The sequence below is a fragment of the Nonomuraea sp. B5E05 genome (assembly GCF_039880665.1).
Lineage (GTDB): Bacteria > Actinomycetota > Actinomycetes > Streptosporangiales > Streptosporangiaceae > Nonomuraea.
In genome coordinates this window covers 1-57,671 of the sequence record NZ_JBDPMJ010000032.1, presented here as the reverse complement: position 1 = coordinate 57,671, position 57,671 = coordinate 1, and the positions used below count along the sequence as shown (strand labels likewise).

50 protein-coding genes and 1 pseudogene (1 of these 51 running past the window's edge) are annotated in these 57,671 nt (G+C 68.9%); 20 read left to right on the top strand and 31 right to left on the bottom strand.

What is annotated here, in order from left to right; genetic code table 11:
* Positions 1-125: the 3' end of an ATP-dependent Clp protease proteolytic subunit gene (locus tag ABGB01_RS39100; RefSeq protein WP_185101837.1), read on the top strand. It extends 466 nt beyond the left edge of the window; only the last 125 of its 591 coding nucleotides appear in the window; its start codon lies beyond the left edge, outside the window; it ends in the stop codon at positions 123-125.
* Positions 126-152: 27 nt separating this feature from the next.
* On the opposite strand, the gene ABGB01_RS39095 is transcribed toward ABGB01_RS39100, so the two are convergent.
* Positions 153-506 (bottom strand): helix-turn-helix transcriptional regulator, encoded by a 354-nt coding sequence (locus tag ABGB01_RS39095; RefSeq protein ID WP_347778775.1) that lies wholly within the window; start codon positions 504-506, stop codon positions 153-155.
* A gap of 124 nt (positions 507-630) precedes the next feature.
* Here ABGB01_RS39095 and ABGB01_RS39090 point away from each other — a divergent pair, with 124 nt between their 5' ends.
* On the top strand, positions 631-1,863 hold the full coding sequence (locus ABGB01_RS39090) for an IS4 family transposase (protein WP_347778774.1): 1,233 nt from the start codon (positions 631-633) through the stop codon (positions 1,861-1,863).
* 1,104 nt (positions 1,864-2,967) lie between these two features.
* On the opposite strand, the gene ABGB01_RS39085 is transcribed toward ABGB01_RS39090, so the two are convergent.
* Entirely contained in the window at positions 2,968-3,780 is an 813-nt protein-coding gene (locus ABGB01_RS39085; RefSeq protein ID WP_347778773.1) for a hypothetical protein, read from the bottom strand.
* Positions 3,781-4,504: 724 nt separating this feature from the next.
* Here ABGB01_RS39085 and ABGB01_RS39080 point away from each other — a divergent pair.
* Positions 4,505-4,990 carry a hypothetical protein gene (locus tag ABGB01_RS39080; protein ID WP_347778772.1) on the top strand — a complete coding sequence of 162 codons (486 nt, stop codon included), beginning with the start codon at positions 4,505-4,507 and terminating at the stop codon, positions 4,988-4,990.
* A 69-nt stretch (positions 4,991-5,059) separates the two neighbouring features.
* Here the strand turns inward: ABGB01_RS39080 and ABGB01_RS39075 are convergent, their stop codons facing one another.
* From ABGB01_RS39075 to ABGB01_RS39060, 4 genes are all read right to left on the bottom strand, one after another.
* Positions 5,060-5,194, bottom strand: a complete 135-nt coding sequence (locus ABGB01_RS39075; RefSeq protein WP_347778771.1) for a hypothetical protein — start codon at positions 5,192-5,194, stop codon at positions 5,060-5,062.
* 477 nt (positions 5,195-5,671) lie between these two features.
* Positions 5,672-6,280, bottom strand: coding sequence for a hypothetical protein (locus ABGB01_RS39070; protein WP_347778770.1), 609 nt, complete (start codon positions 6,278-6,280; stop codon positions 5,672-5,674).
* Between the two features lie 113 nt (positions 6,281-6,393).
* A complete protein-coding gene (locus ABGB01_RS39065; RefSeq protein ID WP_347778769.1) occupies positions 6,394-9,582 on the bottom strand; it encodes a LamG-like jellyroll fold domain-containing protein in 3,189 nt (1,062 codons plus the stop codon).
* 103 nt (positions 9,583-9,685) lie between these two features.
* The gene (locus ABGB01_RS39060) at positions 9,686-13,054 is read right to left on the bottom strand and encodes a DNRLRE domain-containing protein (protein WP_347778768.1); all 3,369 of its coding nucleotides are present in this window, start codon (positions 13,052-13,054) and stop codon (positions 9,686-9,688) included.
* Positions 13,055-14,290: 1,236 nt separating this feature from the next.
* Here ABGB01_RS39060 and ABGB01_RS39055 point away from each other — a divergent pair.
* Genes ABGB01_RS39055 through ABGB01_RS39045 form a run of 3 tightly spaced genes read left to right on the top strand, consistent with a single transcriptional unit; the run spans position 14,291 to position 15,898 of the window.
* Positions 14,291-14,527 (top strand): helix-turn-helix domain-containing protein, encoded by a 237-nt coding sequence (locus ABGB01_RS39055; protein WP_132632901.1) that lies wholly within the window; start codon positions 14,291-14,293, stop codon positions 14,525-14,527.
* Positions 14,520-14,873: a hypothetical protein gene (locus ABGB01_RS39050; protein WP_347778767.1), complete on the top strand. Its 354-nt coding sequence runs from the start codon at positions 14,520-14,522 to the stop codon at positions 14,871-14,873. Before ABGB01_RS39055 ends, ABGB01_RS39050 begins: the two co-directional genes overlap by 8 nt.
* Positions 14,873-15,898, top strand: a complete 1,026-nt coding sequence (locus ABGB01_RS39045) for a site-specific integrase (protein ID WP_347778765.1) — start codon at positions 14,873-14,875, stop codon at positions 15,896-15,898. Before ABGB01_RS39050 ends, ABGB01_RS39045 begins: the two co-directional genes overlap by 1 nt.
* Positions 15,899-16,178: 280 nt before the next feature.
* On the opposite strand, the gene ABGB01_RS39040 is transcribed toward ABGB01_RS39045, so the two are convergent.
* Together ABGB01_RS39040 and ABGB01_RS39035 are read right to left on the bottom strand one after the other, a co-directional pair.
* Entirely contained in the window at positions 16,179-16,910 is a 732-nt protein-coding gene (locus ABGB01_RS39040) for an RtcB family protein (protein ID WP_347778763.1), read from the bottom strand.
* Between the two features lie 132 nt (positions 16,911-17,042).
* A complete protein-coding gene (locus tag ABGB01_RS39035; protein WP_347778762.1) occupies positions 17,043-17,879 on the bottom strand; it encodes a DUF899 family protein in 837 nt (278 codons plus the stop codon).
* Between the two features lie 245 nt (positions 17,880-18,124).
* Between ABGB01_RS39035 and ABGB01_RS39030 the strand changes: the two genes are divergently transcribed.
* Both ABGB01_RS39030 and ABGB01_RS39025 read left to right on the top strand, forming a co-directional pair.
* Entirely contained in the window at positions 18,125-18,499 is a 375-nt protein-coding gene (locus ABGB01_RS39030) for a hypothetical protein (protein ID WP_347778760.1), read from the top strand.
* The gene (locus ABGB01_RS39025; RefSeq protein WP_347778758.1) at positions 18,500-18,829 is read left to right on the top strand and encodes a bacterial transcriptional activator domain-containing protein; all 330 of its coding nucleotides are present in this window, start codon (positions 18,500-18,502) and stop codon (positions 18,827-18,829) included.
* Here the strand turns inward: ABGB01_RS39025 and ABGB01_RS39020 are convergent.
* Together ABGB01_RS39020 and ABGB01_RS39015 are read right to left on the bottom strand one after the other, a co-directional pair.
* Positions 18,760-19,563: a BTAD domain-containing putative transcriptional regulator gene (locus ABGB01_RS39020; protein ID WP_347778756.1), complete on the bottom strand. Its 804-nt coding sequence runs from the start codon at positions 19,561-19,563 to the stop codon at positions 18,760-18,762. The two genes, ABGB01_RS39025 and ABGB01_RS39020, sit on opposite strands and share 70 nt — an antisense overlap.
* Before the next feature lie 82 nt (positions 19,564-19,645).
* Positions 19,646-20,020: a hypothetical protein gene (locus ABGB01_RS39015; protein WP_347778754.1), complete on the bottom strand. Its 375-nt coding sequence runs from the start codon at positions 20,018-20,020 to the stop codon at positions 19,646-19,648.
* A 222-nt stretch (positions 20,021-20,242) separates the two neighbouring features.
* Between ABGB01_RS39015 and ABGB01_RS39010 the strand changes: the two genes are divergently transcribed.
* Genes ABGB01_RS39010 through ABGB01_RS38985 form a run of 6 tightly spaced genes read left to right on the top strand, consistent with a single transcriptional unit; the run spans position 20,243 to position 27,050 of the window.
* The gene (locus ABGB01_RS39010) at positions 20,243-21,802 is read left to right on the top strand and encodes a phage tail sheath subtilisin-like domain-containing protein (protein ID WP_347778753.1); all 1,560 of its coding nucleotides are present in this window, start codon (positions 20,243-20,245) and stop codon (positions 21,800-21,802) included.
* 11 nt (positions 21,803-21,813) lie between these two features.
* Complete coding sequence (locus tag ABGB01_RS39005; protein WP_347778752.1) at positions 21,814-22,335, top strand: phage tail protein; 522 nt, start codon at positions 21,814-21,816, stop codon at positions 22,333-22,335.
* Between the two features lie 14 nt (positions 22,336-22,349).
* Complete coding sequence (locus ABGB01_RS39000; RefSeq protein ID WP_347778751.1) at positions 22,350-23,063, top strand: hypothetical protein; 714 nt, start codon at positions 22,350-22,352, stop codon at positions 23,061-23,063.
* On the top strand, positions 23,060-23,884 hold the full coding sequence (locus ABGB01_RS38995) for a hypothetical protein (RefSeq protein WP_347778750.1): 825 nt from the start codon (positions 23,060-23,062) through the stop codon (positions 23,882-23,884). Before ABGB01_RS39000 ends, ABGB01_RS38995 begins: the two co-directional genes overlap by 4 nt.
* Positions 23,881-25,122 carry a DUF4255 domain-containing protein gene (locus ABGB01_RS38990; RefSeq protein WP_347778748.1) on the top strand — a complete coding sequence of 414 codons (1,242 nt, stop codon included), beginning with the start codon at positions 23,881-23,883 and terminating at the stop codon, positions 25,120-25,122. Before ABGB01_RS38995 ends, ABGB01_RS38990 begins: the two co-directional genes overlap by 4 nt.
* Complete coding sequence (locus ABGB01_RS38985; RefSeq protein WP_347778747.1) at positions 25,119-27,050, top strand: ATP-binding protein; 1,932 nt, start codon at positions 25,119-25,121, stop codon at positions 27,048-27,050. Before ABGB01_RS38990 ends, ABGB01_RS38985 begins: the two co-directional genes overlap by 4 nt.
* A gap of 7 nt (positions 27,051-27,057) precedes the next feature.
* On the opposite strand, the gene ABGB01_RS38980 is transcribed toward ABGB01_RS38985, so the two are convergent.
* The 3 genes from ABGB01_RS38980 to ABGB01_RS38970 are packed head-to-tail and all read right to left on the bottom strand — an operon-like array spanning position 27,058 to position 35,331.
* Entirely contained in the window at positions 27,058-31,230 is a 4,173-nt protein-coding gene (locus tag ABGB01_RS38980; protein ID WP_347778746.1) for a DUF4157 domain-containing protein, read from the bottom strand.
* The gene (locus ABGB01_RS38975; protein WP_347778744.1) at positions 31,227-34,286 is read right to left on the bottom strand and encodes a DUF6519 domain-containing protein; all 3,060 of its coding nucleotides are present in this window, start codon (positions 34,284-34,286) and stop codon (positions 31,227-31,229) included. Before ABGB01_RS38975 ends, ABGB01_RS38980 begins: the two co-directional genes overlap by 4 nt.
* 1 nt (position 34,287) lies before the next feature.
* Positions 34,288-35,331, bottom strand: a complete 1,044-nt coding sequence (locus ABGB01_RS38970; protein WP_347778742.1) for a hypothetical protein — start codon at positions 35,329-35,331, stop codon at positions 34,288-34,290.
* A 524-nt stretch (positions 35,332-35,855) separates the two neighbouring features.
* On the opposite strand from ABGB01_RS38970, the gene ABGB01_RS38965 reads away from it, so the two are divergent.
* Complete coding sequence (locus ABGB01_RS38965; RefSeq protein WP_347778741.1) at positions 35,856-36,251, top strand: hypothetical protein; 396 nt, start codon at positions 35,856-35,858, stop codon at positions 36,249-36,251.
* Positions 36,252-36,445: 194 nt separating this feature from the next.
* Here the strand turns inward: ABGB01_RS38965 and ABGB01_RS38960 are convergent, their stop codons facing one another.
* Genes ABGB01_RS38960 through ABGB01_RS38925 form a run of 8 tightly spaced genes read right to left on the bottom strand, consistent with a single transcriptional unit; the run spans position 36,446 to position 44,596 of the window.
* Positions 36,446-39,001, bottom strand: a complete 2,556-nt coding sequence (locus tag ABGB01_RS38960; RefSeq protein WP_347778739.1) for a hypothetical protein — start codon at positions 38,999-39,001, stop codon at positions 36,446-36,448.
* Positions 38,998-41,478, bottom strand: coding sequence for a putative baseplate assembly protein (locus tag ABGB01_RS38955; protein ID WP_347778738.1), 2,481 nt, complete (start codon positions 41,476-41,478; stop codon positions 38,998-39,000). The genes ABGB01_RS38960 and ABGB01_RS38955 overlap by 4 nt, the downstream gene beginning before the upstream one ends.
* Complete coding sequence (locus ABGB01_RS38950; RefSeq protein ID WP_347778736.1) at positions 41,475-41,858, bottom strand: GPW/gp25 family protein; 384 nt, start codon at positions 41,856-41,858, stop codon at positions 41,475-41,477. Before ABGB01_RS38950 ends, ABGB01_RS38955 begins: the two co-directional genes overlap by 4 nt.
* Positions 41,855-42,172, bottom strand: coding sequence for a hypothetical protein (locus ABGB01_RS38945; RefSeq protein ID WP_347778735.1), 318 nt, complete (start codon positions 42,170-42,172; stop codon positions 41,855-41,857). The genes ABGB01_RS38950 and ABGB01_RS38945 overlap by 4 nt, the downstream gene beginning before the upstream one ends.
* The gene (locus ABGB01_RS38940) at positions 42,172-42,669 is read right to left on the bottom strand and encodes a phage baseplate assembly protein V (RefSeq protein WP_347778733.1); all 498 of its coding nucleotides are present in this window, start codon (positions 42,667-42,669) and stop codon (positions 42,172-42,174) included. Before ABGB01_RS38940 ends, ABGB01_RS38945 begins: the two co-directional genes overlap by 1 nt.
* Before the next feature lie 19 nt (positions 42,670-42,688).
* On the bottom strand, positions 42,689-43,840 hold the full coding sequence (locus ABGB01_RS38935) for a hypothetical protein (protein WP_347778732.1): 1,152 nt from the start codon (positions 43,838-43,840) through the stop codon (positions 42,689-42,691).
* Position 43,841: 1 nt separating this feature from the next.
* Complete coding sequence (locus ABGB01_RS38930) at positions 43,842-44,150, bottom strand: LysM domain-containing protein (protein ID WP_347778731.1); 309 nt, start codon at positions 44,148-44,150, stop codon at positions 43,842-43,844.
* On the bottom strand, positions 44,147-44,596 hold the full coding sequence (locus ABGB01_RS38925; protein ID WP_347778729.1) for a hypothetical protein: 450 nt from the start codon (positions 44,594-44,596) through the stop codon (positions 44,147-44,149). Before ABGB01_RS38925 ends, ABGB01_RS38930 begins: the two co-directional genes overlap by 4 nt.
* Here ABGB01_RS38925 and ABGB01_RS38920 point away from each other — a divergent pair.
* Positions 44,574-44,819, top strand: a complete 246-nt coding sequence (locus tag ABGB01_RS38920; RefSeq protein WP_347778727.1) for a hypothetical protein — start codon at positions 44,574-44,576, stop codon at positions 44,817-44,819. The genes ABGB01_RS38925 and ABGB01_RS38920 overlap by 23 nt on opposite strands.
* Positions 44,820-45,154: 335 nt before the next feature.
* Here the strand turns inward: ABGB01_RS38920 and ABGB01_RS38915 are convergent, their stop codons facing one another.
* The 4 genes from ABGB01_RS38915 to ABGB01_RS38900 form a co-directional block, all read right to left on the bottom strand.
* Positions 45,155-46,447 (bottom strand): IS110 family transposase, encoded by a 1,293-nt coding sequence (locus ABGB01_RS38915; RefSeq protein ID WP_347778725.1) that lies wholly within the window; start codon positions 46,445-46,447, stop codon positions 45,155-45,157.
* A 192-nt stretch (positions 46,448-46,639) separates the two neighbouring features.
* A complete protein-coding gene (locus ABGB01_RS38910; RefSeq protein ID WP_347778723.1) occupies positions 46,640-47,320 on the bottom strand; it encodes a hypothetical protein in 681 nt (226 codons plus the stop codon).
* A gap of 250 nt (positions 47,321-47,570) precedes the next feature.
* Positions 47,571-48,032 (bottom strand): NUDIX hydrolase, encoded by a 462-nt coding sequence (locus tag ABGB01_RS38905; protein ID WP_347778722.1) that lies wholly within the window; start codon positions 48,030-48,032, stop codon positions 47,571-47,573.
* 52 nt (positions 48,033-48,084) lie between these two features.
* On the bottom strand, positions 48,085-49,080 hold the full coding sequence (locus ABGB01_RS38900; RefSeq protein WP_347778816.1) for a DUF4236 domain-containing protein: 996 nt from the start codon (positions 49,078-49,080) through the stop codon (positions 48,085-48,087).
* Positions 49,081-49,358: 278 nt separating this feature from the next.
* Between ABGB01_RS38900 and ABGB01_RS38895 the strand changes: the two genes are divergently transcribed.
* Complete coding sequence (locus ABGB01_RS38895; protein WP_347778720.1) at positions 49,359-50,567, top strand: plasmid pRiA4b ORF-3 family protein; 1,209 nt, start codon at positions 49,359-49,361, stop codon at positions 50,565-50,567.
* A 185-nt stretch (positions 50,568-50,752) separates the two neighbouring features.
* Here ABGB01_RS38895 and ABGB01_RS38890 read toward each other — a convergent pair whose 3' ends face one another.
* Together ABGB01_RS38890 and ABGB01_RS38885 are read right to left on the bottom strand one after the other, a co-directional pair.
* Entirely contained in the window at positions 50,753-51,844 is a 1,092-nt protein-coding gene (locus ABGB01_RS38890; RefSeq protein WP_347778718.1) for a hypothetical protein, read from the bottom strand.
* 68 nt (positions 51,845-51,912) lie between these two features.
* Positions 51,913-52,278, bottom strand: a complete 366-nt coding sequence (locus ABGB01_RS38885) for a hypothetical protein (RefSeq protein WP_347778716.1) — start codon at positions 52,276-52,278, stop codon at positions 51,913-51,915.
* Between the two features lie 271 nt (positions 52,279-52,549).
* Between ABGB01_RS38885 and ABGB01_RS38880 the strand changes: the two genes are divergently transcribed.
* Entirely contained in the window at positions 52,550-52,678 is a 129-nt protein-coding gene (locus tag ABGB01_RS38880) for a hypothetical protein (protein WP_347778715.1), read from the top strand.
* A 369-nt stretch (positions 52,679-53,047) separates the two neighbouring features.
* Entirely contained in the window at positions 53,048-54,211 is a 1,164-nt protein-coding gene (locus tag ABGB01_RS38875) for a site-specific integrase (protein ID WP_347778714.1), read from the top strand.
* 459 nt (positions 54,212-54,670) lie between these two features.
* Here the strand turns inward: ABGB01_RS38875 and ABGB01_RS38870 are convergent, their stop codons facing one another.
* From ABGB01_RS38870 to ABGB01_RS38860, 3 genes are all read right to left on the bottom strand, one after another.
* Positions 54,671-54,880: a hypothetical protein gene (locus ABGB01_RS38870; protein WP_347778713.1), complete on the bottom strand. Its 210-nt coding sequence runs from the start codon at positions 54,878-54,880 to the stop codon at positions 54,671-54,673.
* 111 nt (positions 54,881-54,991) lie between these two features.
* Entirely contained in the window at positions 54,992-55,759 is a 768-nt protein-coding gene (locus ABGB01_RS38865; protein WP_347778711.1) for an IS701 family transposase, read from the bottom strand.
* A 73-nt stretch (positions 55,760-55,832) separates the two neighbouring features.
* Positions 55,833-56,087, bottom strand: coding sequence for a hypothetical protein (locus tag ABGB01_RS38860; RefSeq protein WP_347778710.1), 255 nt, complete (start codon positions 56,085-56,087; stop codon positions 55,833-55,835).
* A 395-nt stretch (positions 56,088-56,482) separates the two neighbouring features.
* Here ABGB01_RS38860 and ABGB01_RS38855 point away from each other — a divergent pair, with 395 nt between their 5' ends.
* Positions 56,483-56,971 (top strand): carboxylesterase family protein, encoded by a 489-nt coding sequence (locus tag ABGB01_RS38855; protein ID WP_347778708.1) that lies wholly within the window; start codon positions 56,483-56,485, stop codon positions 56,969-56,971.
* 587 nt (positions 56,972-57,558) lie between these two features.
* Here the strand turns inward: ABGB01_RS38855 and ABGB01_RS38850 are convergent.
* Positions 57,559-57,671 (bottom strand): annotated as a pseudogene (locus tag ABGB01_RS38850) (IS5/IS1182 family transposase); the annotation flags it as partial.

Below are 57,671 nucleotides of genomic sequence, written 5' to 3'. Positions count from 1 at the left end.
TTTCGCGGCACACCGGCCAGACGGTCGAGACCCTTCGCGCCGACACCGATCACGATCGCGTGTTCACCGCTACCGCGGCCTTGGAGTACGGGCTCCTCGATCAGATCATCGAGGAGCGTTCATAGGCCCGTGGACAACCCCGGCAAGCCGCGCTACGCGGCCAGAGCATACGCCGCCGAGCAGGTGGCACCTCTCGACGCGCCCTGCTGAGCAGGCCGCAAACTCTCGGCAACGGCAAGGGTCAGATCGACCAGGGTCACATCCAGGGCCCCGGCGACCGCGGCGATCATTTCGCTCGACGGCTCCTTGACGCCTCGTTCGATCTCGGAGAGATACTGCGGCGAGACTCCGGCGCGGCTTGCCGTCTCGCTCAACTTCTCGCCCCGCTCATGGCGAAGCCCTCTCAAGCGCTCACCGAGCACCTGCCGCCACAGCGGCTCGCGAGCCGGAGACGGCTCGGAGGCGGTCCGATTGATCGCTGGACGCAACGGCATGGATGAGGCCATACCTCACCATAGGTCGACGGCGCGTTCGAGTTCTGCCAGCTTCGCGCAGAGCAGAACCGTCTCCGCTTACCCTTGCCCAGCCCCAATGCCGTTTAGATAGTGATCTTTCCGGTAGCATCGCCCGATGATCTTGGCCGGTGGTACAGGTGGTTCGGGGCGGTTGACGGATCTGGTCGCGGTTGGTGCGTTGACATCGCTGATTCCTCGCCAGGCCCTGGACGCGGCCATCGCCGCGCACGGGTGCCGGGAGCGGCGCGTGCGCAAACTCCCCGCGCATGTGGTCGTCTACCTGCTGATCGCGTTGTGTCTCTACCCGGACGACGACTACGAGGAAGTCGCCGAGAAGCTGACTGGCATGCTGGCGCTGGTGCCGGGGGCGCGCTGGCAGGCGCCGACCCGCGGGGCGATCACTCAAGCCCGCCAGCGGCTGCGACCTGAGCCGGTCAAGGAGGTGTTCCAGCAGGTCGCCCGGCCTGCTGCGACCGAGTCGACGCCAGGTGCGTGGCTGAAGGGCCGGCGGGTGATGGCGATCGACGGGTTCGTCGTGGACTTGCCCGACACCGAAACCAATGTCGCCGAGTTCGGCCGCGATAACGCCGGCGGATACGAGACCGCGTTCCCGCAGGCCCGGGTGGTCGCCATCAGCGAATGCGCGAGTCACGCCATCGTGGCCGCCGATGTGGCGGGCTGCTGGGCCGGCGAGCAGACTCTCGCCTTCTCCCTGTATCGACGGCTGAGCAAGGAGATGCTGCTCACCGCTGACCGCGGCTTCTACAGCTTTCCCGCCTGGAACGAGGCCCGTCGCAGTGGCGCGCATCTGCTGTGGCGGGTTCAGGCCGGGTTGCGTCCGTGTTGGCTGCGTGACCTGGATGATGGGTCCTGGCTCGCCGTCATCACCAAACCCGCCGGTCTGCGCCGGTCGCAGAAGGACCGGCTGCGCGAGGCAGCACGCCAAGGCCGAGACTTCGATCCCGACGATGCGGTGATCGTCCGGGTGGTCGACTACACCGTGCCCGACCGCAAAGGCGAGCACATCCGGCTGATCACCAGCATTCTCGACCCAGCCGAGGCCACCGCCGAGGAGCTGGCCCGTTGCTACCATGATCGCTGGGAGGCCGAAACAGGCATCGACCAGCTGAAGACGCACTTACGCGGGCCTGGTCGGATCCTGCGCTCCCGTACCCCCGAGCTGGCCTATCAGGAGATCTGGGCCTACCTGCTCACCCACTGGGCGTTATGCACGCTGATCTGCACCGCCGCCACCACGGCCGGCATCGACCCCGACCGGATCAAGTTCCTGGGCACCGTCCGCATCGTGCGCCGCTCGGTCACCGACCGCGCGGCCTTTCCCCCCTGAGCCGCACGACGCAACCTGGAACCGGGCCCTCCACCAGGTCGCGCACCGACGGAACACCAACCCGCACCGCCGCCACCGTTCCTACCCGCGAGCCGTCAAACGCTCTCGCAAGAGCAGCTACCGCGAACGACGCCCCTCCGACAAAGGCACCCGATACGCAGGACCGCCGACCGTCGCACTCTTGCCCACGCCATCGACCGCACAGACGGGACCGTGATCATTTCTTATCTGAACGGCATTGGACCTCAGAGCAAGTCGCCCTGTAGATGGCGTTACTGCGGAGCATCTATGATGACTCGGCTGGCTGGCTGAACCATGAGACTGAATTTAGGTCTTTCGTGAAGGAAATATTGGCCCAATCCCTGAGGATGGCCGGTTCGGGTTCCGTTGTGAAGATATATACCAGCAGCCCCCTGGGAAATTCTCTTCGCAGGACCTGTGCATCAGGGATCCATGGATATGGATTCTGGTCGTCGCCGATATTTTCAGTGCAGAACGCTCCAATTGTTGCGGTCTCGATTCGCTGAAATTGGACACATCGCTTGTGCGTACCAGCCTTTGCCCGTGGAAACGAATCCGTTCCCGTGATCCGATAACCTGAAGGCACGTACAACGGCACGAGCAGCGGCCCTCCATATTCGTGCACCGCCCGCTCGATTGATTCTCGGGACATATGGTTATACGCACCATTATTCCCGCAGGACGATAAAGCCAAGGCTCCGCACGTCAATGCAACGAGCAGCCAATAAGTGCTGAACGTGGCGCGTGTGGAGCCTTGGATCATGATCATCTTATCCTAGCCTTGAGGTGCACGATCCGGCCTTGCGCGATTTCTCTCCTGGTTCTGTACCTCGCATATGTAAGTCCCGCCTGTCCCACATTCGAAGACCTCACCCATTGCCTGGTCAACCAACTGAAGCCAGGCATATTGCCACCATTTGAGGCTGACGTCAGCATTCGTCTTGAGTCCGAGGGCGAACCCCAGTTGGTAGGGGCCATCCTTCAGCCACTGTCCCTGATCCACCTCGATGGAGTAATCCGAAGGCCGTTCCTCGTCCACCTTAATGAAATATTCATCGCAGTCGACGAACTTGATCGGAACCTCTAGGCCCACTGCCCCCAAGTTGGCCGTCGCGGTGAACTCGGTTGTGTCACAGTCCCCTCGAAGTCTTTGGCGGGATCATAGTCCTGCCACTGGCCGCCCACGTTCACGGGATGGCTGGCGGTTTCCTCGTCATAAGCTGTGGATTCAAGCCTTGCGTTGCCTATCTCGAAGTCGGTCGTACCGCTCAGGTTTTCGTTGGGGGTGGCGATGCCCTTGTTGGTGTAACCGTGCCAATCGGCGGTCTTGCTGTCGTCCTCGATGCTCTGGGCTTGCCACATGGAGTGGAGCTTCCCAAGCCATTCGCTACCACGCTTGATGGTCAGGAGGAAGTCTCCGCCATCTGTGGGATTCCAGGTTGCTGTAGTGCCAACACTGTTGCTAGGCGCTGCATCCGCCGGTGCACCTTCTGCCACCGCAAGTACCGCTGGGCCATCTTCCACTAGCCGGACTCGCTTAAGGTCGTAGCTCCTGGGCACGGTGGCGATGACGCTGCGCTGAATGCCGTCCTTGGTCCTCTGCGCCGGCACTGTCAGCTCGAACACATCCAAGTCGGCTACATCGTAACGCCGACCTTCCGCAGCGGTGTCCTTGATGATGGTGTCCTGTGCTTCCTTCAGCGCAACGGGAAGCGACTTCCGTTGGCTCTGGGCGGCGCGTGCCTGGTCGCGTGTAGTGTCGATTGAATCGCTAGTCCAAGTTACGTCGATCGGCGTGCGACTCTCTCGCGCCTCGGGCTGCGCGGCTGCGGGCGCCGCCAGCCATTGGATCGATAACAGGATCGCTACGAAAACTCCCAACAGTCTGTTACGCATTGCATCCTTTCAGTGCATCGCGAGATGTGCCGCAGGCAAGGCGACTTGACCGGTGGACTTGTCTGCGGCCTTACATCTTCGGGAAGCTACCGCGCATGAAGACTTCCTACAAGGGCTTGACAATATGTCAAATATCAGCTTCTTGATGTGTATGATGCGATGCATCCGCCCAAGTTGAACCGCTCCAAGCGATTGGGTGGCATCGCCCGCTGGCCATGACCAGCGCAATCATGAACAACCGTGCGATGGCGCGGCGCATATAGCGACTGGCGAGCAGAATCGCAGAAATTATTGAAATCGAAGGTAGTGGTTCGACGCAAAGCTACTCGGACAAGCGGAAGCGAGCCAGATCTGCCGAACCTGCTCGCTGAAAATCTGCCGCGAGCACGCTCCGTAAGGACCTGTTGACCCGGATCGAGCTCTACCCCGGGAATCCCCTTCTCCCGCCTGTCACCGACCAGAACTACACATGGGTCTGAGAAGGATAAATCAACAGCGGTAACACAAAGGCCCCCGCCCGCCTCCGAAGAGGTGAGCGGGGGCTCCCCAAATCAACAACTGCGACCCGTTGTCCCGGGCCGCGCGTCACTGCCTCACGGCCGAACCGGATCTCGCGCAGCGGACAGTCCAAGAGGACAGGAGATGAATCGGATAGGACATGTGCCGATACGGCAGGGAGGACGTCTGACCTTCCTGCCGACATGGCCGACCACCGGGAGACCACGTGACCTCCGACCCCTGCGAACTCGCTGATGCTCTGCGCGCACGCTTTGCCGCCGCGCCCCTGCGAATCGGCGCTGACACTTCCGCGACAGCGGAGTTCCAGGTCGGCCACGTCGTCCGCCTCCTCACTACTCTCCTGCCGAAGGAAGTGGCCATCGAGGGTGTCTTCTTTCCGCTCAGCGGAGGTCTACAGGACGACGGTCCGGACGGTCTCGACGACAAGACCGCCTTCTCCGACGTGGAGCGGGCTCTCATAGCCAGCGAGATCGACATGGGCGTCCACGGCCTGACGGCCGTGCCTGACTGTGTACTGCTCGCGCAAGGAATCGTGTTCGGCGCGTACCTGCCATGGGACGGCATACCGCAGCCAGGGCTTCCTGCCAGCGTCATCGGTATCCAGGCCCGCACCGCCGACACCCCCGTCCTGCAACTCCTTCATCATCTCAACTGCCACCCGGACGCCGCAGGCCGCGTACAAGGAGCATGACCGGCGTCCAGAAACGCGAAAGAGGCCCTGCCGTCCCGAAGGACGGCAGGGCTTATCTATGATCAGCGGCTACCGCTGGTCGAGCGGCAGGTCAGGTCGGGCGGTGTGCTTGGCCTTGTGCCCGGACACGTACGTGATCAGGCCGGGCAGCAGCGGAATCGCCAGTGACTCCAGCCAGTCCGGCAGGAACGCGATCAGGCACATGGTGGCACACGCCGAAAGTGGAGCGGTCGGCGTTACCGCAGGTCAGGCCCAGGTTTTTCCTGGCCAGAGAAGCGCGCCCTGCAGGATTCGAACCTGCGACCGTCGGATTAGAAGCAAGATCCTTTAGTGTCGTGGAGTGTCATTTGAGGGTAATTCGTGCCATCTCAGCGCGGTTCGCGTGTCGGGTAGTGCCAGGCCCTGACGAAGCGTGACGGGGCGTAGGAGCACGCACCGAGCACGGCCGGGCCGCTGGTCTCGATACGATGATGCCGACCGTGATCCCGAGCTCGTCGGCGGCGATCTTCGCTATGGCCAAGATCGCCTTCAACAGAAGTTGCCGATGGCGGTCGACCACATCCAGGCCGGCGCGGGCACCCACGCACATCAGCAACCTGGCACGACTCGAACCCACCCTTGCCACCTCAGATGAGTCGACCAACGGAGTTTGGAGCCGGGCCATCCCGCCCACTCCGGCCTTTACGACTCCTGAGCTTCTTCCGCTGACAGGAGGCGGGCGCGGATCCGGGTGGAGGAGAACCACTCGCGGTCGAGGAAGCGGCCGGTGATCCGTCCGGCCATGCAGAGGAGAAGGTGAAGCTCCTCGGTGCTTCGCATCTCGAGCCTCAGCTCGAGACCCTCCGCGTGCACCGCGTACTCCGGCACGCTCACCGGCGCGCCGCCCTCGCGGTAGGGCGGATCGATCTCGTTGACGAGAGCGCCGTCCTGATATAGGTACAGGTGGTCGAGCTCGCCCAACTCTCCGTTGTAGAACACGGTGAGGAGCCGTCGTCCTCCTGCGCTGAGTTCTTTCGCCTGCGCAGTCGTGTGGAAGCCACTGAGCCAGAGGACATGTGTCCAACCGGGTGAGTGGGGCCCGATCCAGACGACCTGGTCGTCGATGGAGCGCAGGTGGTCGTTCATGGCTTCGGCGAATTCGCAATGCACGCGCGAGCCGGGGTCCACGCGCAGCCGTCGCGCCGATTCCTCGGGGTCGTCCCCCTCGACCCACATTCCGACGAACCAGCGGCTCAGCCCGAATTCCTGCAGGAGATTCCATTGATTCTCCGCGGGCAGCGGCCCGGTCATGTCGCCATCGCATTCTCCGCCGCTCGGCGGGCACCTCGAGGAAGGGAAGCGGGTGGTCACCGGCCGACCGGCGACCACCCGCCAATATACCGCGTGCGGCGGACTGTGTTCGGCTAATCCACGACCATCATCCAGAACGGACTGTCATCCGCATTGTCGCCGATCTCGTCGAGGGTGAGGCGATACTGGGAGTAGAAACTCAGGAGATGTCCGCCGTGGCTGCGGTTCTGACGGAGGTCGATGCCTCGTAGCGAATAGTGCAACTTGTCCTTGGCCGCGCCTTCCTTGGTGGACGCGTAGGGATATTCATCGCAGTCGTAGACCCCGGTGTAATTCTCCTTAAACTTCTCCTCGTATTCATAGTACTTGCAGTAGTTGGTGGTCCTTGCCGCGCGCCAGAACTTCTGGTCGTCCGTGCCGTAGTCCGACCAGAACTGATGCTTGGAGAAGATCGCGCGGTTGGCTTCTTCCTCGGCCGCGCTGCCCCGGTGCAGCGCCTGGCCCGCTGGTGTGTTCGGGGCCGCCTCCCAGTTGCCGGGAATGGCCTTGGACAGCAGCGTGCCAGCCTTTTCCTTGGCCGGCGGATATTCGGGGTCCCGTGATGCTGTGGTGTCGCCCTGACGCAGGGGCGGATAGGTCTTGATGTTCGCGGCTGGATCCATCGCATCCTCGATGTGCTTGATGACCTCGACGAACTGCGGGTTCGCCTTCTTGGACATGGTCCAGATCCGATTGGCCCGGGTGTTGACGCATCCTCCGGTGTGGTCGGGCACACCGTCATCGACATTGTCGGATTTCCCCATTGTCTGCCAGTCGCAGCGGAAGTTGGGCGCCCACACGGTGCCAGCCGCCGGGGGCGGATCCCCGTTGCGGTAGACGCCGATGCGCTTGCCCTCCCGGTCGAGAACGTCCTGCGACCACAGACGTCCGATGTAGCCGACACCTCCGATCGAGGTGATGAGCGGTTTGATGGTGCATACGGCGTTCTTCTTATCCGCACCGGGATAGCCGCGGACCATGACGGTGACGTGACTCGTCGACTCCCAGCTCGAAATCGACTTCAGGTGGTCGCTCTCGCCTTCGACGGCGCACCGGGAAGAAGTCGATGACGATACCGTCAGGTCGAAGCCGATGTTCATCTGCTGCAGCCCTCGGTCGAACCTGGTCTGCCGCACTCCGTCTTGGAAGATCCCGAAGTCCTGGAGGCGCACGAAGGCCTTGACGTGCTGGGGCTTCGTGGTGCCGTCGTCGCCGACGACTCCGTCGCCGGTGGCGTTGCCCAGATAACTGTGCATCACCCAGGTGGCGCGGAAGGAGAAGATCATGTCATCGGTGAGCGAGTCGACCGCCACATCGGCGATTCTCGCCGCGGCGATGATGACCGGATGTTTGCCGCCCTTCTTGAGCTTCTTCGTGGTGTCGTCGTCGTCGGCGTAAGCGCCAATGGTGTAGTAGGACGACCAGCAGGATGAATACGGGTGCTCCTGGATGCGGGCCATCTCAGGCTTGCCGTAGACCGGAGGCGTTTTGTAGTAGGTCTCCAGCGTTATGTGGTCGCTGCTGAAGTTGGAGACGGCAGCGTCGGCCTTCGGCGTGGCCGCACCGGGCGGTGCGAGTTGTGCCGGCGAGCTCTCATTTACGGCGTCCGCGCGGGAGAAGAGGGCGGCGACCTCCTCGTCCGTGAGCAACCGCTGATAGAGGTCCACCTCGTCGAGGTCGCCCCGCATCCGCGTGCCCACGGTCATGGCGGAGTCGGCATGCCACGGCGACACCGTGAGCGGCTCGGACTTGACCAAGACTCCGTTGAGGTACAGCGAGACGGTCTTGGTTGCCGCGTCGTACCCGCCGGCCAGGTGGAACCACTCGCCGACCGGTGGTTCGACGCCGGACAGGACGCCCTCGGCCGTCGCGTCCGCGGTGTCGGCGCCGGTGAGGGTGAACACCAGCCCGTGGTCAGGGGTGTTACCGAGACGGAAGGGCGCCTGATGAATGCCCTTCTGTTCCAGGACGGTGTAGTCGCCGTCTTTGTCACTCCAGCGCAGCCAGGCGGCGGCGGTGAAGCTCTGGTCGGTGCGAATCACCGGTCCGGCGGTCCGGGCGAGGGGCTCCTCTCCGGGCAGGGTGACGTCCACGGTGACCGCTTGCCAGTCCGACCAGGCTGATGAAGAGTCACCGGCGACGGCGCGCAGCCGCCAGCGGACCTTCCACCCGTCGGCCAGCTTGCCGGCCGGGACGGCGATGTCGGCCTGGGTGCCGGAGGTGACGGCGTCCACGGCACCGGCCCAGATCTGGCCGCTGCCCTGATCTCCGGGAGCGGACGGGTCGTGCTCGATCTCGGCTTCGGCGCGTAGTGCCTGGCCTGCCGGGTGGGTGAGGGTCGCCTGCAGCGTGGGGGTGAGCTTGGTGGTCACCGTCACGCCCTCCACCACCTTCGACGGGGTGATGGACAGGCCCGTAGCGGTGGGCTTGGGCAGGCTAACGGTGAAGGATTGCCATTCCGACCAGGCCGAGGCGGCGGTGGCCGAGACCGCACGAGCCCGCCAGCGCACCTTCCACCCGTCGGCCAGGACGTCCGCCGGGACCGCCAGGCTCGCCTGAGTGTCGGCGGGGACGTTGTCGGCTCCTCCGGACCAGATCTGGCCGCTGCCCTGACTTTCAGGGGCGGCCGGGTCGTGCTCGATCTCGGCTTCGGCCCGCAGCGGCTTGCCTGCCGGGTCATTCACCTGGGCCAGCAGGGCCGGAGTGCGGGTGGAGGTGACGGTGGCGCCGTCCACTTGTTGGGACGGGCTGACCTGCAACGCGCCGACGGCCGGCTCAGAGGCCGGGTCCGGCACGTCCACGATCAGATTCTGCCATTCCGACCAAGGCGAGCCGACCGTGGTGACGGTGTTGACCGCGCGGGCACGCCAGCGCACCTTCCAGCCATCGCTCAGCCTTCCGCCGGGAACGGTGGCCGTGGCCTGGCTGCCGGAGGTGACGTTGTCCACGCCCCCGGTCCAGATCTGGCCGCTGCCCTGACCTTCGGGAGCGGTCTGGTCGTGCTCGACTTCGAACTCGGCCCGCAGCGGCTGGGCGGCCGGGTCGGTGACCGTGACGCGCAGAGCCGGGGTCAAGCTCGTCGCCACCGTTATGCCGTCCATCACCTGGGAGGGAGTGACCTGGAAAGCGCTCACGGCCGGGTTAGGCACGTCGACGGTGGCCATCTGCCAGTCCGTCCACGCCGAGGTCGACGATGCGGCGGCGTTGGCCGCGCGGACCCGCCAGCGAATTTTCCAGCCGTCGGTGAGCGTGCCGGCGGGCACGCCCACCGTGGCCTGACCGCCGGCGGGGACCTCCGGCGAGGTGCCGGCCCAGATCCGGCCGGTGCCCTGCCCGGTCACGGCCGGGTCGTGCTCGACTTCGAACTCACCCGTCAGGCTGCCGCCCGTGGTGTCGGTGACGATTGCGGAGAGCTGCGGGGTGAGCGAGCTCGCGACCGTGGCACCGTCCACGACCCGCGCCGGAGTGATGGCCGGGGCAGAGACGGCCGGCTCGGAGGCGGGTCCGCTGGTGGTGATGGTCAGCGTGGGCGGGTAGCCGTCCGACTCGAGGTATTCCGAGGCGGTGAACAGCCGAGGGCAGGCTGCCCCAGTACATGTTCTCCGCGTCCCAGCCTGAGGTCAGCCGGGCGACCTGGATACCGCGGGCGAGTGCGGCGCCGCAGTTATGGGCGTCGACGGTGTTCATGGACAGCGTGGCGGCGGTCACCGTGCTGCCCTGCAGTCCCAGGGTGTCGAACCGCAGGTGCGTGCGGTACTTCGAGCCGTCCGAGATGGTGCCGGCCATCAGGTACTCGTTGTCGAAGTAGGCGGGCGTGTCCGTGTCGTAGGTGCTGACGTCCACGTCGGCGGCGAGCGGCAGTGTCACCGCAGCGGCCACCCGCACCGGATAGGTGGTGCCGGCATCGGCCAGGAACTTCTGATCCGGCTTCACCACCAGCTCCGTGTGGCCGCCCTCGGTGACCAGGTCCATGCCGACCGCACCGTGCTTGACCGACCCGGGCCGGTTCTGGACGCCGCCGTCCGACACGAGCGGTCGTGTCCCTGCGGCGACCAGCTTCTTGTCCTTGCTCTTCAGCAGCAGCCGGCCGCCCTTGCCCTGGGACGGGGTCAGACCCTCGTCTTCGACGCCGATCCGCAGCTTCACCTGCTCGGCAGGCCGCTGGCGCAGCACCACCTCATGCCTGAATCCAGCCGGCAACGCCGTAACCACCAGGTCGGCTCCCACGCCGGCGGCGTCGGTGTAGGTAGCGACACTGCCCTTGACGGTGGGCTTGGGCAGTGGTGTCGGCCACCGCAACGCGTACGATCTGCCGTCGGCGGCCATCTTCACGAACGGGTCCGTGCCGCCGGCGGAGAGCTCCACGAGCGCGCCCTCGACGATCGTCTTGGGCCGCAGCTTACCGCTCTGCTCGATCAGAGTGGTGTCGATAGGTGCCCATCCGCTGCCCCGCCTGGCCCGTACCGGACCGGCGGTCACCTCGATCTTGAAGCTCTTCCCGTCAGGCTGGGCGTGGGTAATGCTGGTCGCGGTCGTCTCGTCGGCGACCTCGACGGCCTTGCCCTGTGCGGCCGCCATCCGGGAAGCGGCGATCCGCGCCTGTGACGGCACGTTCGAGACCGCGTTCCCGCTCTTGCCGGCAATCCACGCCGCGGTGTCGTTCAGGCTCGCGTGGTGCTCGTTCCCGGAGGAGTCGGCAGCCGTGCGACCGTCTCCCTCGTCGAACGTCCACTGCGCCGCCGACTGCTTGAGCGTGGTGAAGGACCAGGTGTACGGCACCATGGTGTTCTCCCACGAGTCCATCGCACCCGACAGCTCGACCGTGTAGGTGGTTCCCGCCTTCAAGGGCTGGTCCGGGTCGAAGGTCAGTACCGTTTCAGTGCTGTCGTACGTCAGTGTCCCCGCCGCCGGGGCGCCCGCGGCGTCCTTGACGACCATCTGAGCCTCACCGACCGGCTCCGAGAAGGTGGCCTTCACCAAGGTGTCCCGAGGGACGTCGACGGCACTGTCCGCCGGCTCGACCGCGATCACTCGCGGAGCGCCGTTGTCTTCACCGTCGCCGGTGCCTCCGATGCCACTCTCGTCGAAGTCGAGTTGGTCCGTGCCGACCTGGTACTCTTGACCGTCACGTTGCCCGGCGACGCGGGCGGCCACTTCCTTGCTTATCGTGACGTCCTCATCGCCGCCGAGCGGCTGATACATCGACATGGCGATGGCGTCCTCGTACTCGGGAAGATTCGTCAACTGCGTGCCGGTCAGCATGACGACTTCCTCCAGGGGGCCTTCCATCTCGAAGTCCACCGTGAGGATGGGCGGGTGCAACGTGCCCTTGCACTCTTCCCGCGGGGCCGTGGTGCAGCCGCCGGCCTCGTCCGTCCGGTAGCGCCGCCAGTTGGTGATGTCCGATTCGCTACCGGCGGCGAGCTGGATGCCATAGTTGGGAGCGCCGTTGGCCCATGCCTGCACGATGTCGTCGACCGAGTGGATCAGATCCCAGGCGTAAGCCATCGAACCGGTGCAGTCGTAGTCGCTGTAGGCGCCGTACTCCGTGTCCGCGCCCACGCTGGTGACGGACGGCTGGGTGTTCCAGGTCAGCGTCGCCTCCTCCCAGTCGGAGGTGATCTGACGCGCCGTGATGCCAGAGCCCACGTACTCCCCGCACGCGTTGGAGTAATAGTTCCACAGGATCAGGTCGGCGTTCTCCACCTTGGCACCCGCGAACTCATCCGGCACGTCGGGGAACCGGAGGTAGGTCCGCCAGCGCACGTCTCCGCCGTTGGACTTACCGACCAGGACTCGGTCGAGGCGGAAGTTGTCCCAGCTGTCCTGGTACTCGTAGTCGTTGACGAAGGTGTCCTGGCCGCCGAGGTGATACTCGCTGGTGTCGGTCTCCCACCAGTCGTTCACGGCGGCGGCCATGGTCACCGGGTAGGTGACCATGGGGTCGGCGAGGAAAGCGGGGTCGGGCGTGAACACCAGGACCTCACCATCCCCGGCGAGCGTGACGGCGGCCTTGCCCACCTTGCCCGCATCGATCGGGGCTGTCGCGTCAGCGGCTGTGGCGTCCTGCAGCAGGGTGGGCCGCACCTCAGTGAGCGTCTTGCCGTCCTTCCCCACGATGATGGGCCGGCCGGCGGCGTTCTTCGCGAAGGACAGCCCTTCGGGCAGATCTACCGGCATCCGGAAGGAGACCGGTCCTGTGGGCCGCTCGGCGATGGTGACCTGCTGCTGAAAGCCGGTCGCGGTCGCGGTCACCACCAGGTCGCGGCCTTCGCCGTAGGCACCCGGGTAGGTTGCGGTGTCGCCCTTCAGCCGGGGCTCGAGCAGTGTGGACGGCGAGGTGATCTTCGCGACGGCATCGGCCGCCCGGCTCTTGAGGAGGGTCTTGTCCTGGCCGGCGGACAGGACAAGTTCGCCGTGTGCCGCCTTGGGCTTGATGGCGCCGTCCGCCTCGATGAGGGTGGTGTCGATCGGTGTGAAGCCTTTGCCGTCTGCGCTCTTGACGCGGATCGGCTGCGTGTGCATTTCCATCCGGACCGTTTTGCCGTCCGGGTTGGCGTAGAAGGTGGAGCTTTCCGAGCGCATCGACTCGATCTCGACGCGCCGGTTGTCCTTCTTGGCCTGCGCCAGCGCCTTGCTGGTGGGCGTGGCAGGGGCGCTGGGCGGTGATGTCGCGGAGGCTGGGGTGGGGGTGGGGGGTGGCGTGGGGCCCTGAGCGATCGCGGGTGCGCTCATCAGCGAGAGCGGCAGTGTCAGGACCGCGATCAGAGCAGCGCGGCGGCGCGTCCGGCTCGATAAGCCAGACGCTGCTCGTGATGTGTTCACTCGATCCTTTCGAACAGATGTGGCAAAACCAAGTGATCATCACATGTCCACCGGATATAGCAAAGATCCTTTTCTGTAACGGGAAAGCCTTGCTCCGTTAGCACCAGCCATGTCGAGACAGGCAGGCGCGCCTACGGGCACCGAGCCCTACAACCAGATCGGCAGAATCCGCCCCAGGAGAACTCCCGACACGACCTCCGCATGGCCAGGCGCCACACCGAACCACCACCGGCCAGCGCGAGGGACACCGACGCTGACCACCATCAAGCACCCGCACCCGATGAGCGGGAACACCTTGCAAGACGCTCGCGGCGAATGTCGCTTTCACCAGGTAAGACAGAAGTCGAGTGATGGGTGGCGGGAGATCAATGTCGAGAAACCGAGACACATTCAGCCGCAGCCACATATCACCCATCAGTAGACATAGCGGCCCTCGTACGGCTCGAGCTCTCCTAATGCGAGCCCTCTTGTTCCAGGTCAACGGCGCTGCAAGTCGGACGCTCAACACGACGTGGACCAGGGGTGGATCGGAGGTTGTGACTCGCCTCCAGGTGTCAGCGAGTCAGACGCGTAGTCTCGCGCTGTAGCGGAGCGCATGGGCAGCAGCCTGCCCCGGAAGCAGTACACCCGGGTTGCGGAGCGCGATCTTGCCTGGTCTTTGCCTGCCTTCATGTCCGAATTCGCGCCTGGAGGCAGGTATTTAGAAGGCGACAGGGACCAGGTGGCTCGGATGATCGGGCCACATCACCATGACAGGACCCAACCACAGCACCCTTCGACGTCCGCCATCCACCACGCCCATCAGGGTCGACAGGTGGCCGGCACCAGAGCAGGCTCGCTCTTGCTCGTCCGCCGTGCGCAACCCTCCCCGAACGCACAACCTCCCAATCCACGTCGGCGCCCCCGAAGGGCTGCCCAGCAGCGTCACGGTGCTTCACAGCGTCGAGCGATGCGTGGCTCCCGTAGCGGCGGTCAAGTGGGGCTTGAGTGCTGGTGCCGAGGTGGGTGTCGATACGTCGTGCCTGGCACGGCGCTCGGGACGGTCGGCGGTGGCGCGCATCATGCTTGCCCGATTTCCTGCACCGCTGTGGCCGTGCCGGGCGGGCTGGCGGCAGTCGCGCGTCCTTCCCGGCCTGGAGGTCGGCGATGAGGCGCGCGCTGACGTTGGCCGAGATCCAGCAACTGCCGGCTGTGGTCGACGTGGTCACCGCAGGACGGGCGCTCGGATTGGGACGCACCACGGCCTACCAACTCGCCAGGGACGGCCAGTTCCCCTGCCGGATCATCCGCATCGGCAAGAGATACCTGGTGCCCACCGCCGCCCTGCTCGCGCTGCTCGGCGATCACACCCTCATCGAGGAGGACAGGACAACCGATGGCTGAAGGCAGCACGTTCAAACGCTGCTCCTGCCGCGACAGCGACGGCAAGGCACTCGGGCAGAAATGCCCCAAGCTGCGCCGCGCTGACGGCGGATGGAGCTACCGGCACGGCATCTGGAACTACCAGATCGAACTCCCGCCAGGCACCGACGGCAAGCGGCGCGGGCCGCTGCGCCGCGGCGGCTTCGCCACCCAGGACGCCGCCAAGGCCGAACTCGGGCAGGTGCGTGACCTGCTCGCACTGGCCGACCCGCGCGAGCCTGCCACTCGCATCCAGATCGCCGACCTGATCAAGCGGACGCTGGCCGAGACCGACACGCTCCCATCAAGGTCAGCGACATCGCTTTGATGTTCGAGCAGATCGAGGAGTTCAACGACACCATCGCCGAACGCCGCGCCGATCCCGACCCACAGGTGCGGGCCACGGTGAAGTACCGGCGGCCGATCAGCATCGCCACCATGCACCGCATCCGCGCCACCCTGCGGCACGCGCTCAACATGGCCATGCGCCAAGACCGGCTGATCGACTTCAACCCCGCCGCCGTGCTGGAGATGGCCGCCTACACCCGGCCCAAGCCGATGGTGTGGACCGAGGACCGAGTCCGCGCCTGGCAGGAGGATTTTCGCACCTACCGGGAGACAGAGAAACAGCGCCGGGGCGGGCGGCGAGTCGATCCCATCGACGCCTACACCAGCGTGCCCCGCCCCTCCCCGGTCATGGTCTGGACGCCCGCGCACACCCGACGGTTTCTCAGGGAAGCCAAAGCTCACCGCCTGTTCGCCCTCTACCAGCTGATCGCGCTACGCGGGCTGCGGCGCGGCGAGGCATGTGGGCTGCGCTGGAAGGAGGTCAATCTCGACGGCCACGTCTTGACCGTGAACTGGCAGCTCGTGCAGCTGGCCTGGGCAGTTCATGAGGGCACCCCGAAGACCGACGCCTCGGTGCGGACCATCGCCTTGGACAGCGACACCGCACAACTGCTGCGTGCCCATCGGCAGCAGCAACTGCAGGAACGGCTGGCCATGGGTGAGGCGTGGACGGACACCGGGTTCGTCTTCACCCAGCCCGACGGCACCCGGCTCCATCCCCAGCACATCTCCGACCAGTTTCTCTGGCTCGCCTACCTCGCCGGACTGCCGCCCATCCGCCTTCACGACCTCCGCCACGGGGCAGCCTCGCTGATGCTGGCGGCCGGGGTAGAGATGAAGGTCGTGCAAAAGACCCTGGGCCACACCTCCAGCGCCTTCACCGCCGACACCTACACCTCCGTCTACCCGCAGGTGGCCATGGCCGCGGCCGAGAAGACCGCCGCCCCGCTCTTCGGTGAGGAAGACCAAACCGAACCGGGCAAACTCATCTCGCTGAGGAGCTGAACAGTCGGATTAAGCATCCGGCCCCGCGTTCGCCGCCTGCTCGGGGCGAGGCGGGGCCGCTGCTCTTGCCGCAGCAGCCGAAGGTAGCGGATGGATCATGGTGTGTGCGGGGTTGGTGCAAGCGAGCACGCACGGAGCACGCAAACGCTAGACGAAAATTCTAGAATACATCCGATCCCGCATCGCCGCAGGTCAGAACATGATCAAAGCGCGCCCTGCAGGATTCGAACCTGCGACCGTCGGATTAGAAGCAAGATCGTTATATGTTTGGGGGTGCCGACTAGTGTCCGTCTGTCCCGTGCTGGGTTGATTTCGGTGTCAGGCCGTGACGGAAGCTGTCGGTACGTTGCGGGGCGGACGAGCACGGACCGAGCACGGCGGACCCGTTGGTGCGCACCACGCGTTCATGACCGGGGTGAGCCGCATGGCAAACGTGACGAACCACCAGGTCAGCTCTGTGCGATGAGTTTTGACGCGGTACACCTCGCGAACCGCTGTGGACGATGAGAACCAGGTCGCCTGCGGCGAGCCCGGGACGGCTCGCGTGGTCCGGCTCGAAGACGGTCCCGACGCGCGACAGCTCGACGAAGTGGTTGCCCCGGCCGACCGTCCCGAGCCCTTCGACGTGACCTGCGGGAATATCGCCCTTCAGCACGGCCCAGGCGGGATCGTCCGCATCCTGCTCGGGATCCAGCGCGCGATCGAGATCGGGGAATCGGGCGGCAAGCCTCTCGGGTACGGCGCGCTTGAGCTTGACGGGGAAGACGGCGATGCCGCAACCGATGTCGGAGCCCACCAGGAACAGGTACAGGATGGCCGACGCCATGGCGACGCCGATGGGGGCGCCCTTGCCGGGATGCAGGTCCGGCATGGCGGCGACGTGCATCATGCCGTCAAGGGTCGCCACTTGGTGGCACTGCGCGACGGCATCGGACTCGATCCAGCTTGTGGGGGAGGCGAACACGGTGACCGTGGCCGGGGTGGACTCCTGCCGGGAGCGTTGCTGAGACAAAACGCTCTCTTCGCTGAACAGAGTATGGATGGACGCCGCCGCTCGGAAGAAGCGGGGGTGCTGTCACATTCTCTGAACGCGGCCAGGCGAGGCAAGCGGTTTTCGGGCGTACGGACGTCGCGAGCGGCGTTCTCAGCGATCTCGGTGGGCGAACCGGACCGGGGAGTTTCGGCCGCGAGCCGACGGCGTGGCCGGAACCGAAGGTTCGGCACGCCGGGCAGAGGGCGGCGGCGCCGTGAACGCTCCGGTCCGCCGGACCGGAGCGGGCCGGGAAGGACTACTGGGCGGGGTCAGGACCATAGAGGGCGGCGATGTCCTTGGCGGTGGCCCAGCGGGTGTAGGTGGGCGACCGCGGCCAGCCGTCGGGCGAGTCCTGCCATTCCTCCTGCCGCCGTACGGCAGCAGGTCGATCAGCGCGAATGTGTGACTGAGCTGCTCGGTGCCCCGGCCGTTGGTGTGCCAGGTGCGATACACGTCGTCGCCGTCGCGCAGGAACACGTTGACGGCGAAGCCTTCGCCGGGCGGTGCGCCGACGTCAGTGCCGAACGGGCTGTTCGCGGTGGAGTACCAGGCCATCTTGTTCCCGACCCGCCGCTTGTAGGCGAGCGCCTCGTCGATCGGGCCCTGGGTGACGACGACGAACCGGGCATCGTAGTTGTCCAGGAACTCCAGCCGGGTGAACTGCGAGGTGAACCCCGTGCAACCGGGGCACTGCCACTCCTTGCCTGGAAACCACATGTGGTTGTAGATGATCAGTTGCCTGCTGCCGTCGAAGACGTCCGCCAGCCGGACCGGTCCGTTCTCACCCTCGAGGGTGTAGTCCGGCATCCGCACCATGGGCAGGCGGCGGCGCTGGGCGGCGATGGCGTCGAGTTCGCGGGTCGCGGCCCTCTCGCGGCCACGCAGTGCGTCAAGCTGATGCTGCCAGGTGTCGGCGTCGACGACGGGTGGTAGCGCGTTTGCGTTCATGGTTCCTCCCTGATCAGGTGCGTGGCTTGCCGTGTGCGGATGTAGACCGTGTGGCGTCGCCGAATTCATCGGTGGTCGGCCGTCGGGCTGGTTTCCCTCGGTTCAAGCTTTCGCCGCGAGGACGGGCCGGGCCCGCGGCCGTGATACCAACAGTGATGACTTGACGTGTTGCTCGAGCTGAGCGGGGCACTGCTGTGCAGATCACGATGGGGTCGCCACGGGATGGCCTGTCTGAAGAGCGTCCTGTGTGGCGCCTGCGTCTGTTCGGCGGTTTCGCCCTCGACCGGGGTGGCGAGCCGGTCGTCCTGCCGGCGGCCGCGCAGAGAATGGTGGCCTTCCTCGCGGTGTGCGGCCCATCGCTCAGGACGCGCGCCGCACGGTCGATCTGGGGCACCAAACCGGAGGAGAGAGTCTCGGCCGATTTGCGGACGGCGCTGTGGCGGTTGCGAAAGGTGGCGCCCGGGCTGCTCGCCGACTCCGTGGGCACCGTCGCGCTGGCCGCAGGGGTTTCGGTGGACATCTGGTCCCTCAAGGGCACCGGTTCGGTCGATCCGGAATTTCTCCACCGATACGCGGCGATCGGCTGCCCTGATCTGCTTCCGGGCTGGTACGACGACTAGGTGCCCAGGCACCGGGAACTGCTGCGCCATCGCAACCTGCGGGCGCTGGAGGACGCGGCATACACCGCGATCAGCGCCGGTGAGGTGACGGCCGGGCTGGAGTGGGCCCTGCGGGCCGTCGCCGCGGACGTGCTCAGGGAGAGCGGTCACCGGCTGGTGCTCACCGCCATGCTCGCGGACGACAGGGCCGGTGACGCGTTGCGCCATGCGGAGCAGGTGGTTCGGATGCTCGCCGAGCAGCTCGGCGTTCGGCCGTCGGCTCAGCTCAGGATGTTGATGGAGGAGGCTCGATCCCGGTCGGTGATGGGCGAGGTACGGGCTCTGGGATAGGAGCCGAGCAGCTCGGCAAGCCGCGGATGCGGCTCCACACCGAGCTCCCGGGCCAGCAGCCGACGGTAGGTGTCCAGGCTGCGGTGGCCCTCGACCCAGTTTCCCTCGGCCAGGTGCGCCTCGAGCAGCGACTGCTGGGCGCTTTCGCGCAGGGGCTCCGCGCCGGCGGCGGCCAGCGCCACCTCGACCGCTTCCGCGCAGCGGCCCGCCTTCACGAGATGCCGGGTCATCGCCTCCATGCCGTGCAGCACCCGTAGCCGGACGCGTTCCCGTTCTGTCAGCACCCAGTCGTCGTACCAGCCGGGAAGCAGGTCGAACAGGAGGCCATGGGTGGGCAGCACGAGCAGGTCGTCGGGCATCGGTCTACCGGTGACCATCCGGCCGGCCCAGGAGGTGACGAGATCGATGTCGACCAGGACGCCTGGCCGGAAGGCCAGATGGTGCCGGTCCACTTCGATCAGTTCGACGATGGCCTGGTTGAGTCTCCAAAGCGCGGAGCGGAGGTTGCCGGCCGCCCGGCTGTCGGCGGCGTCCGGCCACAGGGTGGCGGCGGCGTGACCGCGGCCCATGCGGCCGCGGTGCAGGGCGACGAAGGCCAGCAGTCGCTTGCTGCCCTCCGGGACTTCGTACCAGCTGGCGCCATGGCTGACACGGACGTCACCCAGCAGCCGAATCACGAAGTCGGCCCCCATGGGCTGGCCGGCGACGAGGGCGTCGACGAAGTCGGCGGACATGCGGGAACTCCTCTGTGGTGCGGGCTTGCCCCCGCAAGCTTAGAGAGCGGTCCGTCACCGAGAAGTCACACGAACGTAAACGTCACGGTGTCACGTCGCGGCCCACCAGAATCTCCACCAGGGCGGGTTCGGCGGCGCTGTTGGTGAAGGTCAGGCTGGACAGCTTCGTGCCGAGCAGCCGCGCGGCTCCGGTGCCGAGGAACGCGTGCGGGCTGTCGAGGGTGACGGTGGTATTGCCGACCTTGTACGACAGGGTGTCGCTGGGCGTGGCAGGCAGGATCACCACCATGCCGATGCGCTCGGTGTCAGCCGGAATCAGGTCCACCTGCTGGCTGCCGGAGGCCGGTATCTCGGCCGAGATCTTGTCGTACGCCTCGACATCCTCGGTGCCGGAGGCCACTAGCTGCGGCCCGTCCGTCACCCGGACTTGGAGGCTCCATTTGATCTTCTCAGTCATGTGTCTCCTCCGGATCAGGCGGACTGGCGCTTTCCGGTCCAGCGCTCTGGTGCGATCGACTGTCAGCCTGGCCGCCGTTCATCACCGACGCGTGTCCGGTGCGTCACTGGAAAAGCCCACATCCGGCTCAGACGGCCGGGTGACGGCGCGGTGACGGGTGCGGGGAAGAGTGCTGTCATCGGCGTACGGCTGCCCAGCACGCCTTGGAGTTGAGGAGAGGTCATGGCGGTAACGCTCAGCCATCCCGGGGTCTACATCCAAGAGATACCCGGCGGCAGTCGCACCATCACGGGCGTCGCCACCGCGGTCACCGCCTTCGTCGGGCGGGCTCTTCGCGGGCCGGTCGACGTGCCGGTCCCGATCTCCTCGTACGCCGAGTTCGAGCGCACGTTCGGCGGCCTGTGGAGGGACAGCGGCCTCGGCTACGCCGTCCGGGACTTCTACCTCAACGGCGGCAACCAGGCGGTGATCGTCCGGCTGGCCCGCAACGCCGCCACCGCGCTGCTCGACCTGAACGGCGCACTGAGCCTGGAGGCGCTCGGGGCGGGAGCGTGGGGCAACGCGCTGAACGTGCAGGTGGAGCACGCCGGTACCGGTGCCGAGGCTGAAACGGTCGCCGACCAGCAGGGTGTGGAGGCCGATGACCTGTTCCACCTCATCGTGAGGGAAGGCCCGCCGGAGGATCCGGTGATGGTGGAGGCGTACCCCAATGTCACCCTGGTCGACGGACCGCGCCGGGTGGACCTGGCGCTGGCCGGCTCCCGGCTGGTCAAGGTGGCGCGCGCGACGGCTCTGCCGGGTACCGGCCGTCCCGACGAGGGCAACTACGGTGGTGCCGGCACCGACCCGGCGGTCACCGGCACCGACGGCGATCATCTCACCGCCGGGCAATACACCGGCGGCACGCTGGAAGACACCAAGAAGGGCATCTACGCCCTGCGCGACGCCGACCTGTTCACACTGCTGTGCCTGCCGCCATCGGTGCCTGACCTGAAGCTCGACGACAGCGTGTGGGCCGCCGCGCTGGACTTCTGCACACGCCAGCGGGCGTTCCTGCTCGTGGACCCGCCGCCTGACGCGAACGCCACCACCATCCGCGCCTGGGTGCAGGGCCGAGGCCTGACCGCCCAGGGTCGCAACGGAGCGGTGTACTTCCCACGCCTGCGGCGGCCCGATCCGCTGCGCGACGGCGCGATCCGCGAATTCGCCCCGTGCGGCGCGGTCGCCGGCGTGATGGCCCGCACGGACGCGGCGCGCGGGGTGTGGAAGGCGTCCGCCGGGGTGGAGGCGGGACTGGCCGGCGTCACCGGCCCCGCGATCACGCTGACGGACGGCGAGAACGGCGCGCTCAACCCGATGGCGATCAACTGCCTGCGCACCTTTCGTGGCGTCGGCACGGTGATATGGGGAGCGCGGACGCTGCGCGGAGCGGACGTGCTCGCCGATGAGTACCGGTACGTGCCGGTGCGGCGGCTGGCCCTGTTCCTGGAAGAGACGTTGGTCCGGGCCACCCAATGGGCGGTGTTCGAGCCGAACGACGAGCCGCTCTGGGCGCAGATTCGCGCCTCGATCGGCGGATTCTTGCAGGACCTGTTCCGGCAGGGCGCCTTCCAGGGTCGGATGCCGCGGGAGGCGTACTTCGTCAAATGCGACAGCGAGACCACGACGCAGTACGACATCGACCGGGGAGTGCTGAACATCATGGTCGGCTTCGCGGCGGTGAAGCCGGCCGAGTTCGTGGTCATCAGCATTCAGCAGCGGACCGCGGCCGCAGGGGCTTAGGAGGGGCAGGCATGGCCGAGTTCACCATGAACGCCAAGCGCTTCGACCCGTACAAGAACTTCAAATTTCGGGCGAAATGGGACGGGCGGTACGTCGCGGGCATCAGCAAGATCGGCACCTTGAAGCGGACCACCGAGGTGGTGTCCCATCGGCACGGAGGTGACCCGAGCAGCAGCCGGAAGTCGCCGGGACGGACCGAATACGACGCCATCCTGCTGGAACGCGGCGTCACTCATGATCCCGACTTCGAGCAGTGGGCGAACAAGGTGTGGAACTACGGCTCAGGGCTGGGCGCGGAGACCTCCCTGGCCGACTTCCGCAAGGACGTCATCATCGAGATGTACAACGAGGCGGGCCAACTGGTCATCGCGTACAAGGTGTACCGATGCTGGGTGTCCGAGTGGATCGCACTGCCCGAGCTGGACGCGAACGCAAACGCGGTGGCCATCCAGAGCGTCAAGCTCGAGAACGAGGGATGGGAACGCGATTACACGGTGGTCGAGCCCACCGAGCCGTCATACGTCGAGCCCTGACGGCCCCGCCCGCGATGACCACCCTGGACGACCCCGCACGTCTGCTCGAAGCGTGGGAGCACGCCGCGCCGGCGCCACCGGTCACCCGCGGTCCGGTGCTGCTGCACTCCGTCGGGCTGTTGCCCGACCTCGGCACCGCTCTGGAGATGCCCGTCGGGCTAGTCGCGGCGCTCGCCGCCCGGCTGTACGCCGACGCCTTCGGCGGCGTCGCGGACGTGATGATGACCTGTGTTTGCGGTGAGTTGCTCGAGGCGGCGTTGCCGCTGGAGCCGATCACCGAGCTGCCCGCCGGTGAGTGCGCCGAAGCCTGCGGCGGCACCCTGCGAGTACGGCCTCCCAGCGCCCGCGACCTGCTGGTGGCCGCACAGGCCGACGATGCCCTGGCCACCTTGCTCACCCGTTGTGTCCGCGACGCGGCGGGAGGGCCGATCAGCCCGGCACAACTCACGGCCGAACAACTGCGAGCCGTCGACGCGGTCGCCGAGGAGCTGGCCGGGGCCGCGGCGGTGATGCTGCGGGCCCGCTGCCCCGCGTGCGAGAACATCGTCGCCGTTTCACTCGACGTGGCCGAGTTGCTGTGGGAACGGGTCGCCGCCCGCGCGCCGGCCCTGCTCACGGAGGTCGCCACCCTGGCCGCCGCCTTCGGCTGGGCGGAGGCGGAGATCCTCGCGCTGCCGGCCGGCCGTCGGCGGGCCTACCTGGCGCTGGCGGCGGGACGGACCGCGTGAGCGGCGGCTTCTTCACCCGGATGGCGCGGCGGGCCACCGGCAGGGAGCCGCTGGCGCGGCTCCGCGTAGCCCAGCCGTTCGAGGTGCCACTGCCGGAGTGGCCGGTCGAGACGGGTGAGGGACGGCCCGCGATCGCGTCGACCAGGCCGTCCGTACCGCGCTCCACGGTCGGCACCGCTCGCGGACCGCTGTCGCGGACACCGCAGGCGGCCATGGACGGGCCGGCCGAGAGCGTGACCACGATCCCCGAGCCGACGGCGGGCCGGCCCCCGACGCCGTCGGAGCCGCCTGGTTCGCCGGTCCGGTCCTCCGAGAGCCAGAGTCCGCGGGTCCGGTCTCATGAGGAGCAGAGCCTGCCGGCGGAGCCTGACGACGACCGGGACTCGCCCGGACCTGACATCGGCCCGGCGCCTTCGCCGAGCGCACCGTCGCCCGCTGATCCTCCGGCTGCCGGTTCCGTACGTGCTCCCGTCTGGGATGTGGCCAGGCTGCTGCGCGAGCATCTCGGGCCGGAGCTGGTCGCGCGCGATGTGGTGGAGCCACGGGATCGGCTGATCTTCGTCGACCGCCTGGCGACGGCCGGAGCGGCGCCGAAGCCCGGCACCGCCGAAGTGCGCACCAGCGAGGTGCGGCCGGCCGCCCGTACCCTCGGGGCGCCCTGCGTGCCCGCGAGTCCTTCGCCGATCGGCGACGTCCACCTGCGCATCGACCGGGTCGTGGTCACCCGGGCGGCCGCGCCGCCACCCCCGGCACCGCCACCCCAGCCCCCCTCCACCGTGGATCACGCGGCCTACCTCGCCCGTCGCAGGGAGGATCGATGAGCAACAGCCTTGCCATCGCGGCGGTCACCTCGACCCTGCGTTACGTGCTGGAGCGAGCCCTCGAAGCCGACCATCCCGGCTCCGTCGGCGGCGCGACCGTCACTACGCTGCCTCCCGGTGAGCTCGCCGGCACCACCATCACCGCTGCGCCGGGCATCAACCTGCACCTGTACGACGTCCGCCCCAGCCACGCCTGGAACCTCACCGACCTGCCCACCCGTGGCAGTGACGGCGGCCTCGTCCGCAGACCCATGGCCGCTCTCGACTTGTACTACCTGCTCACCTGTTACGGGGACGCGGAGTCGCTGGACGCCCAGCGGTTGCTCGGCCGTGCCGTGATCGCGTTGGCGGTCACGCCGATCCTGACCCGGGACGTGATCAATGAGGCGATCGAGCTGTACTCCGTCAACGTCCCGACCGACTTCCTGGCCGAGTCCGACCTCGCCGACCAGATGGAACGGGTCAAGATCGCACCGTACGCCTTGTCGCTGGAGGAGATGTCCAAGCTGTGGGCCACCTTCTCCACCCCGCACCAGCTCTCCCAGACGTACGTGGCGACGGCCGCGCTGGTGGAGGCGGACGTCGCGCCACGCAGGCCGCTGCCGGTTCGGCAGCGGACGGTGTCCGTGGTCGCTGGCGGCCCCGTCGTGCTGACCGAGGTGATCGCCGGTCCGCGCGGCGCCGCCGTGACCGGTGATCGGATCGTGCTGCGTGGCGCCGGACTGCGTGGGCGTCCGAAGCAGATCACCCGGATCCGGGTCGGCCCCGCCATCCTCACGCCTGAAGCCGGAGGCACCGCCGCTGAACTGGAGGTGACGCTCGACGGCACGGTGCCGGCCGGGCTGCACGGCGTCCAGGTCTCGCACATCACCTCGGCCGCCGGTGCCGTTCCGGCCAGGGTCAACGCTACATCCAACGCGCTGCCGCTGCTGGTCCGCCCCGGTGTGGCGCTGGCCGAAGACGCCGGAGAGCTGAAGGTCACCCCGCCGCTGGTCGGCGGGCAGTCGGCCACCATCCTGCTCAGCAGGCTCACATCCGCCCCGTCCGGCGAGCCGGACGTGGTCAGCATCCGCTTCGCGCCACTCGCTCCGGACGCCGCGCCCCTGGACCGGCTGACCATCACCGACGACGAGGTGCCGGCCGGCGAGTGGCTCATCCGCGTACGGGTGGACGGCGTGGACAGTGTGCCAGAACTGGTCGGAGAGGTTTACGGCGGGCCCGCCCTGACCGTGCCATGACCGGCGCCGGGCGCCGCCGCGCCCAGGTTCATGATGCCTCCGGCGCCCTGGACCTCTCCTGGGAGGAGGCGAATCGGCTGGCGCTGGTCGCCGAGCTGGACGTCCTGAGGGTCCGGATCACCGCCTACCCGGGCGAAGCCCATGAGAGCGTGGCGGCGGCGGACCGGCGGCTGATAGCGGCCCGGAGCCTGCTCGACCGCCCCTCGGCGCTGGACGAGCTCGCCGCCGCGTTGCGGTTGACCGGATTCGAACGGACGCTGCTGCTGCTGGCGGTCGGGCAGGAACTGGCCGGGGAAGTGGCCGACGAGCTGACCGCCGCGCATGGGCAGCCTCGTCCCACCTTCGGGTTCGCCCTGGCGGCGCTGCCCGGCGCGCATTGGAGCGCGATCACCCCGGACGGTCCGCTGCGCCGCTGGGAGCTGATCCGCCTGCTGGACTCGGCCTCTCTCACGGGCAGCCCGCTGGCCGCGGACGAACGCCTGCTGCACCATCTGATGGGCGTGCGCTATCTCGAACCGGACCTCGCCGCCATCGCCCGCCCCGTGCAGCCGATGCACGCGCTCCCGCCGTCCTTCGCCACCGCGGCCGAGACGATTCGCCTGGTGTGGGAACGGGGCCGGCCCGTCGTCCTGCAGGGTCCTCAGCCGGCCAATCTACCGGTGGTCGCCGCCGCGGCGGCGAAGGCCGCGGGACGAGACCTGCGGGTGATCTCCGTGGCCGACCTCCCATCGGCGGTACGCGACCGCGACCGGCTGCTCCGCCTCGTCGGCCGGGAGAGCATCCTGGCGCCCGCCGCCTGGGCCTTCGACGCCGACGGAGCCCAGCCCGCGGAGACTCATGCCCTGGTACGCGCCCTCGGCACGTTGTCCGCCCCGGTCGCGGTGCTGGGCCCCTTCGACACCGCCGTCGCCGACGGGGTACACGTCGCGGTGCCGCGACTGCCCATCCCCGAGCGGGTCGCGGCTCTGAAGGCCGCGCTGGACAGGCACGCGGCCGCCCGTCCAGACGACGAGGCGGCCACGGTCGCCGGGGTGTTCGACCTGGCGTTGCCCGATGTGGAGCTGGCCGCGGGCGACACGGCCAGCGGCACGCCGCTGTGGCATGCCTGCCGGGCCCGCTCCCGCAGCCGCTACGGCACGCAGGCCCGGGTCGTCCGCCCCCGAGCCGGCTGGGACGATCTGGTGTTGCCCGCCACGCACCTGGAGAAGCTCCGGTCGCTGGTCGCCGCCGTGCGGCATCGGACCAGGGTGCTGCACGACTGGGGGTTCGCCGGCAAGAGCAGCCGCGGCCTGGGCACCGCCGCGCTGTTCGCCGGGCACAGCGGCACCGGCAAGACCCTCGCCGCCGAGGTGATCGCCCACGAGCTCGGCCTGGATCTGGTGGTGGTGGACCTCAGCCAGGTGGTCAGCAAGTTCATCGGCGAGACGGAGAAGAACCTCGGCCGGGTCTTCGACGCAGCCGAGGACGGGGCCGCCGTGCTCCTGTTCGACGAGGCGGACACCCTTTTCGGCAAGCGCACCGAAGTGCGCGATAGCCACGACAGGTACGCCAACCTCGAAGTCGGCTACCTGCTCCAGCGCATGGAATCCTTCACGGGCCTGGCGATACTCACCACCAACGCCCGCTCCGTGCTGGACCAGGCGTTCCTGCGCCGGCTGCGGATCGTCGTGACCTTTCCCTACCCGGACCGGACGGCCAGGGAGACGATGTGGCGCAGGGCGTTTCCCGACGGGATGCCGGTCGACGGGGTGGCCCCGGCCAGGCTCGCCGCGGTCGATCTGCCCGGCGGCGGCATCGCCGCGGCGGCGCTGACCGCCGCGTACTTGGGGGCCGGCGAGGACCGGGTGACCGCGGAGCAACTGGCCGTCGCCACCCGCTGGGAGCTGGCCAAGAACGGGCGCTCCCTCGGCGGTCGTGGACCGTCCTGACCGCTGTTCAGAGCGCGCCGGGCACGTAGCGGAAGCGCCCGCCGTGCATGTCGACGAGCAGGTCGAGCGTCGCGCGGGTCGCGTCGTCGATCGCCCCGACGATTCGCCACTCGACCCGGGAGTCCGTGAACTGGGCCAGGATCTCCATGTCCTTGGCCAGCTGCGTAGCGCTGCGACCGACGAGCCGGAACTCCTTGACGTTCTTGCTTTCGCGCAGCACCACCGTCGGCCCGTCCATGAACATGTGGTCGATGTACCGGCCACCGCGTCCGCCGGTCGGCAGGTACACCTGTGCGGCCCCTTCTGGCGGGAACTCGGCGGCGAGTTCGGCCAGTCTGCGGTCCCCCCGCGGCCTGCTGAGGATCTTGGCCCGCAGCTCCGCCTGCCGGAGCGGCGAGACGAGCTGGTTCGCCGGCCTGGGTACGGCGGCGCCGACTTCGAGAGCGTGCCGGGCCTCGCCGAAGGTGCCCTGTGCCCCGCTCTCGATGGGAGCCGCACCGCGTGGCCTGTCCAGCGGAGACAGACCTTCGGGGACGGCCCTCGGGTCGATTCCCCCGCCTGGCATCTGTGCTTGCTCGAAGACGTCCGCTACCCCGCGCCCGGTTCGGCTGGTCAGCCTCTGCTCGAGAGCTGCGGCGGCTCGCGCGGCGCCCTCGGGATCCGCGTGCGCGGACTCGGCGATCTGGCGGAACCGGGTGCGGATGGCAGGATTCGTCTCCAGCTCCTTCTGGAACTTCTGGGCGATCCGGGACAGCGACTCGCGTGCCTCCCGGGGGCCAGTGGTGTACCGGCCCAGAGAAGTGCTACTGGCCACCATTTCGACCTCGTAGACGCCGGGAACGATAGGGGTGGCGCTGAACGTCTCGATCCACCTGTACCGCCGTTTGAGTGTCATCAGCAGGCCGAGCAGAACCGGCACCGGCGTGTCGACGGCATCGTTGAGCCCCTTGATCATCGCTGCTCGGCCCAACGCCTCTGGGAACTGGGCGGCCTTGGCGATGTCGTCGGCGATCGTCGGGACCCCGGGCTCGTCCACCGCCCGGAGCACTCCCCCTCCCAGCTCGTCGGCCTCCCGGGCGGCGGACCGCCGGCCGGCCTGCTCGGCGGCCTGCTTGGAGGCCCCGGTCTCGACGCCCTCCCGCGTGGCGCGGCTCGCCGAACCGGCGGCTTCGTCGCTCAGGCCGAGCATGCGTCCGGCCCGGCTCTCGAGCCAGGTCAAGAAGTCGGCGGCGAACCGGAACCTGCTCAGGAACTTGCGGGCGGAGCCGATTCCCCGCATCAGCGGCTTGCGCAGCGGGCGCAGTGCCCGGCTGAGGAGGCCGAACAGCTCGCCCCCGAGGTCGAGGAAGCGCAGCAGGTGGCGCAGCAGGATCCGCAGCGGAGTCTCGGCTGCCTTAGCGGTGGCGTAGCCTCCGGCGGTGAGGTAGATGGTGAGGGCCTGGAGCAGCACGAAGCCGCTGACGAAGCCGATCTTCTTACCCAGTTCGTAGTCCGGCAACAGGATGAATCCCAGCAGTGCCGAAGCGGCCCGGGCGCCGAGTGACTGGGCGCCTGCCACCATCGCGGTCCAGGCGTCGCCCAGGAGCTCGCCCAGGCCGGTCACCGTGGTCCCGGAGTTCTTCACCTCGTCGCGCATGGTGTTCTCAAGGGTGGCGGGGTCGAGGCCGGGCTCCATGCCGTCGGCGGCCACGGCGTTGAGCGTGTCCTGCGACAGCAAGGCGACGATCTGCGCGTCGGTCGGCTCGCCGGGCACGGGGGCGAGCTGCGCCGCAGGGCCCACCGCAGAACCTCCCGCAGTCTCGACCGCGCTCGGTGCGGCGGGGGACGCCGTGGCTGTTCCCGGGGCGGCGGGTGACGTCGGCGGCCGGGGCATCGCCAGGGCCGGAGCGTACCTCGCGACGATGCGGGCCACCGCGCGGGAGCCGGCGACCAGCAACTCGGCCAGCATGAACAGCAGCCGGAACGGGTCGATGATCCCGTCCACCACGCCCTGCACGATGCCCCAGGCCATGCCGGCCATGAAAGCCGGCCCCCCGCCTGCGGCCAGGCTCGCGATCTTGTTGCTGGCCTCGACGCGCTGCTTGTCGTCGATCTTCTCGCCATAACGGAGCTGGAGGAGGAAGCCCACCACGGCTTCCTGGATCAGAACGCCGAGCGGGCCGAGGCCGGGGATCAGGACGGGCATCCCGCCGATCACGGTGATCAACAGGTCGAGGACGAAGGCGATCACCGGCGGCTTGAGGTCGTCCGGGCAGAGCAGCCAGATCACCGAGGTGAGGGCGACCGGAAGCATCAGCGGGTTGGCCGCCACCATGGCCAGTCGGACCAGGAAGTCGAGAATGGGGCGGAAGATCGCGAGGAGGGCGTCGAAGACGGCGCGCAGGGCCTTGACGAGTCCGCTGAATCCGCCACGGGCCCAGGCGGCCATCCGGGCGAATTGTCCGGCCACCCCGGTGAGCAGGAGGGACACGGCGGACAGGCACGCGCTGGCGCCGAACGCGCCGCACACGCCGCTCATCGCGGTGCCCACCTGCCCGGCCGCGTCGGCGAGCCAGGTCGCGGCGGCGGCCATGGTGTCCGCGGCCTCGCTCACCTTGCCGATGACGGTGGGCAGGACGCGCTCCAGCAACACCTGGCGGGCGGCGACCAGAATGTCGTTAATATTCCAGTTCGCCCACAGCCAGGTTAGTTTGTCCCAGAGTGGCGGCAGAACCTGCGTCAGGATCACGACCGGCCCGAGCGGGGAGAGCATGACCAGCGCCCCGGCGGCCACCATGAGAGGCGTGCGGATCGGCGCGATGGTGGCGCGCAGCTTTTCCCAGGCGGAGTCGGCGAGGCCCGCCAGCCAACCGCGAACCCCTTCTGCGCTGTCCCAGGCCAGTCCGAACTGGGTGGTGAGCCACTTCCACACGTACTCGGCGCCGGCGCGGATCGGCGCGCCGAGGTCCCAGAGCCGCGAGCTGAGGCGGGTGAAGGACTCCCAGGCGGCGCCGCCGACCTTACCGAGCAGATCGAGTGCCGGGACCGCGAGATTGTCCCAGAAGCCGAGGAAGAGGTCGTTGACCGTTGCGGCGGCCGATCGAAGGTTCTGGAGGATCGGGCCGTCCCACTCCTGGAGGGCGTCCACCACCGGACGCAGCAGCGTGCCGACGGTCGCGCGGGCGGCACCGCCAAGTTCGGCCTGGACGCCGCTGACATCGTTCGCGAGACGGGTGAAAGCGGTCTCGATGGCGGACATCGGATCGATGTCGCCCAGCCGAGACAACAGCCTGACGGCCAGTGTGTTGACGCCGGTGCAGAGCAGCTCGCGCACCTGGCCGAGCACGCCGCCGCGAAGCAGCTCAAGAAGCCCGGGAGCGAGCCGGTCGACGACCGACGCCGCCGCCTCCATGGCGTTCTCGGTGATCTCGCCTCGCACCTCGCGGGCAGTGTCGAGCGCGTCGCGGCCCATGGCGGCGACGTCGCCCGCGGTATCGGAGGCGAACCGGCCCACGGAGGTGTCGGCGAGCTCGAAGCACTGCACGCCGAGCGGTGCGGACCGGACGGGCGGCGCCGGCGGGCCGCGGCCCGGGTGCTCGGTCGTCGCCCCCGCCGGGCCGGCGGCGGGGCGGGCCTGCTGGCGTACGTGGGCCAGCTCGTGCGCGAGCACCAGGTCCCGGCCGGGTGTGGCGTACGGCGCGGCGCCGGCGCCGAGGACCACGTGGTTGCCGTAGGTGAAGGCGTGGGCGCGGCGTTGCTTGGCGGCGAGCTTCGCGGCGAGGCCGTCGTGCAGGCGCACCCCGGTGAGGCTCATGCCGAGGGCCGGTTCGTACCGTGCGCGTTCGGCACTGTTCAACGGGCGGCCCGGGCCCAGGCGGGCGTCGGGCACGGCGGCCATTCTGGCGCTCGGCCGGCCGGGAGGCGGTGCGGCCGTCACGCGGCTCGGCCGGCCGGCCGAGCCGATCGGCGTGCCCCTCGGCCGGGCGCGTTCCGCTGCCACGATGCGGTCGGCGGTGGCGTGGGCGTCACGCTCGGCCGCGGGATCGGGCGGGGCGTGCACGGGGATGCGCGCCACGCTGTGCGTGCTGCGCGGCGGCGTGGCGGATCGGCGGGGTGCCCGCCCGGCTGTTTCGTCCCGGGCGGACTCGGGTTCGCCCCGGTCGGCCGACCGGGGCGGACGCGTGCTCTGCGCGAACCTCATCCGCTCACGTTGCCCTCGGCCACCCACACCCCGGCGGGTTCCATCAGAGCGGGTCCGCTCGTACAGATGTTGTCGCGCGCCACCCGCAGGATGGGCCAATCAGGCGGGCCGGCCTCTACGCGGATGCCGTTCGTGGTGCCGTGGAACATGTTCCCCGCGACCACCGCGTGCGGGCCGAGCCGCCCGGCACAGCGCAGGCCTTGCATCGGGTAGACGGGCTTGTTGCCGGCGAAGTCGACCACGTTGGAAGTGACGTCCAGGCGACGGCAGTGGCCGATGGACATGGCCTGGTGGATGAAGGCCGTGGGGGCACGCCACGGCGGGTTGATGGTGTTGCCGGAGATCCAGGCGTGCTGGATGGTCCGCGGCGCGCCGTCGCGGTGCCTAAGCGCGACGGTGATCCCGGCGAGGGCACCGGTGACGGTGTTGTCGCGGACGCGGACCTCGCCGGCCGCGCTGCCGGCGACGGTGATGCCGGCACTGGCCACCGGGAGGACGCCCAGGTTGTGGTACACGCCGCCGCCCAGCCAGTTGACGAACTTGGGGGAGAACCTGGCCAGAACGTCGGGCAGCATCAGATCGTCACGGACGGACGTCTGGAGCTCCGCGACGGTGCTGGAGTTGCTGCCGTAGAGGTAGTCGCTCCACCCTTCGTCATCGTCGATCTCCGTGCCGAACCGCGGCGGAAATTCGTTGACGAACGAGTAGCCGTAGCGCAGCCCAAGTGGATCACCATCGTCCTGGGTACGCAGCGGGTGTACGGCCCGCCGGGCCACGAGGCGGGCGAACCGCGGGTCGCGCAGCCACTCGAGGAACCGGCTCCACGGGTCGGGGACGTCGTCGCAGGCCGCGGAGATGTCACAGCCGGTCACGTCCGTGCGCTCGCTGTCGATCACGAGCACCCCTGTCTGCGCATGACCGACCATTACCCGGCAATCTCGGACCACAGTCCGGCTCACCGGCCGATAACCGCCGCGTACGGTGATACCGGTCGCCGTGGCGGTGGGCGCGTCGGTGACGCTGGCATGAACCCGTTCCACGAGCGCGGGACCGGCGCACTGGACGGTGAGCGCGCCATCTCGGTGATCGCGCTCGGCGGGCCGCGCCGCCACCGAGAGATCGCGTACGCAGACCTCGCCGCAGTTCACGAAATGCAGCGCGGACCCCGCAGTGGAGTGGATCTTGGTGATGACGGCGCCGGCCCCGGTGATCCGCACGCAGCCCACCCCGGACAGCACCGCCGGCGCGCTCAGCTCCCACGTCCCGGAGGTCAGGCACAGTTCGAGTGCGGGCACCCCGGACAGACCGGCGAAGAGCTGGACCAGGTCCGTCTCCGGCCGCACCACGAGACAGACGGAGTCGCCTGGCTTCTCCTGTCGCCGGCCGGTGACGCGGACCTCGGCGCCGACCGCCTGACCGGCGTCGTCCAAGCGTACGGCGGTGAGCACCTGGGTGTCCGAGCCCGTCGCGGGCAGCCGCCAGCGCACGTCTACCTGGCCGTTCTCGTCGGTCGGGAAGACATCCTTCGCCGGATCAGTGGTGGTGGGTACGCCGGTGGCCACGTTGCCACCCGTGGCGGAGAACTTGACCCTGGCGCCCTTCACCGGCACTCCGCCGTTGCGCACCACCACCCGTACCGGCTCAGGCAGCGGCTGACCGGCCGGGGCTTGCTGACCGTCGCCGCCGAGCAGGTCGATGGTGACCAGCTCGGTCAGCGGCGGGGTGAGCCGGCGGCAGCTCTCCTCCAGGGTCCAGCGGCCATGGCCGGCGGCGGTGCCGCGTTCGAGTATGCCGAGCACCGCGACGTGGTGCTCCGGGCCGAGAGGCGGGAGAGCGAGCGGCTTGTTGTCTTCCTCGGGCCATTCGATGGTGCCGGAGAGCGCGCTGATGCCGTACATGAGCCGCATGGTGCGGGCGGGAACGAGCCAGTGATCGCCAGTCCGGAAGTCGCCGGCGCCGAACCGGACCTCGATGCCGGCCTTGTCCAGTTCGTCGGGACTGCTGTTGGCGGGCTGGGCCGGGCCGTCCCAGCGCCGGACGATGGGTGTGCTGCCGAGCGCCGCCAGGTCGGCGGGGCCGGTGGCGGCCCACTTGACGGGCAGGGCGAGCCCGTCCGGCGGGCCGGCGGTGGCGAGGTGGCCTGGCAGGCCGTGCAGCTCTCGGTCAGGGCTGGTGACCTCGACCAGATCGCCCTGGCGGAAGGAGAGCTCCTCGTCCCGGCCGATCCTGCTGAGAGTGAGCTCGGCGTCCATGCCCGCGGCGGAGGACGAGCCGATGGCGGTCAGTCCGGCCACCACGCTGCCGTTCTCCCGGGAATACAGGTAACGGGCGATGCCGCCGGTGCCCACATCGTGTACCTGGATCCGGTAGAGCTGGTTCTCCAGTCGACGGTAGCCGCCGGAGGTGCTCAACCGGCAGGGGTCGGCGGTGGAGTCGACCTCGGGCAGCGCCGCGGTCATCGTGGGCGGTGTCCGGTCCCGCCACAGCGGGTCCGTCACGTCGGCGCACGTGGCGCCGGCGGCGACCTCGACCAGGCGGACCTGCCACACGGTGCGCGCGCGGGTCGTCGTGTCCGGCCCGCCGAGGGCGGATTCCAGCAGCGAGGGCACCTGATCGGCGGTGACGTGCTGGTTGAAGCAGTCCAGCAGGACCGCGTAGCGGCCGTCGCCCGGCGGCTCCGGCAGCCCGGGCAGGTCGTCGCCCACACAGCGCAGGTACGGCTGGTCGGCGAGCTTATGACCGACCCCGCCGTCGGCGGGTGGGGCGGCCTCGACGAGAACGCCGTCCACGTAGTACCGGCCAGGAGTAATGCGCAGGTCGCCCCAGGCCGTCTTCTTGGGGACGGCCCCGCTGATGTCCACGATGTCGAACCCGGCGCCGTCGAGCGGCCCGCCGGCCTGCCCGACGGCGTCGCGGGTCCGTACCTCGTCATGCTGGGCGGTGATCTGCGTCTGTTCGTTCCACTCGGCGTCCAGCAGAACCCTGCCCTGCTGGAGCAGCACCGATCGATAACCCTCACGCGGGTCGAACGTCCAGCGGGTGAAGTCTCCCTGCACGTCAGCTCCCAAAGATCCCAAGTTCGATGCCGGCCGGCCGGTACGGAGCTAGCTGCCGTTCCGCCGCCCGGAGCCGCAGCGGCCGTCGGAGGTGGTGGTGGACGCCCGGCTCGGCACCGTGCTCGCCGGCCTCCCGTATCGACGCCGAGCAGGATCCGGCGAGGGCCGGATAGGCGGGGGAGGCGGGATCGGTGGCCGCGTACACCGGAACGGCGCCGTCGTCGGGCACGCATCGGTACCGGCGGGGGGTGCGCGAGCCGGGGGCGACGCAACTGAATCGGAGGCAACCGGCCTGGCGGTCCGCCACCTCCACCAGACCGTCGAGCACGCAGCTCGACGCGTCGAGGCTGCGTACCCGCGTCGTGCCTCGCACCGTGGTCCCCTCCAGGCAGGCGTGCACGCCGTCGCCGGTGAGGGCGCTGCCGCCGCCGGCCGTCGCGTCGAGTATCGAGGTGTCCACGGCGAGCAGCGGCACGGTGCCGGCGAGCTCGACCCCGCCCACCACCGATCGGCTGAGCCGCAGGTGAAGGCGGCGGGTGGTGGAGCCGGCCCGCAGGGCGCCGGTGATGGTTGTGTGCGCGACGGTGAGGTGAGCGAGCCTGCCGGGTTCGACGACCAGGTCTCCCTCGATGAGCAAGCCGTCCACGACCACACTGCTTCCAAGCCCTCCGTCGATCCGCAGCGTGCCGCGCAGGTGCGGGCGCAGCCCACCGGGGGCGTACCGGCCGGGAACCGCGGCGAGCACCTCGCCGCTGGGCGGACGGCGGGCCGGCCATGCGGCGGCCACCAGCACCAGCCGGGTGCCGGCTGGCACGGTGACGGCGAGGTCGCCGGGGTAGGCGGCGCTGTCGGCGATGGAGACGACGTACGTGCCCTTGACGGCGGTGCTGCCCGCCGCGCCCCACAACGCCTCGGCCGCCGCCAGGCCCGCGGCGATGGTGGGCACGCTGCCGGTCCGAGCGGGGGTGCCGGAGTGGACCTCGATCTGGCCGACGGCGAGGGGAGCGTCGGGGTCGGGCGCGGTGACCGGGGCGCCGGAGCCCATGGCCAGCAGCGCCTCGTGGGCCGCGGTGCGATCGTAGGTGCCCGCGCCGACGTCCGCGAGCGCGCCGTAGGCGAGCGGACGAAGATCGCGTCGGGGGCGGTGGCATTGTACACCCGCATCCGGCCCTGCACCGGATCCACCATCACCTGCGGTTCCGGCCCCGAGGCGAGATCTTCGAGCCGGCACACCCGGATCCGGTCAGGGGAGAGGTCGCGCTGGTCCACTCCGCCGACCCGCAGCCGTATCCCTAGCGGCAGCGAGGACGCGGGGAGCGAGCCAGAGCGGGCTTGCTCCAGCAGGTTCTTCAGACGGCGTGGGCGCAGTGGCAGCGGCAGGTCAGCTTCGGTGGCCAGTCGTTCGATGGCCTCCTCCCGGAGGGCCGGCGCGTACAGCGGCACCGCCCGGCCGAGCGGGTCGAAGGTCCATTCCGCCCCGTCGGCGCGTGCGGTCGCCCAGCCGCCGTTCGAGCCCAGAGGCACGTCCACGTCGGGAGCGCCCACTTCGTACGCCTGAGTGGGGAACAGGTGGACGGCGACGTGATTAACGCCGTAACGTCCCCGTCGGCTGGGGATGCGGCGTGCCTCGGCGGTGTTGGGGAGCGGGTCGAACGCGCCGCCCGGGCCGGGTGGGCTGATCAGCGCGGCCGCCTCGACGCGGGCGGCGTCGCGCAGCGACGCGGTGGCGGGCCGGTCAAGGCGCACGTGGTTGATGTGGGCGGCGGTGACGAGCAGCGGATGGTGCTCGACCGCGCGGGCCGGCCAGTCGGTGACGTCCCTGGCGACCTGTTCGAGCACCGCCACCGTGCCCTTACGCCGCCGGTAGGCGACGGTGTTGGCGACCAGGGCGCGGCGGCTGACCGTGGCTCCCATGTCGGCCGGCGGCTCGGCGAGGCCGACCAGGTCGGCGAGGTAGGGAACTAGCCATTCCGCGCACGTTTCGATGAAGAACCCGTCGCGCAGCCGGTCGAGGTCGCGTTCCAGCAGGTCCAGCTCGCCTTCGACGGCGGCCAGCAGCGCGCCGAGCGGGCCATGGACGCCGTCGGAGTTGGACCCGGTGTCGCGGGCGAGCAGGTGTACAGGGACGAGGGTCCGCAGGCGCTGCGAAGAGGAGCCGTTCACGCCATCCCCTCGATCGTCACGTCGGCGAGAGTGAGGACCTGCGCCGCATGGAGACCGCCGTCCCAGCGGGCGGGCAGGGCGGCCAGCAGATCGGCGGAAGTCTTGCCCGGCGGTGCCGTGAGCCGCGGCATGGTGCAGGCCCGCACCCCGGGAACCGCCCTGATCAGCACGAGCGCCAGGGAGGCGGGCACCGCGGTGGCGAAGCCCAGCGCCGGCGGCGTGAACGCGGTGGCGAGCGCGGTCCGCACCGCCGACTCCACCTCCGCCCTCGGGTGGTCCGGATCATGGGCAAGGCCGACGCGGAGCCCGAACATGACGTTCACACCGGGCAGCACGGCGAGCCGGGTGCCCGGGTCGCGGGCCGCCACCAGTGCCGCCCGCAACGCCGCGATCAGCTCTGGCCCGGCGGGAGCGGCGCCGTAGTCAGCGGACGTGCCGAGGACGGAGAGCACCACCACCTGCTCACGGCCGTCCCAGACGTCGTCGGCGCGGCAGAGGGTCACCCCGGCGTAGCCGGCGCCGAAGTCCTCGTGGTCGGTGACCGAGACCGCCCGATCCAGGGTGCGGATGCGCAGGGGAGCGTGCGCCCGGGCCTCGTCGATCCGCTCCGGGTCGGCCCAGTCACGGGCCGGGCCAGGGTTGACGGCGGCCCGGATGCCGTACGGGCGGCGCGGCAGGATGCTGAGCTGCCCGGCGTTGACCGCGCCCGCCGCACCGACGCCCACCCGGTAGGCGGCCTGCACGTTCTCCGTGCCGGCCGGCAGCCGGGCACCGTGCCGACCGTCGCCGGTGGTGACGGTGGCCAGCCCGTCGTGGTCGAGCCGCTCGGTGAACACCCGGTCTCCATGGCCCACGGTGTCGAGGGAGGCCACCGCTTCCCAGCGCACTCCGTCGACCCGCAGCTCCAACGTGCTTCGCGTACCGGCGGCGGTCTCGGCGCGAACATGGGTGAGCGGGCCGCGGCGGGTGCGCATCCGCTGGAAGGCGACCGTGGGATCACCGCTGCCGAGCGCCTGGATCACGCTCTCGCCATGGGTGGCCGTGGCGACGTTGCCGTGTACCCGCAGGCCGCGCGGGTCGTAGCTGAAGGTGAGATCGCGGTCCAGCTCGACCGTCATGGTGCCGCCTTCGGCGGCGACCGTGCAGGCCAGTACGGTCACCGTCTCAGACAGCGGAGGCGCGGTCGCCGCGGCCTGCAACGGGTCGCTGGGCAGCCCGCCGGGCGGGAACCCGGTGACCACCACCCGCCGGCCCATCGGCAGGAGCGGATCGGTGGCGGCGAGCGTGAGCAGGCGTCCGGCGATCGGCGCCACGAGCGGGCGCTCGTCGGCGGGCAGCGGCCGGGACTCGCAGCGGACCAGCGTTTCACGTCGGCCGAACGTGGCCAGATTCTCGGTGATGTCGGTACGCACGAGCGTGGTCCTGCCGCTGATCCCGAACCGGGAGCCACCGGCCGGTCCGGCCGCTTCGACGGCGTACAGCTCGCGATAGCCGGGTCGTTCCAGCAGCAGCCAGGAGCCCGGCACCACCCGGGGATGGTCGCCGTCGACCTCCACCACGTCCGCCGGGACGGGTTCGCCTGGGGGAAACGGCTTTTCGATGCCGTTCCATTCGCCGTTCGCGTTGATGTCGGCGGCGATGTGCCCTCCGGCCAGAAGAGCGCCCAGCGGGGCGTTCCAGCCGAACAGGTTGGTACGGGTGCCGAAGGCGTACACCTCGACCTCCTCCTCGGCGGTCAAGGCCGCGGACGGCCGCCAGCCGATCCGAGCCGCCAGCCGTAGCCGGGTCCAGCCGGCGATGCCGGGTGGGTCCTCCTCGATCGCGGCGGCAATGCGGAAGTCCCACCGCTCGTCGTCTCTCCGTTCGTCGCCGGCCGCCCGGCTGTGAAAGGGGGTGCGCCCGTACCGGCGGCGCTCAGCGCCGACCACCAGCACCCCGTCCCCCGGCCGCAGACCGTGCGAGGTGCCGCGCAGCCAGATGGTGTCGGTGGCGAAACCGATCTTCTGTGCCCCGGCCGTGACGCCGGGGATCGCGTTCCAAGCCGCGTGCGCGCGGAGTTCCTCGACGGTCTCGAAGGTCTGCGGCAGCTCACCCTGACCGGGCATGGACTGCACCGGGGTGCCGGCGGGCACGTCCACCTCGGGCGGGGCGCCAGGCGCGTCCTCGACGTCGAACGCGATGTCCGCGGTGGCGGCGACGCCGGGACGAGGCTGATAGCCGATCATTCCGGCGAGGTGCCGGACGGAGGCCGGCTCGGTGGCGGTGCGCAGAAATGCCTCCTGCGCGATCCGCTCGGTGTAGAACGACACCACGTCGATCATCACCGCGGCGGCGTCCAACAGCGCCGGCACCGGGTCCGCCGAGTGCCCGGCCACAGCTCGCACGCCCGCGGGCATGCTCGGGGCGGCCAGCGCCGCCCGCATCCGGGCCAGGGCATGGCTGTGCGGGGCGACCCGCCAGTGCAGGGCGGACAGGCCGGGCGAGTTGGTGACCTCGGGCAGCGGTGAACGCAGCGGGTCGCAGCCGCATCCGCCGGTGCCGCCGCAGCTCACGCGCCACCCCTCAGACGGAAGGAGACCTGGCCGTACTCCGGGTTGCTCGGATCGTTGTCAGCCCGCAGCACCTCGCTGGAGGCGGCGTCGATGCGGCCACGGGCGATCTCCCCGGTGGACGGCCGGCCGAGCCGGCGGAACCGCAGACCCTTGGCCTCGGAGTCGTCCACCTCGACGTAACGGACCCCGGGAACGGCCATGATCACGGCGACCAGGTCCGAGATGTACAGGGATTGGCCGAAGGTCAGCCGGTCCGGGTGGAAGAAGCCGAGCCGCCCGTCGGGCAGGATCCGGGTGGACAGCTCGGCGCGCAGCCGGCGCTCCACGTCCGCGGCGAGGTGGCCGTCGGCGACGCACACCTCAAGGACGATCTCCAGCGGTACGTGCACCGGCGGGGCCATCTCCACGTCCACCCCGGCCAGCCGGCGTACGTCAAGGGTGGCCGCCACCTCGGCCACGAGGGAGGGGTCGCCGGCGCGATGGGACACCGGGTCGAGTGTGACCTCCTGGGCGTACCAGGAACCGGTCCAGCGACGCCGGGCCACCGCCCGCTGGACATTCGGGTTCTCCTCCGCGGCGGCGGCGTGGTCAGCGCTGGTGACGGCGCGCAACTGGGTGCGGAAGGCGTGCGGCGCGAGCTGTTTCACCTCGTCGACCGATTGGGGATCCACGCCGCCGACGGCGGGCAGCGGATTGGTGACCGTCACCCCGGCGGGCGGGGCATGGCCAGGTGTGGGCAGCGGGAGGGCGAGCACGTCCGCGCCGATGTTGCCGGCGGCGCCACCGCCGATCCTGGGCCAGGCGGTGAAGGTGGTGCCGGGGGCGGGGCGGCGGCCGTTGATCCCGTCTCCGTACCGCAGCCGTACGGCCCCGCTGGTCTCCGGTTCCGCGACGACGTGAGCGTCGAGCCGGCCACTGGTGAGCAGGTCGGGCACGGGCGTCCAGGTCCTGGCGCCGTCGTCGAGCAGCACGGCGGGCAGCGCGCGGCGCGGATCGGGGAGCAGGGCGGCAGTGGCGCTGTGGTCGTCCACGACGGTGTCGGTCCAGGCCACACGGTGCCGCCCGGTGGGCAGCCTGGGCTCGTACCGGCCATCAGCGGGAGCCTGGGACGGCAGCAACATCCGTGGCGGCAGCGCGGCCGCGTGCTCGGCGAGCGCGACGTTGGCCAGCGCGACGGCGGCCGGTGCGGCGCTGTCGTCGCCGGCGCGGCGGGCCACCGGCAGGGGGACCAGGAGGGCGTCCGCGGCCGCCCAGTGCAGCTCACTGACGATCATTCCCGCGGGTGCGAACGGGTCGGCGCGAACGATCGGGTCGCGGACGAGCCGGACGGCGTGGCGACGCGCCTCGTCACCGGCCACCGCGCCGCTCTCGTCGATCGGGGCGAGGACGAGCACATGACCCGCGCGCAGGCGTGGGTCGTGGCCGGTGTGGTGGCGGAGCCAGCCGCTGGTGGCGCCCACCGGCAGGCACGCGTCCGGGTCGCCCCAGGCGTGCAGATCGAGCCGGTTGCGATCCGGGTGCAGCGCCACCGGTAGCAGGGTCTCGAAGACCGCGGCGCCGGCGTCCAGGGCGGACTCCACGTCGGTGCCGGGCGGCAGCGGCTCATCGACGGCGGCGATCGGCACACGCGCCGGCAGGTCGGTCGGCGCGGAGGCGTGAAAGGCCAGCCACGTCCGGGCGGCACAGCCCTCGTGCATCCGGTAGTCGAGCAGCCGGGCATGACGGCGTACGGAGGGGCGCAGCCTGGCGGTGGCGAGGTGGGCCTCGGCGGCGATCGCGTCCTGCCGGTAGGTCAGCCGGTCTCCCGCGTACGCGAACAGCTCGGAGAGGGTGACCAGCGGGTCGGCGGGGTTGCGATCAGTCCAGCCGGGCAGCAGCACAGCGAGCCGGTCGAGCAGCCGGTCGCGGAGCCCGGCGTAGTCGCGGGCCAGGTAGTCCAGGGCGGGGCTGACGGCGGGCACGGGCAGGCAGACCTCGTCGGGACGGCAGTCGATCCCCTCGTGGCAGTCGACCGTGAACGCGAACGGGCAGGTGGACAGCGGCTCGTCGAAGCCCGCCGGGGAACCCTCGCCGCCGGGGCCGGTGAGCCCGAGCAGGTAGCCGGACCAGTCGCCGGTGGAGGAAGTGCGGACCACGAGTACCCGGGCCCGGCCGGCGGGCGGGACGGCCTCCTTCACCAGGCTCTGATCGGCAGTGCCGACTCCCGGTGGCGCATGGGCGATCAGGGCGTCCGCAGGGTGGGCCCACAGCACCCGCACAGGGTTGACCAGCGGGTCGACGCGGACGCCGCCGAGGACGCGTACCCGGGTGGCGTCGAGGTCGGCGGGGACCGGTCCCCTCAGCAGGTGAACCAGAAGGGTGGCCTGGCGGACGCCGGACCGGTGGGTGAGCACTTCGACGTGGTCGATCCCGTCGAGGGTGCTCTCCCCCTTGACCAGTGCCCTGCGGGCCTCCCGGTTCAGTAGGGGCGCGGTCATGGCGATCCACCGAGGACGCTGAGGCTGCGGCGTTCGCCGACCGCGGTGCCGGCGACCAGCGGCAGGTAGGTGACCGTGACCCGTAGCCGGGTGTCTTGGGCCTCCACCACCACATCGTCGACCTGTACAAGGTCGCCGAGCCAGCGTTGCAGCGCGGCGTGCACGAGTGTCCGGCTCGCGTTGACCATCTCGTCCCCGGCGGGGGCGAAGACCAGCCGGTCGACCCCGCTGCCGAAGTCGGGCCGGTTGACCCGCTCGCCCGGGCGCGTGAACAGCACCGCCTCGATCAGCCCCCGCAGGTAATCCTCATCGGACACCAGGGCGGTGCGGCCGCGACCTCCGACGCGGAGCGGAAAGCCGACGTGACGTCCGGAAGTCATGTCGCCACCACCCGGAACTGGTTCGCGGTCACGGTCAACGGCACGCCGGTGGGCACGCAGGTGGCCAGGCCGCCGGCCAGGACGAGGGGTTGGCCCATGGAGCGCACCCGGGCGCTGCCGACGCTCCACACGCCGGTCACGCAGGGACCGCCGACGATGGGCGGGAGCGGACAGGCCGTCACCGTCCACGGCCCGGCGAGCAGGACGGTGGGCTGCCCGCCGACGCGGATCCGCGGGTTGGGCACGGTGGGGGTGGCCCGCCCGCCGTGCGCGCAGAGCACCACCGCACCCTGGTGGACGATCGTGCCGGGCATCAGATCACCTCCAAGGCGCCGTCGTTGAGCGAGACCCGCTTGCCGTCGAGAACGAGGGAGGTCGCACCGGTGGAGAGCTCGATCCCGTTCGGCCCCAGGACCACCTTCAGCGGGACCAGCACGGCAGGCGGCCCGACCTCGATCGTCATCCCGCCGGTCAGCGGCAGATCGCTCACCGTGACCGTGACCGAATCGGATTTGAACACCCGTTGCTGCGGCAGCCCGGGTGCCGGCGACTCGCCGAGTTGCCAGTAGTAGCCGAGGAGGACCGGGTAGTTGGGGTTGCCGCCCTCGAATCCCACCCAGGCGGCGGCGCCCACCGGCGGAAGGGTGAACCCGCCGACCCCGTTGCCGGCGTACGTCACGCACGGTTCGGCCCAGGCCAGCCGGCCATCGCCGAACACCTTGGGCACGGAGACCTGCACCCGCCCGCGCAGCAGCGGGTCGATGTTGTGCTTCACCGTTCCCCGATACACGCCGAAGAACTGCCTGGTCATCGCGGCTCCTCCCCAATGGTCATCGCGGACTCCGTGGCAGCACGGGAGTGATGGCGCCGTGCCCGTCCCGGGCCAGCGTGAACCCGACCCGGTAGCCGCCGTAGGCGAGGTCGTGCTCGACCTTGCGGACGTACCAGAGGCCGTCGTGACTCCACCCGGCGCCGCGCATGCCGACCAGGCCGCGCGGGCGCAGCACCGCCCCGTAACGCGCGCCGTCGGCGTTGCCCTCGGCGACCAGCGCGTCCGAGGCCCGGTCGACCTCGCCCTGCGCGCGGGCGAAGGCGGAGACGGCATCGCTGGAGCCCTCCCGAAGCCGGCGGCGCCGCACGTTGCCGGCCTCGGCCATGGCGAACGGCACGGTGGCCAGCGGCGGCCGGGTGCTCACCACGGCCGCGACCGGCAGTGTCACCCCGGTACGCCGGTCGTGCACCGACCCGGCCACGGTAGCGGGGCGGGTGGCCTCGGTGCGGAAGGACACGTCCCGCACGTTGCTATCGGAGCCCAGGTCGACGGCGAGCGCGGGCTGCGGCACCCCCACGCGCACCGGCGGTCCCCAGTAGAACGAGCTGATCCCGGGGACGGGCCCCGGATCCACGTAGGTGACGTAGCCGTGCTGTCGAGCGAGCTCCGTCAGATGTTCCAGGTCGGTGCCGTGCTGCGTGGGAGTCCGATCGATCGGCAGCGGTGGGTCGGTGACCGTGGTGGGCAGCACCATGGGCTGGATGCCCTGCGTCGCGTACGGGGCGAGGATCTTCAGCACCGTCAGGTAGTCGTCAAGAGCCGGATGTTCCATGTCGCGGTCCTCGCGGTCGAGCAGGTTGCCCACGTCCTCGCCGGTGATGGTGCAGGTGGCGGTGCTGGCGCCGGTGCCGGGGTCGAGCCGGACCTCGGTGACGATGCCGTCGAAGAGCACCTTGGGCACCAGGCCGAAGGTGAGTACGAGCACCACACGGGCGAACGGCGCGAGCGGGCCCTGAGGGCCGAACGGGGAGTCCAGGGCGGCGAGCGGGCCGGATCGCCCGGCGTCGAAGACGAGGGAGAAGACACTCCGCTCGCCGTCACTCTCGGTGATCCGGGCCGAGCGCCACCGTTGCGCCAACTCGACCGGCAACGGCAGCGGGATGGTCCGCCCGGCCAGGACCGCGAGCCTGAGCCCGGAACCGAGCAGCACGCTACACCCCCGGCAAGGGGATGACGATCAAATCACCTTCCGCCTGCGGGCCGGTCAGCTCGTCCGGGTCGACGGCGCCGTTGGCGTCGGCGATGCGCCACCAGGCGGTCGGGTCACCGAGATAGCGATGACTGACCAGGTCGAGCCGGTCCGCCGCCGTGACCCGATGCACCGCGGCGGTCAGTACGTCACGCGGGTCAGGCAGTGCCCGGCGGCGAAGATAGCGGACCTCGCGCAGCCCGCCCGTGCCGTCGGACACGATGGTGCTCGCGATGGGTACGGAGTCGTAGCGACCGGACATCGCGCTCACGCCCGGATCAGGTCGCTGATGGCGCCGGCTGTGCCGATGGCCGCTCCCGCCGTGGCGAGAACCTCCTTGCCGACCAGATGCGCCAGGTAGAGGCCGTAGCCGACGTCGGTCAGGGAGAGATCGTCGTACGTGAGCACCTGGGCGGAGACGTCCACGCTCGCGCGGATCGGGCTCAACGTGGGATTGAACGCCTGCTCGGTGATGCCGAGCTGGCTGATTTTCACGGGTACCACCCGGTTGGGCCCCCAGACCAGAACCGCCATCGGCAGTTCCACCGGAAGGATCTCGATGATGCCCGCGGCGAGCAGGGCGGAGTTGGCGATCACCCGGACGCTGCCCGGATGCAGCAGCATCTCCAGGACCGATAGCTGCGGCAGGATGCCGACCGTGGCAGCGATCGGGTCGCCGGTCTCCAGTTGGTCGGTGGCATCGACGTCGACGGTCATCGCGATGGTCTCGGTCGGCGCCCCCCAGGCCCGGTGCGCGTCGGCCGAACGCCTCCCGGACTCTCCTGTGGAGCGGGGTGCGATGGTCCGCTGCACCTGGTCGGGGTTGTACTGGAACACCACCACCCGCGACAGCGGCCCCAACGGCTCGACCGCGATGATGGCGCCCCGCAAGGTGGGCGGGCTGCCCGAGAAACTGCTCACGTCGCCCACGCTGCCCTGAAGCCGTCGCCGCAGCGTCACGCCGACGTCACCCTGGAGACCGCCGGGCGCCGCATCTGACCGCGATATCCGCTAGTGGCGGTCGCCCTCTTGGCCGAGCATCGAAACGAACTGGCCGGGAAGTCGTTCGAGGGCGCGCGAGAGCACCGATCGACGTTTCCACTGGTCAATGGCGCTTTGCTGCTGGTCGAACTTGGTGCCCGGCAGGGTTCGAACTTGCGGCACCGCTGTGACGAAACTTGGACCCCGACCATCGCGCGGCAGCGAACAGTAGATGGGCAGACGGGATCGGTGGCGCGGTCGTGATGGTGTGACCGGCCACTGACCTGCGGGATTTCAGACTGCTGGTTCCTGTGGTTGATCGGGGTCGGGGTGATCTGCAGGGCCGGGGCCGGGTGCGATCAGGGTGACCTGGTAGCCGAGACGTTCCAGGGTCTTTTGATAGCGGGTGGCCAGATAGTGGGCCTGGCGGGCTTCGCGCCGGTCGTAGAAGTCGCCACCGTCTTCGCGGTAGTCCTCGCCTCGGGCCATGACCACCCAGCAGACGCGTAGCAGCGTGTGAGCAGTGGCGATCGCGGCCTTCTTGGCGTGCTGCTTGCCGAAGCGGCGTACCAGGCGGCGCAGCCGGGCTCCGATCCTGGATCGGGTGCGGGAGGCGCCCCAGGCGGCTTCGACCATGGCGGCCTTGAGGTGTTTGTTGCCCTTACGGGTGGTGGCTCGCCGGCGTTTACCCGCTGACTCCCGGTTGCCGGGGGCCAGCCCGGCCCAGGCGGCCAGCTGTTCGGGGGTGGGGAAACGGGACATGTCCGCGCCAGTCTCGGCGACGATCACCTCGGCGGTGCGCCGTCCGATCCCAACGATGGTCATCAGCCGGGTGATGACCGGCTCGAAGATGGTGGCGGCTTCGGCGACCAGGCCGTCCAGTTCGGCGATCTTGCCGGTGGTGTGGTCGTAGGCGTCCAGATGGAGGCGGCACATGGCGGCGTGGGTGTCGGTGAAGCGCCCGTCGCAGGCCGCGACCAGGTCCTCGTGCTTGTGCCGCAGGACGCCGCGGGCCAGGCCTGCCAGCACGTGCGGGTCGCGTTCTCCGGCGATCAGCGCTTCGATCATGTCCCGGCCGGAGATGCACAGCAGTTTGGAGGCGACCGAGTCGATTTTGATCCCGGCGTCCTCCAGCACCTTGGCCAGCCGCTGTCCCTCACTCATGCGGGCCTCGATGAGCTTCTTGCGGTAGCGGGTGCGGTGCCGCAGTGCCGCCACGTTCTGGGCGGGGATGAAGCTCGGCCGTAGCAGGCCGAATTGGTGCAGTTCGGCGATCCACTGGCAGTCACGGATGTCGGTTTTGCGACCCGGGACGCTCTTGAGGTGCTCGGCGTTGGCCACGCACACCTCGATCCGGCCCGTCTGGGCCAGCGCGTGGTAGACGGGCCACCAGTACACGCCGGTCGATTCCATCGCCACGTCGGTGACGCCGAGCTCGACCAGTTCGGCGGCCATCTTCTGCAGCGCCCGCCAGAAGGTGCGGTAGCTCCGGACGAACGGCCGGTGCTCGCCGGGCAGCCGGATGGCCACCCATAAGATCTTCTTGTGCACGTCGATCCCGGCCACCGCCGGGTGGACGACCTCCATTGCGCCTCCGTGATCTGCCCCCGAGGATGGATGAGGTGCGTCGTCCGCGGAGCCCGCGACACATCGAGATGCTGTGACACGCGCTCGTAGCGGCAATCCGGGGTACCTACCGGGCAGGCTCCAGCGTCAGTCTTTAGAACGGCCTCGCAGGTCCAAGCGAGTACGACGTCAGCGGGCGACGCACCCCAAGTGTCACTTATCCGAGGGCGCCACGAAGTGGCATGGGGTCTTTAGGAGAGATAGCCGGAACACCTCACGTCCTTCAGCCCCGTTGAGCAAGAACTGAAACTGCGCGATACCGCTACGGTCGGTGCCACTGATCCAGAACTCCGCCCCCTCCAGCCCGCGCGAAGCCCGTACTTCCATCAAGTCCAGCACGTGGAGAATTACCCCGTCCCGGCCGATCAGCCGCACCTCCAGGTCCGGGCGCTCCGGATCGGGCTCGGCGACCACGATGAAGGCGAACTGCCCGGCTTCGGCGGCGGCTGACACGCCCGTAGGTCCAGACATCCTGTTCATGGTGCCGGAGACGCCTTCGAAGGGCACCCCGTAGGCGATGAAGTCCTCCAGCGCCTGGTGCTCGGCGGAGCCAGCGGCCACCTCCAAGGTGACTTCGGCGGTGATCGGTCGCATCCGGTGCGACTCTGCCGACAGGGCCAGCAACCGCATCACCAGGTAGCGGTCATCGCCGAGCTGACGGTAGTGGACGAAGGCGGCCCCAGCCCCCTCCCGGACGGTGTCCTCCCACGACAACCGCTCCACCTGGCCGACGCGCACGAAGAACTCGTAGTCGTAGAAGGGATCGGCGACGTTCAACGCGGCGGTCAGCCCCGCATATCGGTCGATGACCTGTACCGCGTCAAAACGGGCCACGACGACTCTGACCTGTGTGGCTTCGTTCGCGAGATTGGGCGCCAGATGTTCGCGACTTTCGGCGCCACGTTACCGGTGCCGCGTGCCGAGATGTCCATGAGAACCGGCACCACTTGTGGATATTGCCCGCCGGTGGCGCCGGCGGTAGCTCCGGAGCTCGTTCATCCTCTGTGCGATCAATCATGAACCGAGCCGGGTGCGAGTGCGCGGATCTGCCGATGAGCGCGTACTCCTGGCTTCCGGAGCGACGTCACGTGACGAGTACGGCGGTGAGCATCGAGAGATACGACTCGTGGGCGAGACGCAGGCTGTCAAGGTCGGACGTCTCGAACCACGTCACAGCGTCGTGCTCGTCCGGGGCGGCGTTGACGGGTGTTCGGGTCCATCTGTCGATCAACCAGATCTGCATGTCGAACGTCGCGGTCCGGATCTCATGCATCGGCGGGCCGGACGGCTTCGCTGCCGTGATTCCTAACTCCTCCCGAAGCTCGCGGACAAGGCTCTCTTTCGGATCCTCGCCCTCCTCGACATGACCGCCCGGCAGGTCCCACACGTCGGGATACCAACGGCGTCCGGCGCTTCGATGGCACAGCAGCACCCGATCGCCGTCGCGAAGAACGGCCGTCACGATCCGGACCGGACCGGAGTCGTCAGCGGCACATTTTGACCCATGCGGATACGCCGCGGACAAGGTGCGTCCCGCCTCCGACACCCGTCACCGTGCGTGAGCGGCGCGCTGGCCGGCAACAGACTCCGGGTCCTTCTCAGGGGTGGATCACGGGTGGGCGGGCGGTGATGGACTGGTGGAGTGCGTTCGCCACCGCTTGGACGAGCGGGGCTTGTGAGGCATCCCAGACGAGGTTGAGACCGTTGTGGCTGCGGAGGGTGAGCCTGCCGTACAGCAGGATGGGCAGGCGGGCGTTGTTCTTGAAACGGCGGTCGGGGCCGCCTTTGACGTTGACGTAGCGCCAGGTGGAGTCCACGACCGTGCCGTCGGGTGGCACCGGGCCTGCTTCGATGAAGCGGGCTTGTTCCATACCGGCTTGGAGGTGCTGGTAGGCGAGGTCGGCGACGTGGCGGCCGTTCTGGAACAGGACGCGGTCGGGGAGGAAGTGCACCGACAGGTTGCCTGCGGTCAGGGTCGGGACGGCGACGTTGGTGACCAGGATCCGCGGTCCCGTCAGCCGGGCCGAGGCGTTCAGTCTGCGCAGCAGATTGGAGGCGCCGGCGTTCACCTTGAACTGGTAGGTGCTGGTGATCGCGCCGGATGCGGTGATCAGCCAGAAGCCGTGGGTTCGCTGGAGATCGGTGATCGAGGTGACGAGGTGATCGAAGCGCCAAGCGGCCTCGTCGGTCACGTCGTACATGACGACCACGGCGCGAGCCGCCCGATCGCGCAACGCCACCCAGAGCACGCAAGGCAGCCCGACGGCGACGATGACCAGGCCGAAGCGTCCTGTCACCAGTGCCGCGACGAGCAGGGCGGCCAGGGCGAACGGCCAGTATGGCCGGCGTTGGGCGGCCTTCTGCAACTGCTGGACGATGTCACTCGGCTGGGCCGGGACCAGGCTGACGACATCGTGCATGACCACGTCATGGTCGGGCGCGATGGTGCGGTAGGAGATCGCTCCGCGTCCCATGCGCACGACGTTGCCGCGGGGGCCCATCCCTGCCCGAAGGCCCGGGATTCCGGTCGAGACTCCCATCCCGGTCTGGCTGAGGGTGAACCGGAACGGTCCAGCCCTGAGGCTGGTGCGCACATAGAAACCCACGATGAGGAATCCTTCTGACCCGGGTACCCGTTACTGCGGCCAAAGTCCAACCCTGTGGGCGCCCGAGCCAGGGTCGGGCGAAGGCTGACGGGCGGCGAGTTGCAGCGCGCGCCGGACAGGGTGACCGCTGACTCTCCATGCGGGGTTGCCTTCGCCTTACGCTTCTTCGCCACGGCGCCGATCCTGGCGTCTCCCAGGGGCCAGGAAGGGCTGGTTCGCGCGGCGCGTACGGCTGAAGCCGAACGCTGCGCCATACTCTGAACGCTATGCAGGAGGAGTTGCGGGCGTTCACCGAGTGGGTGGGCGGAGGCCGGAAGCTGACCCAGACGGGGAACCTGACGCTGTCGGACGCGCGGGCGCTGGTGGCGCTGCTGGAGACCGGCGACGAGATCGACCCGAAGATCGGCGACCGGCTGTCCCGCACGAAGAGCAGCACCGAACTGCCCGAATTGAACCTGATCGTGGAATGGGCCAAAGCGGCTGGGCTGGTCCGGGTGGTCAAGGAGCGGCTGCTGCCGGTGAAGAAGGCGGCGCCACTGCTGAAGGACTCGGAGCGATTGTGGGAGGCGTCGTTCGTGGCGCTGGGGAAGATGAGCGAGGCGCTCTTCCCTAAGAACTACTGGTACGCGTCGCTGGTCGGCGAGGAGTTCACGCTCATCTGGCCGGCGCTGCTGCGTAGGTTGTACGGCGGGCCGGTGCCCGTTGCGGATCTGCGGGAACTGGCCTGGGAGATCGCGTCGCCGTACTACGAGATGCACGACCCGCAAGCGCAGCGCCGGATGACCGACCGCGACCTCGATCGACTGCTGGCCGTCTTGGTCCGGCTGGGCGCGGTAGAGCTCACGCAGGAGACGGCGACCCTGACCCCGGTGGCGGTGAACGCCGCACGGCGCAGCCTGGGTGAGGCCGCACCGGGAGAGCCGATCTATCAGATCCGGGTGACGCTCCAGGAGAGTGCGGATCCGGTGATCTGGCGGTGCCTGCTCGTCTCACCCGGGATCACGATCGACAGGCTGCACCACATCCTGGTCGCGGCGATGGGCTGGGAGGGCCGTCATCTCCACCTGTTCACGGTGGGCGGTGTCCTATACGGCGAATCGTCACCCGAATGGGATCTGGACATTATGGACGAGGAGAAGACCTCGCTGGCGGAGGTGCTCGCAGAGGTCGGGGCGGTCATGGAGTACGAGTACGACCTGGGTGACAGTTGGCGGCATGACGTCGTGCTGGAGGAGGTCCTCACCGCAGAGGAATGGGTCCGTTACCCGGTGCTGGTGGACGGGGCGGGCGCTTGCCCACCAGAGGACGTTGGCGGCATTGGAGGCTACGAATACTTCCGTCTGGTGCTGGCCGATCCCGGACACGACGAGCACAACGAATACGTCCGCTGGGCCGGTCTGGAAAGCGCGCAAGAGTTCGACCCAGCCCGGTTCGTCCTCGAAGCCGCCCGCCGAGCGCTGGCCTCGGCCGGATGATCAGAGGCACATCGCAGATGCCCAGCCCGCGGGCCTTCCCGCCGGAGCACTCGCCCCGCATATAAACGGCCCCTGGTGTGGCCGGTAGGGACTCATCCCGGCCGCGGCCTCACCCCGGAGCGACTCCGTACTCCGGACACTTGACCTGAAGTCACTCCTGATCGAATGCTAGCCCTAGCTAATAGCTAGGCGCGTGCTGGGGGCAGGCCGTAGCGGCTGACGGCCAGGTACGTCTCCGGCGTCGCCGCTTCGAGGAGCCCCTCGTCGCCTTCCAGGTCGAGTTCCGGCTCCTGGGGGCGGCGCAGCAGGTCACTCCAGTCGCTTGTCGCTCCCCGCTCGTAGGCGTTGCGGAGCAGGGGGCGCAGCCGGGGGCGGGCTTCCTCCTGCTGTTCGCGGAAGATCCGCCGCTGGGTGAGTCGTTGTTCTTCCTGGGCGTCGTCGCTGAGTTCTTGGTCATTGGCCTGCTGGTCCTCGGCGCGCAGCCCTGGGGTGCGCTGGGCGATGGCGAGGTCTTCCTCGTGGAGGCGCTCGCAGGCGGCGAACAGCTTCCGGGACATGCCCAGGTGAACCTCGGTTCCGGGGATGCGGCAGGTGAGGAAGTCGTCGAGGCCCATGGAACGCATTCTGGCCCGCAGGATATGCCGCTCGGCGTGAGGCGCTACTCCGCGGGCTTCGGCCCGCATACTGCGGGTGAAGTCGTCGCCTTCCAGGGGCGTGGTCAGCCCGGAGCGCCGATGACGGGACGCGCGTTCGGCGGGAACGGGAACGGTGCGCAGTTGCGAGGCGGGAGCGGAGCGCAGCGCCAGGTAGGCGAGCATCTGGGCGCGGGCCGCGCCGATGAGCGCGTCGTCGCTGTCGCCGAGACGGTCTTCGAGGTTACCCGGGCCAGCCGCTGACTCGTCGTCGATGGCGATTCCGGCTGGGGTGAGCGGCGGCTGGCCGGGGTGCAGGTCATGGTCGATGGTGAGAAAGAGGTCGTCTCCGGGCCGCACGGACGCTCCGACCAGGACGGTGCGATGGGCGTACGAGCCGAGGATCTTGCTGCCGGCGGCCAGTTGCGCCCACCCCTTGCGGAGCGTGCTGAGGCCCACGTCGCCCCCCTTGGCCTCGATCAGCCAGTACAGGTCCTCTGCCTGATGCTGCCCCCATAGGTCGGGCAGCTTATTCTTCGGGTCCTTGAACGTGTCGAGCAGGGCGGGGATCGGGCCACCGAGTTCGAGGTGCTCGGTCTGACCGAGGCCCAGCAGTGAGCGGCAGGCCCACTCGGTCATCGTCATGCCCAGTCGGTAGGCGGCGGCGTTCTTCGCGCTGCGCTCGGTACCGTACGCGTAGACCGGGTTCAGGGTCAGGCGCTGGCCCGTGGTGCCTCGTACGGGGTGCTGAGGCTTGACGGGGTGCGCGCCGAGGTAGGCGTACAGCGGGGAACCCGGGCGACGAATTCCCCGTGCGCGTACTGCGGCTGATTCTGCAGGTGCGGGGTGACGTCGCGGCCGACCTCAATGGCGGCCTTGATGATCTCCCGCCAGGTGGTGGTCGAGACGTACCAGCCGTCGGTCGCCGGGATCCCGTGTGACCCGGCCCACGGCTGGTGCTTGGACGTTCGCCACTGCCTCCTGGGCTTTCTCGCAGGCCCGTTGCGGAAAAGGACCGGTACATCGAAGCTGTCGGCGTAGGTGAGTGGTGGCTCGTCGGGGACGTGTGCGGGGATCATGTGGATCACTCTGGCACGGTCGGATCGCTTCCGGCAGCCGAGTATAGGGCCGCCAACCGGTCAGCAGTGGGAGCCATTCGGTTGACCTCGGGAGCAGGTGTAGGGCTCAAGAACTCGAGTACTTCAAGCACCGAGCCCTTCGTCCGGTGGAAGGAAGGGCTCTGGGGCGCCAAATGGCTGGTCCGGGTCACCTGAGATCACGTTTCGTGATCTTGTCGATGGTGCATGCCGTCACCCGGCGTCTGTTGTCTGGGGCGCCCACCTCCAGCTCATGCTGAACGTCGGTAGCGCCGCCCTGGCCTATATCGACCCGGTTCTTCTGGAGGCCATCGAAGCCTGCCTGCCGTCCGGCCGGCACATCGACCTTGACCTCGGGATCGCCGTTTGTCCACTCGGCTGACCGCCCACCGCCTGGCCACCATTCGAGACCCGGCGATTGAGCCGCGCTCCATCTCACCCATGCGAACCGCCTGGGCACCTTTGTGAAAGCCTCCCAGCAGGCTGTCGGCCTGTACGGCGAGCTGACCTGACTCAACCCGAGATTCCGCCCGCACTCCGGACACCTTGACCTGAGGTCATCTTCCGATCGGATGCGAGCCCTACCTGGCGCGTCTGTCGTCGCACGCCGGGGGAGGTGGGACAGATGGCAAAAAGACGTGTGCAGGTCAGCAGGCGATGCGGCTGTGTGGATGCGGAAACGGGGCGTCAGCGAGGCGGAACGTGTCCGCGTCTGCCGGTAGATGACGATCACGGTAGCTGGTATTTCGCGGTGCAGGTACGCGGCCTGGACGGGCAGCGGCAGCGCGTCCGCCAGGGTGGTTACGCCGACTCTGAGGAAGCGCAAGCGGCAGGCCGCGCTCTGGCCGCTGCCGACCGCGACGGCGCAGGGGCCGGATGCACGCTCGGGCAGTGGCTGGCCCGTTGGCTGGCCACCAAGGACGCCCTGCGTCCGTCGACCCGGCAGGGCTACGCCACGCACATCCGTCTCTACCTCATCCCGCAGTTGGGACGGATCCTGCTCCACCAGCTCACCTCGCGCGATGTCAACGGACTGCTCGCGACGCTCGCGTCCCGTCCTTCGCCGACCGGCTGCCGATTGTCGCCCGCTACCGTGGTGCGGATCCACGCCACCTTGCGGACTGCGCTGAATGCGGCGGTCCGTGCCCGGCTGATCCCGGTCAACCCGGCCAACGGCGCCGACCTGCCGCATCCCCGGCGACCGCATCCGGTCGTCTGGACAGCCGGGCGGACGGCCCGGTGGCAGCAGGCGGGAGAACGTCCGGCGGTGGCGGTCTGGACCGAACAGCAGCTCGCGGCCTTCCTGGTCGGCGTCGCGCAGGACGATCTGTATGCCGCATGGTGGCTGGCCGCGCTGCGCGGGCTGCGTCGCGGTGAGCTGGCCGGGCTGCGCTGGACGGACGTCGACCTGCAGGCGGCGGAGTTGACGGTGGCGCAGCAGCGGGTGCACGCCGATGGTCAGGTCGTGGTCGGCCCGCCGAAGAGCGCCGCCAGTAGCCGGGTGGTGGCCCTGGACGCGGAGACCGTGCGGGTGCTGATGCGGCACCGCGAGCGCCATGAGGAGCTGAGCGCGGCGGCGGGCACCCGCTGGCAGGACTCCGGGTATGTGTTCACCACCGCGACGGGTGCGCCGCTGCGGCCGGACTACCTCACGGGCCGGTTCCGCCGGCTCGTGGCCGCCTCCCGGCTCCCGCCGATCCGGCTGCACGACCTGCGGCATGGCGCCGCCACGCTGGCGCTGGCCGCGCGCACCGATCTGAAGGTGGTGCAGGCCATGTTGGGGCATGCCAGCATCGTGCTGACCGCCGACACCTACGTCTCGGTGCTGCCGGAGGTGGCGCACGAAGCTGCCCGGGAAACGGCTCGGCTGGTGCTCAGCGCCGCGTCCGCGCTCGGGCGGGAGCTCAGCGTGTGACTCAGCTTTGCCTCACATCTGCCCCATGCCACCGCTGGCCGCGACTGCGGCTGGAGTTTCCGCAGGTGGAGTGGCGCGCCCTGCAGGATTCGAACCTGCGACCGTCGGATTAGAAGGGGCGTACGAGCACGCACCGAGCACGGCGAACACCCTGATGTGGTCATTGCGGGTGGCGCCACACAATGGATTCAGTACCGCAGAGCACGCCGGCACGACGTATAGACGACGATCCCTGTGCTCGGCACGGTGCTCCAACATCCCGAACGCTCCGTCAAGTGCCCCGCAACTTGAGCCGTGGCACACCACGGGGCACCCTTCAGTTCCTGCGGGTCAATTCGGGCGGTCAGTTCTGTGATGTCGGACCGCGTTCATCAGTACCTGCAGCTCAAGCCGCGGACCGTTCGCTGTCGGTACCGGTTGCTAGCGTGACGCCCGAAAAGATCCGATGGGGGTATCACTCTAAGTGTGGAAACGATCACTATGGGTAGATGGGTCAAGATAGATCATTCTAACGCTTCGGGGGGAGCGTGTCAGACCGAGCAGGTCTTTGCTCTGGGCGTTGTTCTCCTCGATCTTCCAGCGCAGCCCGGCCAGCTTGATCAGTTCGGTGGCCGGGGTGCCGGTGGGGGCGTGGGCGAGGAAGAACTCGATGTCGGTGGGGTCGGTCACCGAGCGGCGGATCAACAACGTGTGGGCGTAGCCGCAGGCGGGGGCCTGCTCGGCCAGGTGGACAGCGACAGTGGCCCAGTCATACAGGCGGATGCCCTTGGTGCCGGACCCTCACGAGCGGCGCTCCCACACGGCCGGGTTGCCGTGAGCCAGCAGCCGATCCAGCAGGTGGCCGACCGGCTCGCCGCCGCCGCGTACGGCGATCAGCGGCAGGTCGGCCGGGACGGCCAGGACGTAGCCGATCTGTTGGTCGTGGCAGAAGGAGCGCAGGTCGGGGTCGCGGCCGTAGCCGGAGTCGCCGCACAGGTAGCGGAACGGAGTCCCCGCGGCGATCTCCTCGCCGAGCATGTCGATGACCAGGGCCGGCTTGGTGGCGAAGACCAGTTCGGCGGGCACGCCCGCCTCCTTGCGCCGCTGCTCATCGTTCGCCCAGCTCTCGGGCAGGTACAGGCGCCGGTTGATGAAGGCGTGCCCAGCGTCGGAGGCGTAGGTCAGCATGGGCATGACCTGGCAGTTTTCGACCTGGCCCGTCAGCCCGCAGTACTGGCGGGTCACGCCCACCGACTTGGTGCCCTGCTTGATCGCGCTGGTGTCGTCGGCGATCAGCACTCCGTCCGGGCGGCCCAGATGCTCCAGCACGTAGGAGCGTACCTGGTCGCGCAGGACGTCGGCGTCCCACTTGGCGCCGTTCAGCAGGTGCTCGAACCGGTAGGCCTTGATGTGCCCGATATGGTCGGCCAGCTGCCAGCAGTTCTTCCGCGGCACGTCGGCCAGCAGGCTGCGGACCAAGTCAGGGAAGGTGGAGCGCGGCTCGGGTCGGTTGAACAACGGCCCGGCGATCCGCTCGGTCAGCGCGGTCAGTTCCGCATCCCAGGACACGACCAGATCGTAAGTGAGAGCACAGGTCACCCACCGACGATGCACCGACTACACCCCGTCACGGGCACGAACCTCAAGATCTCTGAATGTAATACAGGAAGGCCTCCTGCCGTTCGTCATAAGGATGCGGCGGGAACAGCGGCAGGTCCTCCAGATGGTCGTCGAGACCGTGGAGATCCTCACCTCCGGCGAATCGAAGGCCGCCGCTGTCGACCACGGTCAGGACCCGACCGTCGACGGCTGAGATCTGCTCGATCTTCACCTTGCCATGCCAGCCCAGAGCCTCCATCACGACGAAGCGGTCACCCGCGTGTCCACACACGATCATGTGCGGCGCATAGCCATGCAACGGACTCGCCGAGATGCCTCGCCTACCGCCACAGGACGCGATCATTCATAGCCTACTCTGTTACGGCATCATCACAGAATAGGCCGACAAAAGTCGAAGCCCACTCCACCGACAAGCCGCCAGCTAGAAACGAACGAGTCAGAAATATATCGGATTGCCCCTCCTCCACCAGCCTCTCAAGAACTTCGAGCTTCGTCTGAGCCCGCTTTCAGTCCTCATCATTACTTCGCGCCGAGATAGTACGCCACGCTTTCAACAGGACACGTTCGGCAGACGGGACCACAATGTACTCCGGCCCCACGGGAAGGCGCTGCAAGCGGAGATCGACACCTCCTCGGAAAACTACATCACGCAGCCGTGCAGCAGAGAAGTCCGTGGACGCCGCCGCGGCCCGCTCGCACCCGCAGCCCGCCCTCCTCGTCGAGACCTACCGCAAGGCCAGGCCGCAGGCGCCCGACGGGGAACTGCGCTCGGCCATCATGGGCGATGCCCTGTTCGGCGCGGGAAGCCGGCGCCTGGCCGACGCGCATGCGGGGAGCGCCGCCGCCACCTACCGCTACTCGTTCTCGTGGCGCTCGAACGCGCTGGGCGGCGAACTGGGTGCCACCCACGCCGTGGAGCTGCCATTCGTCTTCGACGTCACTCACCTGCCCCGGCTGCGCGGCCCGCAGGCCCTGCTCGATCCGGACGAGCCGCCGTCGGACCTGGCGGCCCGGATGCACGCGGCCTGGGTGGCCTTCGCCACCGCCGGCCACCCCGGCTGGGACCGCTACGACACCAGACGCCGGGCCACGATGTGCATCGGCGACGATTGGAGTGTGGTGGACAACCCACGCGGCGAAGAGCTCCAGGCGTGGCCCTGATCCCTTGCCCCTCTCCCCCATCCGAGCGTTCTCATCATGAGCAGCAGAACCATCGTCAGCACGGAACACGCCCCCTACCTCGACGCTCCTCTCGCAGCATGCCGGACGCCGCGTCGGAGGTCGAGGTAGGGCGGGTTGTCCTGCGGATCTTTCTGACGACGACCTCGTCGATGCCCTGTGCGAACTCCAGGTCGAGGCGGACCTGCGGTGAAACCTTGCCTCACGCTATACAAGCACGAGAAGAAGAGCTTCACGGTCACCAATGCCAGCAGTGCCGACCACGCGTACGCTGGGTCGGACGAGCTCAACAAGCGAATCAAACTGCAATGGCTCGCTGGGAACCGCCTGCAGGTGAAAGCGACCCAGTGAGGTGATCTCAGCGAAATAATTCGGATGATAGGGGATTTTCGGGACGCCCGTGAGGGCGTTTCGGGCCTTTCGGGAGAAGTCGTCGAAGGCCGGAGATGGACGTGGAGCCTCCGGTAGATGAGTTCTCACCACAAGAATTCCCGTCGCCGGAAGGCTCCACGTGATTGCTCATCGTGCCACGCTCGACGTCTCCCGCGCGCTGATTCACTGAGTGCTTTTCATCCCGCCTCGCGGAGCTGAAGGACGAGGATCGCTTTGACGAGCTGGCCTGCGAGAAGTGGGCAGCAGCGTAGTTTGCGCAGAATACGCCAGGTCTTCAGTTGGGCATTGG

Excerpts from the sequence above, each read along its gene's own strand:
- ABGB01_RS39095 (WP_347778775.1), bottom strand. The coding sequence starts at position 506 with ATGGCCTCATCCATGCCGTTGCGTCCAGCGATCAATCGGACCGCCTCC.
- ABGB01_RS39090 (WP_347778774.1), top strand. The coding sequence starts at position 631 with ATGATCTTGGCCGGTGGTACAGGTGGTTCGGGGCGGTTGACGGATCTG.
- ABGB01_RS39085 (WP_347778773.1), bottom strand. The coding sequence starts at position 3,780 with ATGCGTAACAGACTGTTGGGAGTTTTCGTAGCGATCCTGTTATCGATC.
- ABGB01_RS39075 (WP_347778771.1), bottom strand. The coding sequence starts at position 5,194 with ATGTGCCTGATCGCGTTCCTGCCGGACTGGCTGGAGTCACTGGCGATT.
- ABGB01_RS39070 (WP_347778770.1), bottom strand. The coding sequence starts at position 6,280 with ATGACCGGGCCGCTGCCCGCGGAGAATCAATGGAATCTCCTGCAGGAA.
- ABGB01_RS39060 (WP_347778768.1), bottom strand. The coding sequence starts at position 13,054 with ATGAGCGCACCCGCGATCGCTCAGGGCCCCACGCCACCCCCCACCCCC.
- ABGB01_RS39055 (WP_132632901.1), top strand. The coding sequence starts at position 14,291 with ATGAGGCGCGCGCTGACGTTGGCCGAGATCCAGCAACTGCCGGCTGTG.
- ABGB01_RS39050 (WP_347778767.1), top strand. The coding sequence starts at position 14,520 with ATGGCTGAAGGCAGCACGTTCAAACGCTGCTCCTGCCGCGACAGCGAC.
- ABGB01_RS39045 (WP_347778765.1), top strand. The coding sequence starts at position 14,873 with ATGTTCGAGCAGATCGAGGAGTTCAACGACACCATCGCCGAACGCCGC.
- ABGB01_RS39035 (WP_347778762.1), bottom strand. The coding sequence starts at position 17,879 with ATGAACGCAAACGCGCTACCACCCGTCGTCGACGCCGACACCTGGCAG.
- ABGB01_RS39020 (WP_347778756.1), bottom strand. The coding sequence starts at position 19,563 with ATGTCCGCCGACTTCGTCGACGCCCTCGTCGCCGGCCAGCCCATGGGG.
- ABGB01_RS39015 (WP_347778754.1), bottom strand. The coding sequence starts at position 20,020 with ATGACTGAGAAGATCAAATGGAGCCTCCAAGTCCGGGTGACGGACGGG.
- ABGB01_RS39010 (WP_347778753.1), top strand. The coding sequence starts at position 20,243 with ATGGCGGTAACGCTCAGCCATCCCGGGGTCTACATCCAAGAGATACCC.
- ABGB01_RS39005 (WP_347778752.1), top strand. The coding sequence starts at position 21,814 with ATGGCCGAGTTCACCATGAACGCCAAGCGCTTCGACCCGTACAAGAAC.
- ABGB01_RS39000 (WP_347778751.1), top strand. The coding sequence starts at position 22,350 with ATGACCACCCTGGACGACCCCGCACGTCTGCTCGAAGCGTGGGAGCAC.
- ABGB01_RS38990 (WP_347778748.1), top strand. The coding sequence starts at position 23,881 with ATGAGCAACAGCCTTGCCATCGCGGCGGTCACCTCGACCCTGCGTTAC.
- ABGB01_RS38985 (WP_347778747.1), top strand. The coding sequence starts at position 25,119 with ATGACCGGCGCCGGGCGCCGCCGCGCCCAGGTTCATGATGCCTCCGGC.
- ABGB01_RS38980 (WP_347778746.1), bottom strand. The coding sequence starts at position 31,230 with ATGAGGTTCGCGCAGAGCACGCGTCCGCCCCGGTCGGCCGACCGGGGC.
- ABGB01_RS38970 (WP_347778742.1), bottom strand. The coding sequence starts at position 35,331 with ATGGGCTCCGGCGCCCCGGTCACCGCGCCCGACCCCGACGCTCCCCTC.
- ABGB01_RS38955 (WP_347778738.1), bottom strand. The coding sequence starts at position 41,478 with ATGACCGCGCCCCTACTGAACCGGGAGGCCCGCAGGGCACTGGTCAAG.
- ABGB01_RS38950 (WP_347778736.1), bottom strand. The coding sequence starts at position 41,858 with ATGACTTCCGGACGTCACGTCGGCTTTCCGCTCCGCGTCGGAGGTCGC.
- ABGB01_RS38945 (WP_347778735.1), bottom strand. The coding sequence starts at position 42,172 with ATGCCCGGCACGATCGTCCACCAGGGTGCGGTGGTGCTCTGCGCGCAC.
- ABGB01_RS38940 (WP_347778733.1), bottom strand. The coding sequence starts at position 42,669 with ATGACCAGGCAGTTCTTCGGCGTGTATCGGGGAACGGTGAAGCACAAC.
- ABGB01_RS38925 (WP_347778729.1), bottom strand. The coding sequence starts at position 44,596 with ATGACCGTCGACGTCGATGCCACCGACCAACTGGAGACCGGCGACCCG.
- ABGB01_RS38915 (WP_347778725.1), bottom strand. The coding sequence starts at position 46,447 with ATGGAGGTCGTCCACCCGGCGGTGGCCGGGATCGACGTGCACAAGAAG.
- ABGB01_RS38895 (WP_347778720.1), top strand. The coding sequence starts at position 49,359 with ATGCAGGAGGAGTTGCGGGCGTTCACCGAGTGGGTGGGCGGAGGCCGG.
- ABGB01_RS38890 (WP_347778718.1), bottom strand. The coding sequence starts at position 51,844 with ATGACGATGACCGAGTGGGCCTGCCGCTCACTGCTGGGCCTCGGTCAG.
- ABGB01_RS38885 (WP_347778716.1), bottom strand. The coding sequence starts at position 52,278 with ATGATCCCCGCACACGTCCCCGACGAGCCACCACTCACCTACGCCGAC.
- ABGB01_RS38880 (WP_347778715.1), top strand. The coding sequence starts at position 52,550 with ATGCTGAACGTCGGTAGCGCCGCCCTGGCCTATATCGACCCGGTTCTT.
- ABGB01_RS38860 (WP_347778710.1), bottom strand. The coding sequence starts at position 56,087 with ATGATCGTGTGTGGACACGCGGGTGACCGCTTCGTCGTGATGGAGGCT.